General features: G+C 41.7%; 59 protein-coding genes, 5 tRNA genes, 3 pseudogenes and 1 CRISPR repeat array. Of the genes and pseudogenes, 33 read left to right on the forward strand and 34 right to left on the reverse strand.

Features of this window, described 5'->3' with window-relative positions:
• The first annotated feature begins 115 nt into the window (after positions 1 to 115).
• On the forward strand, positions 116 to 631 hold the full coding sequence (locus V7K97_RS29730; protein ID WP_118171668.1) for a DUF29 family protein: 516 nt from the start codon (positions 116 to 118) through the stop codon (positions 629 to 631).
• Between the two features lie 35 nt (positions 632 to 666).
• On the opposite strand, the gene V7K97_RS29735 is transcribed toward V7K97_RS29730, so the two are convergent.
• The gene (locus V7K97_RS29735; protein WP_334804568.1) at positions 667 to 1209 is read right to left on the reverse strand and encodes a Uma2 family endonuclease; all 543 of its coding nucleotides are present in this window, start codon (positions 1207 to 1209) and stop codon (positions 667 to 669) included.
• Positions 1210 to 1313: 104 nt separating this feature from the next.
• Positions 1314 to 1526, reverse strand: coding sequence for a helix-turn-helix domain-containing protein (locus V7K97_RS29740; RefSeq protein ID WP_334804569.1), 213 nt, complete (start codon positions 1524 to 1526; stop codon positions 1314 to 1316).
• 160 nt (positions 1527 to 1686) lie between these two features.
• Between V7K97_RS29740 and V7K97_RS29745 the strand changes: the two genes are divergently transcribed.
• The 3 genes from V7K97_RS29745 to V7K97_RS29755 all read left to right on the forward strand — a co-directional run bounded on the left by V7K97_RS29745 (position 1687) and on the right by V7K97_RS29755 (position 2450).
• Positions 1687 to 1917: a hypothetical protein gene (locus tag V7K97_RS29745; RefSeq protein WP_334804570.1), complete on the forward strand. Its 231-nt coding sequence runs from the start codon at positions 1687 to 1689 to the stop codon at positions 1915 to 1917.
• Positions 1918 to 1987: 70 nt separating this feature from the next.
• Positions 1988 to 2212, forward strand: coding sequence for a type II toxin-antitoxin system HicB family antitoxin (locus V7K97_RS29750; RefSeq protein ID WP_334804571.1), 225 nt, complete (start codon positions 1988 to 1990; stop codon positions 2210 to 2212).
• Positions 2205 to 2450, forward strand: a complete 246-nt coding sequence (locus V7K97_RS29755) for a type II toxin-antitoxin system HicA family toxin (protein WP_334804572.1) — start codon at positions 2205 to 2207, stop codon at positions 2448 to 2450. Before V7K97_RS29750 ends, V7K97_RS29755 begins: the two co-directional genes overlap by 8 nt.
• A gap of 24 nt (positions 2451 to 2474) precedes the next feature.
• Here the strand turns inward: V7K97_RS29755 and V7K97_RS32200 are convergent, their stop codons facing one another.
• The 3 genes from V7K97_RS32200 to V7K97_RS29770 form a co-directional block, all read right to left on the reverse strand.
• The gene (locus tag V7K97_RS32200; protein ID WP_442936880.1) at positions 2475 to 2840 is read right to left on the reverse strand and encodes a helix-turn-helix domain-containing protein; all 366 of its coding nucleotides are present in this window, start codon (positions 2838 to 2840) and stop codon (positions 2475 to 2477) included.
• 22 nt (positions 2841 to 2862) lie between these two features.
• Positions 2863 to 3660, reverse strand: coding sequence for a peptidylprolyl isomerase (locus V7K97_RS29765; protein WP_334804573.1), 798 nt, complete (start codon positions 3658 to 3660; stop codon positions 2863 to 2865).
• Positions 3661 to 3864: 204 nt separating this feature from the next.
• Entirely contained in the window at positions 3865 to 4239 is a 375-nt protein-coding gene (locus V7K97_RS29770; RefSeq protein WP_334804574.1) for a cytochrome c, read from the reverse strand.
• Positions 4240 to 4448: 209 nt separating this feature from the next.
• Here V7K97_RS29770 and petG point away from each other — a divergent pair, with 209 nt between their 5' ends.
• Positions 4449 to 4562, forward strand: coding sequence for a cytochrome b6-f complex subunit V (gene petG, locus V7K97_RS29775; protein WP_063721252.1), 114 nt, complete (start codon positions 4449 to 4451; stop codon positions 4560 to 4562).
• A gap of 26 nt (positions 4563 to 4588) precedes the next feature.
• Here the strand turns inward: petG and rsmD are convergent, their stop codons facing one another.
• Positions 4589 to 5179, reverse strand: coding sequence for a 16S rRNA (guanine(966)-N(2))-methyltransferase RsmD (gene rsmD / locus V7K97_RS29780; protein WP_334804575.1), 591 nt, complete (start codon positions 5177 to 5179; stop codon positions 4589 to 4591).
• A gap of 84 nt (positions 5180 to 5263) precedes the next feature.
• The gene (gene hisH / locus V7K97_RS29785) at positions 5264 to 5899 is read right to left on the reverse strand and encodes an imidazole glycerol phosphate synthase subunit HisH (RefSeq protein WP_334804577.1); all 636 of its coding nucleotides are present in this window, start codon (positions 5897 to 5899) and stop codon (positions 5264 to 5266) included.
• A 58-nt stretch (positions 5900 to 5957) separates the two neighbouring features.
• Between hisH and V7K97_RS29790 the strand changes: the two genes are divergently transcribed.
• Together V7K97_RS29790 and V7K97_RS29795 are read left to right on the forward strand one after the other, a co-directional pair.
• Positions 5958 to 6479, forward strand: coding sequence for a pyroglutamyl-peptidase I family protein (locus V7K97_RS29790; protein ID WP_334804578.1), 522 nt, complete (start codon positions 5958 to 5960; stop codon positions 6477 to 6479).
• Between the two features lie 31 nt (positions 6480 to 6510).
• Positions 6511 to 7899, forward strand: a complete 1389-nt coding sequence (locus tag V7K97_RS29795) for a DUF3370 domain-containing protein (protein WP_334804580.1) — start codon at positions 6511 to 6513, stop codon at positions 7897 to 7899.
• A 13-nt stretch (positions 7900 to 7912) separates the two neighbouring features.
• Here V7K97_RS29795 and V7K97_RS29800 read toward each other — a convergent pair whose 3' ends face one another.
• The 3 genes from V7K97_RS29800 to V7K97_RS29810 all read right to left on the reverse strand — a co-directional run bounded on the left by V7K97_RS29800 (position 7913) and on the right by V7K97_RS29810 (position 9615).
• Positions 7913 to 8200: a hypothetical protein gene (locus tag V7K97_RS29800; protein ID WP_334804581.1), complete on the reverse strand. Its 288-nt coding sequence runs from the start codon at positions 8198 to 8200 to the stop codon at positions 7913 to 7915.
• A gap of 8 nt (positions 8201 to 8208) precedes the next feature.
• Positions 8209 to 9357 carry an FUSC family protein gene (locus V7K97_RS29805; RefSeq protein ID WP_334804582.1) on the reverse strand — a complete coding sequence of 383 codons (1149 nt, stop codon included), beginning with the start codon at positions 9355 to 9357 and terminating at the stop codon, positions 8209 to 8211.
• A gap of 72 nt (positions 9358 to 9429) precedes the next feature.
• Complete coding sequence (locus V7K97_RS29810) at positions 9430 to 9615, reverse strand: hypothetical protein (protein WP_334804583.1); 186 nt, start codon at positions 9613 to 9615, stop codon at positions 9430 to 9432.
• Positions 9616 to 9656: 41 nt separating this feature from the next.
• Between V7K97_RS29810 and V7K97_RS29815 the strand changes: the two genes are divergently transcribed.
• From V7K97_RS29815 to pip, 3 genes and pseudogenes are all read left to right on the forward strand, one after another.
• Positions 9657 to 9830 carry a helix-turn-helix domain-containing protein gene (locus V7K97_RS29815; RefSeq protein WP_334804584.1) on the forward strand — a complete coding sequence of 58 codons (174 nt, stop codon included), beginning with the start codon at positions 9657 to 9659 and terminating at the stop codon, positions 9828 to 9830.
• Positions 9831 to 9862: 32 nt separating this feature from the next.
• Positions 9863 to 10381 (forward strand): annotated as a pseudogene (locus tag V7K97_RS29820) (RNA-guided endonuclease InsQ/TnpB family protein); the annotation flags it as partial.
• A 13-nt stretch (positions 10382 to 10394) separates the two neighbouring features.
• Positions 10395 to 11342: a prolyl aminopeptidase gene (gene pip / locus V7K97_RS29825; RefSeq protein WP_334804585.1), complete on the forward strand. Its 948-nt coding sequence runs from the start codon at positions 10395 to 10397 to the stop codon at positions 11340 to 11342.
• Positions 11343 to 11438: 96 nt separating this feature from the next.
• On the opposite strand, the gene V7K97_RS29830 is transcribed toward pip, so the two are convergent.
• Positions 11439 to 11636 carry a hypothetical protein gene (locus tag V7K97_RS29830; RefSeq protein WP_334804586.1) on the reverse strand — a complete coding sequence of 66 codons (198 nt, stop codon included), beginning with the start codon at positions 11634 to 11636 and terminating at the stop codon, positions 11439 to 11441.
• Positions 11637 to 11739: 103 nt separating this feature from the next.
• Here V7K97_RS29830 and V7K97_RS29835 point away from each other — a divergent pair, with 103 nt between their 5' ends.
• Positions 11740 to 12381 (forward strand): DUF4232 domain-containing protein, encoded by a 642-nt coding sequence (locus V7K97_RS29835; RefSeq protein ID WP_334804587.1) that lies wholly within the window; start codon positions 11740 to 11742, stop codon positions 12379 to 12381.
• Positions 12382 to 12482: 101 nt separating this feature from the next.
• Entirely contained in the window at positions 12483 to 13274 is a 792-nt protein-coding gene (locus V7K97_RS29840; protein WP_334804588.1) for a GH25 family lysozyme, read from the forward strand.
• A 220-nt stretch (positions 13275 to 13494) separates the two neighbouring features.
• Here the strand turns inward: V7K97_RS29840 and V7K97_RS29845 are convergent, their stop codons facing one another.
• Both V7K97_RS29845 and V7K97_RS29850 read right to left on the reverse strand, forming a co-directional pair.
• On the reverse strand, positions 13495 to 13950 hold the full coding sequence (locus V7K97_RS29845) for an NUDIX hydrolase (protein WP_334804589.1): 456 nt from the start codon (positions 13948 to 13950) through the stop codon (positions 13495 to 13497).
• A 574-nt stretch (positions 13951 to 14524) separates the two neighbouring features.
• Positions 14525 to 15496, reverse strand: coding sequence for an RsmB/NOP family class I SAM-dependent RNA methyltransferase (locus V7K97_RS29850; protein ID WP_334804590.1), 972 nt, complete (start codon positions 15494 to 15496; stop codon positions 14525 to 14527).
• 207 nt (positions 15497 to 15703) lie between these two features.
• Here V7K97_RS29850 and V7K97_RS29855 point away from each other — a divergent pair, with 207 nt between their 5' ends.
• Together V7K97_RS29855 and V7K97_RS29860 are read left to right on the forward strand one after the other, a co-directional pair.
• A complete protein-coding gene (locus V7K97_RS29855) occupies positions 15704 to 17125 on the forward strand; it encodes a DUF2157 domain-containing protein (RefSeq protein ID WP_334804591.1) in 1422 nt (473 codons plus the stop codon).
• A 219-nt stretch (positions 17126 to 17344) separates the two neighbouring features.
• Complete coding sequence (locus V7K97_RS29860; protein WP_334804593.1) at positions 17345 to 18055, forward strand: GDYXXLXY domain-containing protein; 711 nt, start codon at positions 17345 to 17347, stop codon at positions 18053 to 18055.
• Between the two features lie 126 nt (positions 18056 to 18181).
• Here V7K97_RS29860 and V7K97_RS29865 read toward each other — a convergent pair.
• From V7K97_RS29865 to V7K97_RS29880, 4 genes and pseudogenes are all read right to left on the reverse strand, one after another.
• Positions 18182 to 18299 (reverse strand): annotated as a pseudogene (locus tag V7K97_RS29865) (DUF3370 family protein); the annotation flags it as partial.
• Positions 18300 to 18425: 126 nt separating this feature from the next.
• Positions 18426 to 19550 (reverse strand): hypothetical protein, encoded by a 1125-nt coding sequence (locus V7K97_RS29870; RefSeq protein ID WP_334804594.1) that lies wholly within the window; start codon positions 19548 to 19550, stop codon positions 18426 to 18428.
• 22 nt (positions 19551 to 19572) lie between these two features.
• Entirely contained in the window at positions 19573 to 19932 is a 360-nt protein-coding gene (locus V7K97_RS29875) for a hypothetical protein (RefSeq protein ID WP_334804596.1), read from the reverse strand.
• 8 nt (positions 19933 to 19940) lie between these two features.
• On the reverse strand, positions 19941 to 20534 hold the full coding sequence (locus tag V7K97_RS29880; RefSeq protein WP_334804597.1) for a hypothetical protein: 594 nt from the start codon (positions 20532 to 20534) through the stop codon (positions 19941 to 19943).
• A 175-nt stretch (positions 20535 to 20709) separates the two neighbouring features.
• Between V7K97_RS29880 and V7K97_RS29885 the strand changes: the two genes are divergently transcribed.
• Positions 20710 to 21015 carry a hypothetical protein gene (locus V7K97_RS29885; RefSeq protein WP_334804598.1) on the forward strand — a complete coding sequence of 102 codons (306 nt, stop codon included), beginning with the start codon at positions 20710 to 20712 and terminating at the stop codon, positions 21013 to 21015.
• Between the two features lie 181 nt (positions 21016 to 21196).
• Here the strand turns inward: V7K97_RS29885 and tsaB are convergent, their stop codons facing one another.
• The 3 genes from tsaB to V7K97_RS29900 all read right to left on the reverse strand — a co-directional run bounded on the left by tsaB (position 21197) and on the right by V7K97_RS29900 (position 25497).
• A complete protein-coding gene (gene tsaB, locus V7K97_RS29890; RefSeq protein ID WP_334804599.1) occupies positions 21197 to 21856 on the reverse strand; it encodes a tRNA (adenosine(37)-N6)-threonylcarbamoyltransferase complex dimerization subunit type 1 TsaB in 660 nt (219 codons plus the stop codon).
• A 452-nt stretch (positions 21857 to 22308) separates the two neighbouring features.
• Positions 22309 to 23739: an esterase-like activity of phytase family protein gene (locus V7K97_RS29895; protein WP_334804600.1), complete on the reverse strand. Its 1431-nt coding sequence runs from the start codon at positions 23737 to 23739 to the stop codon at positions 22309 to 22311.
• Positions 23740 to 23960: 221 nt separating this feature from the next.
• Positions 23961 to 24603: direct repeats of the CRISPR family, unit length 37 nt; unit sequence GTTTCCATCCCCGTGAGGGGAAAGTGATTAGAAAACT.
• Positions 24604 to 25248: 645 nt separating this feature from the next.
• Entirely contained in the window at positions 25249 to 25497 is a 249-nt protein-coding gene (locus V7K97_RS29900) for a Ycf34 family protein (RefSeq protein WP_334804601.1), read from the reverse strand.
• Positions 25498 to 25583: 86 nt separating this feature from the next.
• On the opposite strand from V7K97_RS29900, the gene V7K97_RS29905 reads away from it, so the two are divergent.
• A complete protein-coding gene (locus V7K97_RS29905; RefSeq protein WP_334804602.1) occupies positions 25584 to 26900 on the forward strand; it encodes a CCA tRNA nucleotidyltransferase in 1317 nt (438 codons plus the stop codon).
• Between the two features lie 110 nt (positions 26901 to 27010).
• On the opposite strand, the gene V7K97_RS29910 is transcribed toward V7K97_RS29905, so the two are convergent.
• Positions 27011 to 28069, reverse strand: coding sequence for a glycosyltransferase family 4 protein (locus V7K97_RS29910; RefSeq protein WP_334804603.1), 1059 nt, complete (start codon positions 28067 to 28069; stop codon positions 27011 to 27013).
• Positions 28070 to 28896: 827 nt separating this feature from the next.
• On the opposite strand from V7K97_RS29910, the gene V7K97_RS29915 reads away from it, so the two are divergent.
• Positions 28897 to 29037 carry a hypothetical protein gene (locus V7K97_RS29915; RefSeq protein WP_334804604.1) on the forward strand — a complete coding sequence of 47 codons (141 nt, stop codon included), beginning with the start codon at positions 28897 to 28899 and terminating at the stop codon, positions 29035 to 29037.
• A 66-nt stretch (positions 29038 to 29103) separates the two neighbouring features.
• Positions 29104 to 30624, forward strand: a complete 1521-nt coding sequence (gene purH, locus V7K97_RS29920; protein ID WP_334804605.1) for a bifunctional phosphoribosylaminoimidazolecarboxamide formyltransferase/IMP cyclohydrolase — start codon at positions 29104 to 29106, stop codon at positions 30622 to 30624.
• A gap of 945 nt (positions 30625 to 31569) precedes the next feature.
• On the opposite strand, the gene V7K97_RS29925 is transcribed toward purH, so the two are convergent.
• Positions 31570 to 31642, reverse strand: a tRNA-Ala gene (locus tag V7K97_RS29925).
• A 77-nt stretch (positions 31643 to 31719) separates the two neighbouring features.
• Here V7K97_RS29925 and trhO point away from each other — a divergent pair.
• Complete coding sequence (trhO, locus tag V7K97_RS29930; RefSeq protein ID WP_334804606.1) at positions 31720 to 32634, forward strand: oxygen-dependent tRNA uridine(34) hydroxylase TrhO; 915 nt, start codon at positions 31720 to 31722, stop codon at positions 32632 to 32634.
• An 8-nt stretch (positions 32635 to 32642) separates the two neighbouring features.
• Here trhO and V7K97_RS29935 read toward each other — a convergent pair whose 3' ends face one another.
• From V7K97_RS29935 to V7K97_RS29950, 4 genes are all read right to left on the reverse strand, one after another.
• Positions 32643 to 34166 carry a hybrid sensor histidine kinase/response regulator gene (locus tag V7K97_RS29935; RefSeq protein WP_334804607.1) on the reverse strand — a complete coding sequence of 508 codons (1524 nt, stop codon included), beginning with the start codon at positions 34164 to 34166 and terminating at the stop codon, positions 32643 to 32645.
• 7 nt (positions 34167 to 34173) lie between these two features.
• Complete coding sequence (locus V7K97_RS29940) at positions 34174 to 36975, reverse strand: PAS domain S-box protein (RefSeq protein WP_334804608.1); 2802 nt, start codon at positions 36973 to 36975, stop codon at positions 34174 to 34176.
• A gap of 73 nt (positions 36976 to 37048) precedes the next feature.
• The gene (locus tag V7K97_RS29945) at positions 37049 to 37243 is read right to left on the reverse strand and encodes a hypothetical protein (protein WP_334804610.1); all 195 of its coding nucleotides are present in this window, start codon (positions 37241 to 37243) and stop codon (positions 37049 to 37051) included.
• 157 nt (positions 37244 to 37400) lie between these two features.
• On the reverse strand, positions 37401 to 38933 hold the full coding sequence (locus V7K97_RS29950; protein ID WP_334804611.1) for a SagB/ThcOx family dehydrogenase: 1533 nt from the start codon (positions 38931 to 38933) through the stop codon (positions 37401 to 37403).
• Between the two features lie 253 nt (positions 38934 to 39186).
• Between V7K97_RS29950 and V7K97_RS29955 the strand changes: the two genes are divergently transcribed.
• On the forward strand, positions 39187 to 39717 hold the full coding sequence (locus V7K97_RS29955) for a hypothetical protein (RefSeq protein WP_334804612.1): 531 nt from the start codon (positions 39187 to 39189) through the stop codon (positions 39715 to 39717).
• 24 nt (positions 39718 to 39741) lie between these two features.
• On the opposite strand, the gene V7K97_RS29960 is transcribed toward V7K97_RS29955, so the two are convergent.
• The 3 genes from V7K97_RS29960 to V7K97_RS29970 all read right to left on the reverse strand — a co-directional run bounded on the left by V7K97_RS29960 (position 39742) and on the right by V7K97_RS29970 (position 41144).
• A complete protein-coding gene (locus V7K97_RS29960; protein ID WP_334804613.1) occupies positions 39742 to 39918 on the reverse strand; it encodes a hypothetical protein in 177 nt (58 codons plus the stop codon).
• 89 nt (positions 39919 to 40007) lie between these two features.
• Positions 40008 to 40092, reverse strand: a tRNA-Ser gene (locus tag V7K97_RS29965).
• Positions 40093 to 40223: 131 nt separating this feature from the next.
• Entirely contained in the window at positions 40224 to 41144 is a 921-nt protein-coding gene (locus V7K97_RS29970) for a TIGR04168 family protein (protein WP_334804614.1), read from the reverse strand.
• Between the two features lie 149 nt (positions 41145 to 41293).
• Between V7K97_RS29970 and nadA the strand changes: the two genes are divergently transcribed.
• The 5 genes from nadA (at position 41294) to V7K97_RS29995 (ending at position 43643) form a co-directional block, all read left to right on the forward strand.
• Complete coding sequence (gene nadA / locus V7K97_RS29975) at positions 41294 to 42268, forward strand: quinolinate synthase NadA (RefSeq protein ID WP_334804615.1); 975 nt, start codon at positions 41294 to 41296, stop codon at positions 42266 to 42268.
• Positions 42269 to 42392: 124 nt separating this feature from the next.
• Positions 42393 to 42478: transfer RNA gene (locus tag V7K97_RS29980), tRNA-Tyr, on the forward strand.
• Between the two features lie 87 nt (positions 42479 to 42565).
• Positions 42566 to 42637, forward strand: a tRNA-Thr gene (locus V7K97_RS29985).
• A gap of 163 nt (positions 42638 to 42800) precedes the next feature.
• Complete coding sequence (locus V7K97_RS29990; RefSeq protein ID WP_334804616.1) at positions 42801 to 43343, forward strand: tyrosine-type recombinase/integrase; 543 nt, start codon at positions 42801 to 42803, stop codon at positions 43341 to 43343.
• Between the two features lie 123 nt (positions 43344 to 43466).
• Positions 43467 to 43643 (forward strand): pentapeptide repeat-containing protein, encoded by a 177-nt coding sequence (locus V7K97_RS29995; RefSeq protein WP_334804617.1) that lies wholly within the window; start codon positions 43467 to 43469, stop codon positions 43641 to 43643.
• A gap of 172 nt (positions 43644 to 43815) precedes the next feature.
• Here the strand turns inward: V7K97_RS29995 and V7K97_RS30000 are convergent.
• Positions 43816 to 43888: transfer RNA gene (locus tag V7K97_RS30000), tRNA-Arg, on the reverse strand.
• A gap of 357 nt (positions 43889 to 44245) precedes the next feature.
• Between V7K97_RS30000 and V7K97_RS30005 the strand changes: the two genes are divergently transcribed.
• From V7K97_RS30005 to V7K97_RS30015, 3 genes are all read left to right on the forward strand, one after another.
• Entirely contained in the window at positions 44246 to 44905 is a 660-nt protein-coding gene (locus tag V7K97_RS30005; RefSeq protein ID WP_334804618.1) for an Npun_F0813 family protein, read from the forward strand.
• Positions 44906 to 45046: 141 nt separating this feature from the next.
• Positions 45047 to 45898 (forward strand): hypothetical protein, encoded by an 852-nt coding sequence (locus tag V7K97_RS30010; protein ID WP_334804619.1) that lies wholly within the window; start codon positions 45047 to 45049, stop codon positions 45896 to 45898.
• Positions 45899 to 45919: 21 nt separating this feature from the next.
• Positions 45920 to 46927, forward strand: coding sequence for a transposase (locus V7K97_RS30015; protein ID WP_334804763.1), 1008 nt, complete (start codon positions 45920 to 45922; stop codon positions 46925 to 46927).
• A 108-nt stretch (positions 46928 to 47035) separates the two neighbouring features.
• Here the strand turns inward: V7K97_RS30015 and V7K97_RS30020 are convergent.
• The 3 genes and pseudogenes from V7K97_RS30020 to V7K97_RS30030 all read right to left on the reverse strand — a co-directional run.
• Positions 47036 to 47137: pseudogene (locus tag V7K97_RS30020) on the reverse strand (ADP-ribosylglycohydrolase family protein); the annotation flags it as partial.
• A gap of 87 nt (positions 47138 to 47224) precedes the next feature.
• Positions 47225 to 48166 (reverse strand): ADP-ribosylglycohydrolase family protein, encoded by a 942-nt coding sequence (locus V7K97_RS30025; protein ID WP_334804620.1) that lies wholly within the window; start codon positions 48164 to 48166, stop codon positions 47225 to 47227.
• A gap of 87 nt (positions 48167 to 48253) precedes the next feature.
• Complete coding sequence (locus tag V7K97_RS30030) at positions 48254 to 49195, reverse strand: ADP-ribosylglycohydrolase family protein (RefSeq protein WP_334804621.1); 942 nt, start codon at positions 49193 to 49195, stop codon at positions 48254 to 48256.
• 393 nt (positions 49196 to 49588) lie between these two features.
• On the opposite strand from V7K97_RS30030, the gene V7K97_RS30035 reads away from it, so the two are divergent.
• The 5 genes from V7K97_RS30035 (at position 49589) to V7K97_RS30055 (ending at position 55188) form a co-directional block, all read left to right on the forward strand.
• On the forward strand, positions 49589 to 49849 hold the full coding sequence (locus tag V7K97_RS30035) for a hypothetical protein (protein WP_334804622.1): 261 nt from the start codon (positions 49589 to 49591) through the stop codon (positions 49847 to 49849).
• 264 nt (positions 49850 to 50113) lie between these two features.
• Positions 50114 to 52030: a sulfite reductase, ferredoxin dependent gene (gene sir, locus V7K97_RS30040; RefSeq protein ID WP_334804623.1), complete on the forward strand. Its 1917-nt coding sequence runs from the start codon at positions 50114 to 50116 to the stop codon at positions 52028 to 52030.
• A 687-nt stretch (positions 52031 to 52717) separates the two neighbouring features.
• Positions 52718 to 53362, forward strand: coding sequence for a Uma2 family endonuclease (locus V7K97_RS30045; RefSeq protein WP_334804624.1), 645 nt, complete (start codon positions 52718 to 52720; stop codon positions 53360 to 53362).
• Between the two features lie 13 nt (positions 53363 to 53375).
• Positions 53376 to 54083, forward strand: coding sequence for a 16S rRNA (uracil(1498)-N(3))-methyltransferase (locus tag V7K97_RS30050; RefSeq protein ID WP_334804625.1), 708 nt, complete (start codon positions 53376 to 53378; stop codon positions 54081 to 54083).
• Positions 54084 to 54123: 40 nt separating this feature from the next.
• Positions 54124 to 55188 carry a tetratricopeptide repeat protein gene (locus tag V7K97_RS30055; protein ID WP_334804626.1) on the forward strand — a complete coding sequence of 355 codons (1065 nt, stop codon included), beginning with the start codon at positions 54124 to 54126 and terminating at the stop codon, positions 55186 to 55188.
• 31 nt (positions 55189 to 55219) lie between these two features.
• On the opposite strand, the gene V7K97_RS30060 is transcribed toward V7K97_RS30055, so the two are convergent.
• Complete coding sequence (locus V7K97_RS30060; RefSeq protein WP_334804627.1) at positions 55220 to 55669, reverse strand: transposase; 450 nt, start codon at positions 55667 to 55669, stop codon at positions 55220 to 55222.
• Positions 55670 to 55699: the final 30 nt, after the last annotated feature.

Consider the following 55699-nt stretch of genomic DNA (forward strand, 5'->3'; position numbering starts at 1 on the left):
AAAAATAGCTCGATGCCAGGTTTATTAATTACAAACTAAAACCCTCTAGCTCCCATCACAGCTAGGGGGTTTTTGTTTATGCTGAATTTAGTATTAGATTAATCGCTATGAATTTATGACTCAAGAACTTTGGGATTTAAGGAAGTCTATTCTTGATGGACGTTATGAGGATGCTTTGCTAATTGTTGATGAGTTGGAGTTGATGAGTCGAAAGAGCTATATCCGAAATATTAGGAGTTTCCTCATCAGACTGATTATTCATTTGATTAAAAATCAGGTGGAACAAAGATTAACTAATTCTTGGGTTGCTTCTATTTCAGGTTCAATTTTAGAAATTCAAGATTTAAATTTACAGGATAACAAGACTTCTCATTATGTGAAGCCAGGTGAGTGGGATGATTTGCTATATCCTGCTTTTGATGCGGCAATTAAGCCAGCATCTGCTGAAATTTTAAATGGGTTGTATACATCTAAACGACTCTTAGCTATTGTGGATAAATCCCAAATATTGGAAGTAGCAAAGGCTTTTTTAGATTTGACTTATACCAATTCTCAAAAATCTTTGCCTGGTGCTATTGATGAAATATTGAGAGAGTTACCTGGTGGTAAGGAGTGGGAAGAAGGTCAGTAAAAATAATTATGGAAATAATTTTTATTAAATTTAGCTTAATTTAAAAGTTGCTCGATAGATATCTGGATATCTGGAAATGCTAAGGGCGAAATTACTCCTTCACTGATAACCTGTTGAATAAAATATTGACCATTTTGGGGTTGGCGAAATACGGTCACTTGCTTGCTAGATAAATCTATCACCCAATACTCTTGTATAAGAGCAGTCGCGTAGATTTTTGTTTTGAGTTCTAAGTCTTTTTTTTGGCTCGTTTTAGCAACTTCTATTAGCCAAAAGATATCTTCTGGTTCAGGATGACAGTTATTATATACAGAATCTTGTGGTCTAACAATAGCGATATCTGGTTCAGGTTCTGAATTTTGTAGGGTTATCGGACCATTAAAGCGAACATCTGCTTTCCCTGCTAATAAATTTTCTAGGTATTTCGCGCTTCGCTTTGCGGTGTTGTAGTGTATTGGGGTTTCTGGTGTCATTTCGACAATTTCCCCGGCGAGTAACTCGACATGGCGATTACTTAAGATTCCGGCTGCTATCATGCGATGATAGTCGTCCACTGTCCATTTTGCTAAGGTCTTCATCCCAGAGTCATTGATTGTTTGTGTAGACTTGGTTTTATTTTATCTTTTTTTGGTGTGGGGCAAATCTCACACGGTAAGGTGAATTTACTAGCTGAGGCGATCGCCTACTCTTCCACCACATCCATCAATTCTTCAATCGTCACCTCAAAAGCACAGGCGATTTTCTGAACAGCAGTCAAATCTACCATACTCATCCCAGGATGTCGGGCATAACTTTTAACTGTGTTGTAGTTTACGCCCGCACGATCTGCGACTTCTTTGATAGTCCACCCTTTTGCTTTTGCAAGTTCTCGAATCTTTAGTCTGACTAGCCCCATTTTTTATCTTGACAAAGGCGGGATTCCACCCTTTAATAATCAAAAGGTGGAATCCCACCTAAAAGTGACACAAATCAAAAGCGATCGCTCGTCCAGCCTGGAAAACTAACAGAGCGATCGCTATTCCTAACACATCCCACTTGATGGGAAGGATTGTTCTATGATATCAATGTCTCAGCCAAAATCAAATACCCACCCTTGGTGTGTGATTCGGCAGCTACCGAATATGCAAAGGATAGTAGTTGCTAGATTTCGTCGGCGACAAGATGCAGATGGTTACTTACTGATTTTGCGACAATTAATGCTGAATGTCAGTCATGTGATTGTGTTTGACTCTCCGGTTCAGGCTCAATTGCATACTTCGGCTGCGCTCAGTAACCACAGGGATTAAAAATAGAGCGATCGCTATAATTGGCTTGATGACTTTTAGGCGATCGCTCAATAATATGAACGGAAGTAGTATGAATAAATCATTGGTTATGACTCGCACATTTACGGCTATTGTGTATTGGGAAGAAGATGTCTACGTAGCTGAGTGTCCAGAAGCGGGAACGGCTAGCCAAGGAGAAACAATTGAAAAGGCTATTGCTAATCTCAAAGAAGCAACCGAACTTTACCTAGAAGAATTTCCGCTTCCAAAAACAACTCCCCGTTTGTTAACTACCTTTGAGGTGATAAGTGCCTAAGCTACCACGAGTACCTGCTGCTGAAGTTATTCGTGCTTTGGAACGCTTAGGGTTTGTCCAAATTAGACAACGGGGAAGTCATATAGTTTTAAAAAAGCAAATATTTGATGAAAATCAGAATCTCATTGAAATAGGTTGTGTTGTCCCGCTCCACAAGAAGACTATAGCAGTTGGAACACTCAAAAGTATTTTGAATCAGGCAGGTGTTTCAGTCGAAGAGTTATTGGAGAATTTGTAGTGATTGATTGTCAAGTGCGATCGCCTACTCTTCCAAAAGTTCCACCAATTGTTCTAAAGTCACTTCAAATGCACGGGCTATTTTAAATACAGCAGATAGGTCAACGGTGTTGAGAGTACCACGCTGGACATAACTTCTAACAGTGTTGTAGTTGACTCCTGAGCGATCAGCAACATCTTTTAGTGTCCAACCTCTCTCTTCAGCTAGCTCTCGAATCTTTAACCTAACGTAACCCATCCTAAATAGTTGACATTGATGCGTATGCATCAGATAATCTTTTTGGACATATTGATGCGTATGCAACAAAAGCTGTTTACGCATACCAAAAGCGATCGCTCGTCTAGCCTGGAACACTAATAGAGCGATCGCTAGCTTCGGTTTTGAAGGCAAGTATGGGAGTCACATCCCATACTTAGGTTAAAGGTTTATCGCCCCCTCCCTCTCGTCCGGTGCCCTCTTCCTCTTGTGGTGCAGACATAATTTGCTTTTGCTGTTCTTGTAGCCAGGTTTCAAAGAGTTCATTCAGCAGGCGCACTTTCATAAATTCATCCAGTTGTGCTGGAATAAATTTTTCCAGCCGCAAAATCACAAACCATTCAGCGATGCGGGTAGGGGGCAATATCTGACCTGGTTGACTGCTAGAGAGCATTTGCACCATTACCGGATGTAGTGCATTCAGTTCAATCGGACCTACCAAGCCGCCAGTTTGGGCTTCTGGCCCGAGTGAGTATTCCCCTGCCAAGTCAGCAAAAGAGTTTTCTTTTGCCTGAATTCGGAAGTAGAGTTCTTGGGAAATTCCCACATCCTGGGTTCGCAGTAGGGAATAAATTACTTTGTCCAGTTTTGTTTTAGACTGAAAAAAGTAAGACTCCAGTTTATTACCCCAAGTTGCTTGCTTGAATTTTTCAATTCTCAGCTTACGAGTAGTAATAACTTCTAGTTGATCGGCAGTCAGCCCTTGATGTGCCATCCAAGTCTGGATGTCTTCTTCATTTTTGAACTGTTTTTCAGCGTAAAACTGCTGTTTAGCTTGGGCTACTTCCTCAGGTGTATACTCGATTGCTATCTTGGCGGAGCCTGAGTTTTGCTCTATCGCCTGATCAATGATCAATTCGCGCTGCAACTGTGGCAGCATTTGGTAACTTGCCAGTAAGGAAATCAGTTCACTAGCTGTGATTGTACGATTACCGATTTGGATCGCTTCAGTCATTAGGTTTCGGGCATCTCAAGAATATCTAGTCTGTTAAAGAAGCTATACCGTAGCCCATTTACTAGGAGCTTTTACCTTAATCCTACCGAGTTAGGTATGCTAACATCACTTTTGCAATAGTTAAATAGTTACTTGCTAAGATACTTTAAAATATACAGTCTATATGAGTTTTAATCAAAGATCCTACGCAAATAATTCTCAGGTCTATAACGACTCTAAATAGTTCAAAAGATCCGCCATTTCTTGGGGACTAGGTTGGAATTTTGGCATTGGCGGTGTTTCACCACTGATCACTTGATGAATCAGTCCATACTGAGATTTGTGCTTTGAAACAGCTTGCAAACTAGGCCCCACTCGCCCGTCTGCTTCTAAGCCATGACAACCAGCACAATTAATTTGAAAGATCGCGTGTCCTTGAACTGGGTTTCCTGTTAAGGATAGAACACTCTTGACATAAGGATCGGAGGCTTGAACCAACTGAACACCAAAAAAGCCCAAAGGGATTGCTAGCAGTATGGCCAGCATCAATAAAACGATTCGCTGAATCAAAATTTCCGGTTTGGTAATCTGGTTATCCAAAAGGTTTGCGGTGAAAGTCTAGGTGTGCTAAAAATTTTTCATTTCCTACACATAGCTTAAAAGTTCTTGATTGTGTCTGCAAGCACAGAAGACTATTTTTTTGTGGGCGATCGCCTTTTAAAAGGCTGTAGGCCGCAGGATTCATCCGAAATTTGGTAAAATCAAAAACAAGCAACGAATATTTAATCATTACAAAAAGGAGATTTCCAGTGGTTGAACCCCTGCTATCAGGTATTGTCCTTGGTCTAGTTTTCGTCACCCTCGCCGGACTGTTTTATGCTGCCTATAAGCAATACAAGCGCCCCAACCAGTTGGGAGGATGAGGGAGTGCTGAGTTAGGAGTTAGGAGTTAGGAGTTACATTGTTTCTCATCTCCTTTATCTGCCCCTAATTCCTGACTCAGAATTCTGTAGAAAGTAAGTGATGTGTTGCCGTAAACTTTCTGGCGGCAAATTTCCCAACCTGGAATCTCTGGCGGTGTCCAACCTTGTGAGGCGTGTTCAACTGCAATTTCGCCGCTCGGATCTAAAAGTTGATGGTGAGCGATCGCTTCTAATACTGACTGGTACAATCCACTGGCATAAGGTGGATCGAAGTAAATTCTATCGAATTGCTTGCCTACTAAAATCTTTAACTGCTGGGTAATATCTCCCCGTAATACCCGAAATTCTTGCTGGGCATTAGCTATCTGCTGCCAATTTTGTTGGATGGTGACACAGGCTCGGCTCGATTGTTCAATTCCTGCTACTAGGCTGGCTCCTCTACACAAAGCCTCTGCACCCATTGAACCTGTACCGGCGCATAAATCTAGCCAGCGACAATCTGCAATTTCTCCTTGCCAAATATTAAATACTGCCTCTCTTACCCGCGCACTTGTGGGTCTAGTTTCTTTCCCTGGTAAAGTTTTTAGCTGGCGATTGCCGTAAATTCTCAGGCTCATTGGTTATTAGTCATTGGTCATTAGTCATTGGTCATTGGTTATTAGTTTTAGGCAAAAGACAAAGAAGAAATGACAAAAATACTATTAGGCAGGAATTTTTTCGCGGACTTGAGCAACGAAATTAGACAAGATTTGCAATCCGATATTAGAGGATTTTTCCGGGTGAAATTGCACTGCCATCAGGTTTTCATAGGCGATCGCAGCTGTGACGGTTTGAGTACCGTGGGTGACGGTTGCTGCACGGATTAGCGGGTCTATTGGGTCAACATAATAGGAATGGACAAAATACACCCAAGGATCGGACGGTAAATGCTCCCACAAAATACTTTTTGGTTGAGTCACTTCCAGCTGATTCCAACCCGTATGAGGAATAGTGATGTCAGTTTCTGGACGAAACCGCCGCACTTTTCCTTTGATAATTCCTAGTCCTGGTTGAGTACCTTCTGCACTTGATTCAAAAAGAATTTGCAATCCTAAACAAATTCCTAAGAAAGGTTTACCAGATGCGATCGCTTCTTTAATCGGTTGTTCCAAACCACGCGCTCGCAGGTGTTGCACTGCTGGATCAAATGCTCCCACTCCCGGTAGGACTATTGCATCTGCCTGCTCTAATTCCTTTGGAGAATAGGTAACATTAGAAGTTGCCCCAGCTTTTTCTAAGCCTTTACAGACTGAGTGCAAATTTCCCATCTCGTAATCTACGACCGCAATCACTGGCATTTACCTGCTCCTTGTAAAATTATTATGGAGGGTTTTTCTATTCTAAATAATATTTGTTATGAAGAAAAGAATTCTATTAACTTCTTTTGATATTTGGCTAAAAGATCAACAGTCGAATTCTTCTGATGATTTATTACTTCAAGTTACCAAAGTTAATCTGATACCCCATGACTTAAGTTTTTTACGCCTGTTACCCGTAGATGTGCAACTTGCCACTACTCAGGTAATTGAACAAATCAATGCAATCCAACCTGATTACATCATCTGTTGTGGCCAGGCTGCAAGCCGGACAAAATTAAGTGTGGAAGCTGTTGCTAGCCGTGGAGAAAGTATTTTGCAGACAGAAGTTGATTTAGAAAAATTAGTGGCGGGAGCCGCAGCAATTGAGATTAGCCACGACTGCGGTAAATTTGTCTGTGAGAGTCTTTACTATTCAGTGTTGGACTACTTAAGCCAAAATCAACTCAGGGCGCGTTGTATTTTTGTCCATGTTCCGGTTCTCAATCAAGAAAATTTGATGGGGATTCTTGCCGATTTTGTATTAATTATTAACAAACTGGCACTTTCATCAAGTTGTTAATGTCTGTATGGTGAAAGAAATATCTAAGTATATGTTGCCATTGTTACTAATTTTTCCTATCGCTCAATTAACTTCTGCTACGCCACCACCTGAAGAAGTTGTACAACCACAAGAAGTACGACCTTTACCAGGTCAATTGGATACAGTGCCAACATTTAACAGCAATAGTCCAGAATTGGTGTTGAAAGAAGGAATTTTACTCTCCACTTTTCCACCAGATGGGAAAAAAGTCCCCACGGCGCATCTAAATTTTCCCTTTCGGGGACGATTTGATATTTTTGCTCACCATATTACTAAAGCTGAACCAGCAGAGAATTCGCGTAGGCGTAGCCCGTCGGAGACATCGCTCTATTTAGGAATAATTTTGCATAACCCTGGTTCAGAAGTAGTGAAGGTAAATATTTTGCAGGCGGCGAGTTATTTGAGTCAACCGGATGCACCATTTATTCAGTTACCATCCTTGAGCCAAAATCTTTTAGGTAAAGTTTTTGCCGGTCCTGGCGATCGCGTCATGTCTGATGTGCTTCGGGGAGTGCGACAAGAGATTTTCCCTGCCACAATTGCGATTCCACCAGGGAAAAGTCGGATGTTACTAAATTTACCAATTCCGGTGCAGGGATTGACACCACCCCTGAATGGTCGGTCTACATTGATCCGACTGCAAAGTAATGGTACTGTCTACGCAGCTAGCCTAGCCATGTTTGCACGGGTGAATCCTGATGGCAGTGAGCGATCGCCTACTTTAGAAGAGTGGCAGAATTTACTAGATAATGGTGATTTGGCTGGGCCGCGGGATAAAGCGCCCACTCCCTTAGAAGAAACTGGTAAGCCGATAATTTATGGGCGTGTTGCTGGAGTGGCTGGTGGTTCACGATGGAGAGCTTTATTAGTAGATAATCCTCAAGCTAGGTATCTAACTATTCCCCAGCCTGGTCAAATGTTTTCCTACGCTCTGAGTACCTTACATGGCGGTACCTTAGGAACTGGTCAAATTCAAAGTGCTGCTATGCTGGTGCGCTATCCTGACACCGCATATCGCGCTCATGGCAACTATGGAATTCAATATAGTCTCAAGTTGCCGCTATACAACAATACTCAAAGTCCTCAAACTGTTAGTGTGTCTATACAAACGCCACTAAAGGAAGAGCAATTGGGAAAACCAGGGTTACGCTTTTTGAGTACACCAGCCCCTCAAGTATTCTTTCGGGGAACGGTGCGGGTACGTTACAAAGATGCTCAAGATCAGCCGCAAACGGAGTTTGTGCATCTAGTGCAAAAGAGAGGTCAATTAGGGGAGCCGTTAGTTTTATTAAATATAAAAGCAGGCGATCGCTCTTTAGTAGAAGTAGACTTTCTCTATCCACCGGATGCCAGTCCACCGCAAGTATTAACAGTTGCAACTCAAGCTGAACCTCGGTAATGATTGATGAGTATTACGGACGAGTTTGAGAAGGCAGAAGGGAAACCCCATAAATAAATTTAGGGGATTCAATAGGGACGTAGTATTTCTTCTCCCAAAGGGAGATGCGAAACGCGATGCGCTGCGCGTCTCGAAATACATATTTTTTCTTTTTTTCATAAATAAATTTACTTGCTCTAAACCCTTTTAGCAGAGGGCAAAAATTATATTTTCTTCCTTCTGCCCTCTGCCTTTCTTCGGTAAATAAAATTTTGGATATCTTCTCATGTTTCCTTCCTAAGCAGACTGTCACCTTTTTCACTTGATTACTTATCTTGAATTTACTATCAGTGTGGGTAGTTCACTCAGCGTACCTGCCATTTTTTGCAGTTTTCTGCCCACTTCTTCCATCGTGTAGAAGAATGTGAAAAATCGGAGTAGCTCATCCATTGGGTAATCTTGCTGCTTAATTTCTTCCAGCCGATTTAATCGCTCTGTAGCATTAGTAAGTGCAACTTCCATTCTTGACAAAGATAAACTAGGCTGGTGCGATTTGACTGCGGTTGCGAGGGTGAGCATTGCACCCTGAGTTTCTTGTGCTAATTGGGTAATTTCAGGTGAAAGAATTTGCCAGAAAGTATCTTGCTGTCTGGCAAGTACGGTATGTTCCATTGTCAAGATGTGTTCCCAAATCCGGCGGATGAGAAACTCCCAGGCTTCATTTACCCGTTTTTCTGGCGGTTCATTTGTCTGTCCCCGCCTGACTTCTTGCCATAGCGATCGCGCCTTGATAAATGAACTAATGATACTGGCTTTTAACTCATCCACACGCTGGCGATCGTAGTTTCCTGTAAAGGCAGAGTCCACAACCAACTGATAAAACTGCTCTAAATCAGTTAACGTTTGCGACAAACAACGCCTCAGTTCTACTCCAGCAGAGGCAGGAAAAATCAAGTTGTTTACCAATAGTGCCACACCAATACCCAAGAGGGTTTCGAGAAAACGACCCCAAGCATACAGCCAAGGAGATTGGCTGTGATTCGATATGACAATCAATGACACATACCCCGCCAATTTTGCCGCCTCATTGAATTTCCAATAAGAAGTCAGAAAGATGGTCAAAAATACACTGATTCCCAGTGACCAGAAATTGCTACCCAGTGCAACCGCAAACATGGCTCCACCTATAGCACCAATGACGGTGCCAATTATTCGCTGAATACTGAGTAACAAAGTGCTGCCATGAGTAGATGACATAACGATGATGGCGGCGATCGCTGCGTAAAAAGGATATTCCCATCGCAACGCCTGAGCAACTTCAAAAGAAACTGCCGATGCGATCGCCATTTTGAATGCCATCTTAGCTAGCAGAATCGTTGAGATACCATCGGGAGTAGCAGCCCAAGTTTTTAATGCTGTGATGATTCTTAGCTGAGGCGATCGCCGTTTAGGTGGAAGACCGTTGGAGGGTTGTATCATAGGTATCGGGTTGATTTGATTTATGCAAGCGATCGCCATGACCGAAATTAATGGGATACAAGCCCCGTCCTTCTAGGACGGCTTTTTATTGATTAATTCATCAACATAATCCCTAAGCTTGTTCTGCCAATCAGGAATATCCTTAAGTGCCTGTTTTTGTCCAATCCGTCCCTTAAAGCAAATAGGCTCATCATCCAAGGGATTACTACTGGTAAATCCGAGCTTATGTTTTTTCTGGAAAGTCATTGCATTAAGCACTTTCTATTGGTATACTCATATATAACACGTAAACGACATTCATGAAAGCCAGATATCAATTCCGTTTCTATCCGACAGACCAACAACGACAGCTTTTAGCTCAGTTGTTTGGTTGTGTTCCTGTAATTTGGAATGATGCCTTGGCAATCTGTAAACAGTCGGAAAAGTTACCAAGCAATAACGACTTGCAAATCGCAAACTTCAGAAAAAGCTAGCACGTCAACCCAAAGATTCAAAACGTAGGAATAAAACTCGAATTCAAATCGCAAAGCTGCATAGTAAAAAAGCAGATACTCGTAAAGACTTCTTGCATAAGCTATCTACCAAAATTGTTAGAGAAAATGAAACTATTGTACTAGAAGATTTGAAGGTGTCTGGACTGGTCAGAAATCGTAAACTTTCACGAGCAATTAGTCAGCAAGGTTGGAGAGAATTTAGAACGCTATATGAGGCTAAATCTGAAAAGTTTAGCAGAATATTTCGAGTCATTAGTAGGTGGGAACCCACAAGCCAGATTTGCTCTAGCTACGGGTTTAAATGGGGCAAGCTTGATCTGTCTATTCGTTCAATACTTTGCTTAAGTTGTAATGCAGAACACGATAGGGATGGGAACGCAGCCAAAAATATAGAACAAGTCGGGATGGGGAATCGCCACGACTCTAAACGGACGCAGAGGAATTGTCAGACTACCTTGGTAGCAGAATCCGTTGAAGCGTCAAGAATCACCGAGGCTTCAGCGGGCGTGAGTATTTCAAAACATTACTGATAAAATATGCAAAATGCGAGAACTTTATCCAGCGATCAAGCCTTACTTAGAAGGTAGTTTACAGGTTTCCAACCTTCATACGATTCATTTTGAAGAGTCAGGGAACCCGCAAGGTCAACCCATCGTTTTGCTGCATGGGGGACCTGGTGGTGGATGTCCAGCTTTTTATCGGCAATATTTCCACCCGGAAAAATGGCGGTTAGTGATGTTTGACCAGCGTGGTTGTGGTCAAAGTACGCCCCATGCTGAATTACGAGAAAATACCACTTGGGATTTAGTCAGTGATATCGAAAAACTGCGCCAACATTTAGGTATAGAAAAGTGGGCGGTCTTCGGTGGTAGTTGGGGTAGCACTTTATCATTAGCCTACAGTCAAACCCATCCCTCTAGATGCACGGGGCTAATTCTGCGTGGGATCTTCATGCTGAGGCAAAAAGAGTTGCGCTGGTTTTACCAAGAGGGTGCTAGCTATATTTTTCCTGATGCTTGGGAAGAATATCTTAAACCAATTCCCATAGATGAACGTGATGATCTGATCGCAGCATATTACAAGCAATTGACCAGTCCAGACTTAGAAATTCAATTAACAGCAGCGCGTGCTTGGTCGATTTGGGAAGGTAGTACAAGTAGACTTTTCTTAGACCCAGAACTCATGCAAAAGTTTGGCGAGAGTGAATTTGCTTCAGCTTTCGCACGTATTGAATGCCATTACTTTATGAATAAGGGATTTTTGGAAACAGAAGATCAATTACTCGTAAATGTACACCGTATCCGCCATATTCCGGCTGTAATTGTTCAGGGGCGCTATGATGTAGTCTGCCCAATGATATCAGCTTGGGAATTACATCGCGCTTGGCCAGAAGCCGAATTTATAGTGGTTCCTGATGCCGGGCATTCGATGAGTGAACCAGGAATTTGCAGTGCTTTGATTGAAGCAACAGATAATATTAAATTCGGTTGAATATTTAGATTTCTATAGCCTTTCCCAATCATATAAGGTACATCATAGCCCCCTCTCGAAGAGCGGGGAGGGGGTTGGGGGTGGGGTTCTTGTACCTCACTCAATCCAATTAGGTCCTTTGAAGAAACTTCCATCTTCTCTAAAAGTTTGATACACCAAAACACCTTCTCCAAGAGGAGGGAAATTTTTGGCTCCCCTGAAGTCAGTTTTTATGAATTTGGCAGTACCACCAATCGCCGCCCTGTAGAGATTAGCTCCATCAAATATAACAGCAGTCAAGATAGCATCATTCAAACTGGCAATGGTATATACACAGCAATGCTAACCCTTCTGAGTTTGGAAACTTATACTGTATATGAAGCATCAGTGTAAGTAGTTCACTACAAAAAAAGAAGATATGCGAATTCTAATTGTGGAAAGCAGTATGTTGTTGCTCCTGACTATGGTAACAACTGGATGTGTCGGTTCTTCCTCTGTTACAAAACAGCCGCAAGCCTTGCCAGTAAGCACAGAACAGCCGACAAAAGAAGCTGTGTTGTCCTCAACACCTACACCGACTGGCAAAACTACAGAGAATTCTACCCCTGAAGCTACTACTGCCACAAATCCGACGCGCTGTGAAACTAGTCAATTATCAGTGCGCCGAGTCTCCCAAGATGCTGGCGTTGGCAATGTTGCACTTACCTACGCCTTCACCAATAACGGCTCATCCCCTTGCACCCTCAAAGGTTATCCGGGATTGGCACTACTGGATGCAAAAGATCAACCTTTGCAGGGGATTAAAGTTATTCGGTCCAAGGACACTTATTTTTCGAGTAAGCAACCTCGACAAGAAGTAACTCTCGCTCCTGGAAAACAAGCCTCATTTCAGATAGCATATAACCATGTTACTTCCCCACAGGAACACTGCCAGATATCGAGTAAGATTGAAATCACGCCTCCCAATACTTACCAGCACTTTACCCTTACAGAAGAAATCAAGCCTTGTACAGGCAAAGTTAGAGTGACTCCAGTACGAGCTGTTGACACTCAACCCTAAGAAATTTCTGTAATTTACTCAAATACCCAGAAAAAGCATAAATTTAATCAGAGCCTCTGATAAGTTCAGGATTCTACTATTCAAAAAGGTTAGAAGATTATATGCAAGGAATTGATGTTGCAGATCAAGACGGCAGAGTAGATTGGACGACAGTAAAAAACTCTGGTAAAACTTTTGCGTTTGTCAAAGCTACAGAAGGAGTTAGTATTAAAGATTCTGCTTTTCCTCATCACTGGCAGACCATGAAAAGTGTTGGTATTATTCGGGGTGCTTATCATTTCTTTCACCCCCATACATCTGACCCGGTTCAGCAAGCGAAAGAATTCTTAAAAACGCTGGGTAAATTAGAACCAGGAGACCTGCCACCAGTTCTGGATGTAGAGGTAACTGACAAAGGAAATAGCCAAGGTGTAATTAATGCAGCCAAACTGTGGTTAGCAGAGGTAGAAAAAGCCCTTTTACAACAAACCAAAAAACCAATTAAACCAATCATTTATACTTTCCCCAGTTTCTGGGCAGAAATTGGCAATCCATCTGATTTTGCGAGTTATCCCTTATGGATTGCCCACTACGGAACCCAGAACCCAAGTATTCCTGGGGCTTGGCAGGGGCAATACCTAATCCATCAATTTGCAGGTGATATATCTGGTGTAGCTGGTGTTAGTGGCAGAGCCGATTTGAGTAGATTTAATGGTTTGCAGCTAGGAGATTCTGGGTTAAGAGTCAAACAATTACAACAGCAATTAAAAGATATTGGATTATATACTAATGCCATTGATGGACAATTTTCTGAGTCAGTTAAGGATGCAATTGTTAGTTTCCAAACATCTAAGAAATTGCAAGCCGATGGAATTGTCGGTATAAAAACTTGGGTAGCTTTACTCTGGATTTAAGTAACATCATATTCGGTTAATCAAGCTGAATAAAAAACGTTTATAGTCAGGACTTTAATCCTGGCTTTGGGGACTTAAGTCCCCACTACAAACTCCTTACTATGGGTAATTTGGCGGACATTGTATAAGTAGACGTGAATAATTCAAGCTTTGTAGTAAGTGCTGAAACCCCTACGAAGAGCTAATTTAATTAATATTATATTGCGTAACATAGTTTGATTTATTCTTGCCTACTTACTTCACATCGAAATCCACAAAAGTTAGATTCTACCTGGAAAAAACCTTTAAGCATTTGTTTGAGTGAATTAAACTTAACCCACCTGATAGCTTCAGTCACTTCTACCCATTGCCGTTTTCTTTGATTTGCTTCTGGATAATCTTCACTCAGCATCTCAACTGGTAACAAATACATCTTGACGCTGTAACTTTTGCCTTGTTTGCGGTACTTGTAAGTGCCCAGTTCATTCACGTCTACCTGCCCAATTACTCCTGCTTCTTCCCACGCCTCTTTAGCTGCTGAATCAGGCGAACTCATGCCATTAGGAATATCTCCTTTCGGAATCACCCAGTGTTGAAAGTTACGGGTCGTGATTAGCAAGATTTCAATTTTACCATTGTTCACTCTATAAGGAATTACCCCAGACTGTTTAAACACTTTGCTGATTTTTCGACTCATGTAATTTGTCTCCTGTACTGACTAGCTTTTTTGTATAATGTCTACTTCAGAAAGTCTAGCGCTGATACCGGATAAGTTTTGGTTAATTTAAGGTTATAAATAGGTTAAAAAACGTTTTTTTACGTATATAGAGTTAATTATTCAAAGTTAAAAGACAAGTTGAAATCTGCTGTATAACTAACTTGACTGAATGCACTAAGAAAAGCCTAAAGGCTTGTGTAGCCTCGTTCCCAGCCTACAGGCTGGGAACGGATTCTGAGGGGCTGCTGCCTCTGGTCAAGAAAGAGGAGGCGGCAGCCCCCCTCCAGGCTGCAGGGCTGATTCATTCCCCAAAAGACCTTAATTTACAAGCGTATCAGTCAAAAAAATCAGGTTTTTAAACACTCTAATTGGGTCAAAAACCAGGCGATCGCACTTAAATTTACCGATTGAAACAGTAATTTTTCGATTACCAACTCACTAAATTTTCTGGTTGATACTCTTGACAAAATTCTGATCTGAACGAATGAAACAGCCCTGCCTCCAGGCTGGGAAGCAGTCAGGGTAAGGACTGTATGTTAACTTAGTGCCACTCCTAACTTGACTCTTTCATATTTTGGTAGATATACAGCGAAGATATTGTATTTATATCTACTTCTTTAGGCTCATATTCATCCTCACTAGTATTTTTAAACAAGACTGTAAATGCACCAGCACCTAACCGATCTTGAGGGAACATCCGATAACAAGGCATTGTAGTTAAATCGGATTGATATTTAGCTAGATTACTAATTTCTATCGCTTTAAAATGTGGGAATCGTTCCAAAAACCATTCACAAACTTGCTCATTTTCTTCGGGTGAATATGTGCAAGTCATATAAGCAAGATAGCCTTGTGGTGAAACAATTTTAGCAGAGTTAGCTATAATACGCTTTTGTCGATTGGCACTCTTATTAATAGCCGTTGGGTGAAAACATCCGGGTGCTTTTTCACCTTTAGCAAGTAAAGATTGTCCAGTACAAGGAGCATCTACTATTACTAGATTGCTAGAGTCAGAAAAGATTTGGGCAAATATACTCGAATCTCGATTAACTACTGCATTAGGGCTGATCTGGCAACGCTTCAAATTAGAAATTAGCATTCCCAGACGTTTACCAATTACTTCATTGCTAATGAGTAAGTCTGGTTGTAAAGCTTTCCAAGCGAAGATACTTTTACCTCCTGGTGCAGCACACATATCAAAAACTAAACGCACTGACTGAGGAAGAGCTAACAAAGTAGTAGCTGCAAACACCGAAGAAAAGTCTAAACAATAGAAATATCCTTTTTCATGCAAGGGATGCTTACCGGGTTTTTCTCCCAGAGATAAGCGGTCTATAAATTGTGGTTGCCAAGAGGTTGGTGTTTCTACCGCCAAGGGCGAAATCTCTGGCTTTTCTTGACACCAAAGAATACTGGGTGAAAAAGGGTGAGGATTCATTAAAGCCTCAATAAATTTTTCTTGCTCATCTAGATTAGTGAACAAACGCCGCGAGACTTTAAGTAATAAATTAGAAGGTTTTTCCATGTAAATATATACAAGACCAATTAAAAATTATGTGGAAATCAAGATGAATTAGTAATTACGAATTAGGAATTAGTATGTTGTATCAGAATCAAAATAAAACTGTTACACAAGAACAATGTAATTAAGGCTTTTGGCTTCATACTCAAAATACAATGACCGCCATTGGGATCGCAATGGCCAAGCTACCCCACTGCACCGGAGAAGGTCATGATCTTAGATAATTTTCCGCACAAATTACGCAAAGAAGCACAATTATGGAGGGATGAAGGATTAATTAGTTCTTCGCTGTATGAACAGATAGCAGAACGTTATCAATTTAAAAACCTGGAAGCTGCTGCACGCGATCGCAATAAAGCGATCGCGATCGGTGTAGGCAGCATAGTTTTATGCTTAGGCATAATTACATTTGTATCAGGAAACTGGCAGGGAGGATCGCGAGAAGTCAAATTTATTTTGATGATGAGTTTGTTTTTTGCGATCGCCATCATTGGATTTTACACCTGGAGAGAACCTGAAGGCAAGAAGCCACAACAAAGCAAACGCTTACTGGGAGAAGGGTTGCTAATTTTAAGCGCCTTCATTTTCGGTGCAAATTTACTGCTGATGGCCCAGATGTTCAATATTGCTGGTTCAGCTTCCCAATTGTTTCTCGCTTGGGGGTTGGGTGTTGTGGTGATGGCCTTCTGTTTATCCTTAAATTCTTTAGGAATTCTATCAATTGTTCTGGTGGAAATCGGCTACTGGACTGGGCTAGAAGACTTATGGTACTCTTCAGGTGAGTTAACTTGGTCGCGTCTAGTGGTGCAGCATTTGCCTTTGTTGGCATGGCTGGTGTTTGTACCCTTAGCCTACTTCTGTCGATCGCGTTGGATTTTTGGTCTAGCAGCCTTTGTTTTTGCTAGTTCCTTACAAGCCAACCTTAATCCTCTGCCACTGCTGAATTATGCTGATATAGCCCCTTGGGTGGCATCTTTTGCTTTTGCACTGCCATCTGCATTATTCTGGAGTTATGATGACTTGCTGTTCCCAACCATAAATTACAGGTTGTTTCAATACCTAGCCCGTAATTTAGCGTTGGTCAGCTTCGGCGTTGTCTTTTATGTTCTGTCTTTTCGTTGGGTTTGGGAATCTCCTGATTATGCTTATAATCAGCCAACGACATTGAGGAACTTATTCGAGTCTCTGCCAATCATCGATTTGGGGATTCTTAGCGGCTTGGCGGTATTGCAATGGTTGTTTCTACTGCGCCAAAGAAATAACCCTCCGCGCCGCGAAGTAATTTTCACGACTGCTGTCATTAGTACTTTTCTTGCCTTTATTGCAATAGTACCTTTTTGGCATCAAACTATCAGCCGGATTGATGAACTTGGCATTTTCATTTTCAATGTACTTCTTGCAACATTAGCCTGGGGACTAATTCAAGAAGGATTGAAATTAAGCAACAGAAGTTCCTTTTGGGGCGGTATGCTGTTAGTAACACTGCAAATTATCAGTCGCGTGCAAGAGTACGATACCGACTTACTTTTTAAGTCGCTGGTCTTTATCTTGTGCGGTTCGGCATTAATTAGCGCTGGACTCTGGTTTGAACGCCGCCTACCTGGTGGTTCTAGCTCTACAAATAAGAAGTAGTGCAAATTCAGAATTCAGAAGTCAGGAGTCAGAATTCAGGAAAAGTTCACTTAAATTTTAGATTTTTTCTTCAATCCAAAATCCCAAATCTAAAATTGAATGACTCCTAACTCCTAACTGAAAATCTCTGTGCGTTAAAGTTTTTAAAGTTTCTCTGCGTCAGTCCTAATCTCGTTACTTTGGACCTCTTCAAGACCTCTGCTTTTTAGGACTACGTTCATGACTAATACCTCTTCTGAATCTAAAAATAAACCCTTGTCTCCTGAAGCCGAATTTTCTAGTAAGGTGACTTTTCGGGATTACTTGATTGCTACTGAACAAAAATCGAATAAGCCTTTACCTTTTTGGCGGTTAATAGTTCCCCTGGCGCTGCAAACAGGGTTAATTATGGCAGTACCAGCTCAAGCCGTTTATACGGATGTGACAGGTAAGACGGTGATTTTGCAAACCGTACCTGTAGAACCTAACAATGTGCTAGAAGGTAACACCTTAGCCTTAGATTACAACATATCCCGTACCTCAAATTTAAGTAGACTACCTGGTTGGCAAACATTAGTCAGCAAAGGTCGTGGAAGTGGCAGAAGATTGCCTGAAGGAACCAACATCTACGTAACTTTGCAAGAGCAATTATCCTATGGTGGCGGTGTTCCTAGAGCTTGGAGATCATTACGGGTTAGTAGCGATCGCCCCACAACTCTAAGAGCCAACCAAGTAGCCTTAAAAGGTGTTTATCAAGATGGCTCTGTTAACTACGGCTTAGAAACATATTACATCCCAGAAAACCAACGGCAGCAGATTCGGAACGACTTGCAAGCCCAACGCGCCCGCAGAGGACAAGTACCCCCCATTGTGGTGAAGGCGAAAGTAGATCCACAGGGTAAGGCAGTACCAGTTAGTATGTGGGTGCGCGATCGCAACTATCGCTTTTAATTGTTGAATCCCAAGAACCCCGCGCCCTTTGCTACCCTGTACACACATCAGAATGTAGAGACTTAGCAATGCTACGTCTCTACAAGGGTTCTAGGTAAAGCATATTTAATTTCATCAGATGTCTGATATATCTACTGTTACAGGTTTTTTACCAGGGTTATGCACAATTACACTCAGATATAGCGTTTGTAAATCAGTGGTGGGCGAATAAGTCAAAGCGTCCCTGAAAGGGAAAATTGGGGTGCTGGCTTTGGTAAAGTATGAGCGATCGCTGAATTATCTTTATGAAGACTTTATTAGAACTACAGAGTTAGGAATTTAATTAAATTCTTATAAAAGGTATCTAAATTAGATACCTTTTATTGCAGGATTAAAATAATGCTATTAATGGGAGTATACTAATAGCCCCTAAGTTAATTTCTTTAGGAGCATTTGCTAGTTTTATTAATTTATTTAGTAACAAACTAGCTCCTATTAAAGGAATACACCATCCATTACTTAAATAAAGTAGGGTGATAATTGTAAATCCTACTATCACTTTATTAAATGAGTTTGGGGTTATGTTATATGCTGCTACATATAACTCCATTAATTTGTTAAACATTAAGTAACCTATTAGAGAAAGTGAAAAGGAAGTTAATATAATTCCTACACTTTCTAAGTCATTGAAGTCAATATGAGCGTTACTTATGTTTTGTGCTACTGCTGATCTACTACCTTTAATAGCTAATAGAATGGTTAATCCTAAGGCAGATGATATTGAATCTGCAAAAGCTTTTCTACTTACAATTGTATAAGGTTTATCTTCATCTTCTTCTATAGCTTTACAGACTACTGATGTAGGTAAACCCCATAGTACTGCTGATAATGTACCAGCAAAGAATCCTGATGCTATCTCTACTCCAGTATGGAAAGAGGTAATGTTTGGATTTTTAATTCTTGATTGCTTTTCTATACTTAATTTTAGAATAGATGAAGAAAATAAACAAGAAGTTAATACAAACATAGGTTGATTAATCGGTAGATTTGTAGCTAGGATTGCTAATAATCCTGAGGCAATTAGGCTAATTATTCCTAGCTTACTATCTTTAGCTTTCGTTAGTAGCATTGTCCATACTAATAAAATTAGGAATAATGATAATCCTCTACCCATTCCATCTAGCTTTAAAGCACTCCCTTGCAGGAATATTAGTAAGCTTATACCTACTACTGAGCCGATAAATTTACCAGTTATACCCGATACTAAGGCAGTTAGAATTAAGCTATGATCACTTTTATATAATCTATTCTCATCTATTTCTTCTAAGGAAGAATTAAGCATACTAAGATATTTCATTATAGATGAAGTAGCATCTATTCCTAGTATTAGTCCTACTCCTAAATAGGGATCTCCTAATGTTGAAGCGAATATTAATACAAATCCTGAGTTGAAGGAAGGTACTAATCCTAGTAATATTCCTAAAGGAGCACCAAGTAAGATTCCAAGTAATAACATTGTAGGTTCCAGTTAGTTTTAGTTAAGTATTTTCTGTGAGAATTATTCCTTCAGGAGAACAAGTGTAAGCGTAACATTCTCCTGGTGAAGGATCATTTGGTAGCCCATCTTTTCCACGGATTTGAGTATAAATGTTCCACATTTCTTCTTCTGTATCTGTGGTAAATAAGACTTCTGTATAAACAAGGGCATCTATCATTACATCAGTTGTAGTTTCCCAATATTTTTTATGTTGTGGTAAGTTAAACTCAATTGCTTTTTTATCTTCTTCTGGGTCTCTAGATCCGCTATAAGGGAGAATTACTACTATTCCCCACTTTTTATGTAGTTGACAGTATGAACTATATAGTTTAGGTAATGTTAATTTGTTTAGTTTTATCATTTATTTGTTTAATGGTATTCAAATCCAGTTACTACATGAGTGGATTCATAGTAGTAAACAAATAGTGGCTCGTTATATCTAATTTCTGCTGCTTTCTTTTTATCTATTTTTAAGTTAAGTATTTCTCCTTTTACATTGATAGGAAATATTGCATATTTATCTACTTCAGCAAATTCAGGATGTACCCTAATCATGACTTCTAACTTAACAGGTTTTTCAGTATTACCCTCTGTGTTTACTACAGTAGGATCAACTGATACATCTCCTATTAGTTGGTACATACCTTGTTGAACTACATTTACTTTAGCTTTGATTCTACTGCCAGGAAGTAGTTTACCTGATTTATCTGGACTAGCTATTAGTAATCCTTCACATCCTTCAGTACCTTCTGTAATACTTACATTAAGCTTTCCGTTTACTTTTTCTACTGAAGTTACTATTCCTGATATGTATCCTCTATCTCCATTAGATGAGTTACATATAGTTAAACCTTCTGCACTTTCTTTTTTAGGTAATGTTGTTCCTACCCATAATATGCTTAGAGATATTCCTAAACATATTAAAGCTAATTTGATTTCTCCATTTGATTTGGTAGTAGTCATCTTTATTGTTTATTCCCTAATAAAAAAAACAGGGTTACAAAAATGTAACCCTTTTTGTATTTAATTAGACTTTAGCAATTAATTATTATTTTGCATTCAGTAACTTTACTAAAGTATCGCTAGATAATGTAATTTCTTCTGGTATATAGTAAATTTATAAAATTATCATAATAAAATGAATCAACAAATAGAAAAATCTCAAGTTCCTAAGCAAATTAATTATATTAATCTATCCCCTGATACTGAATCTAAAATAGTTTACCAAATATTGACACAATCAGCAGGGGTTGGCTTGGGAATGATTCTCACTATATTAGGTTTAGTACTAATGGCTAGATGGATGGGTGTAAATTCACTTATTTCTACATGGATTAAAAAACTAGAAGGAGATGCCGAATCTTTTAGGTCACTTGCTAATAGTGTGCAAAATATGTCTAGCCTTACTCTCCCATCCTTTAGTGACTGTAATCCCAGTTGCTAACTTTACCTGCTTCTCATCTGCAAAGTATGTTCTAGGGAAGCAGGCTTTAATACTACCTGAGTCAAGTCTGACTGTTACTTGACCCTTCTTAGCCTTATTGTTGGGTGTTTTAGCGCTGTTAGTCATAATGCTCAAACCATGCTCAAAATGAGTAAATTAGTCATTGTATAACTTACAAGCATTATGCACCCTGTACTGGATGCTGCCCATAATATGGCAAAGCCTCTGACCAATTAGGACATTTGCCCTCTTGCCAATCGAGATTAGCTAGTTCCAAAATACTTGTCACCGTCGCTGCTAACCCAGATTGCGCTTGAATCAGCTGATAATTAGTGTTCCAATTAGCTAAAGTTTCCTGCCATACTTCTGGTGTCAACACTCTATCTGACAAACACACTTTTAGTTTAGAAGCATCTGACTCAAACTGATAAATAGCAGCAAAAATTTGACCTCGTTGTGCTGGCATTTCCACAGCAATAGTTTTTGAATTTTGACTTTTACCTACTTCTGACCAAGCAACCGCAGCCAAAGTTGAAATCGCAAATACAGGAATATCTAACTGTTGCCCTAAAGTGCGAGCAGTGACAACGCCAATGCGAGTTCCCGTAAAGCCGCCAGGTCCTTTTGCAACTGCGATCCACGACAAATCTGCCCAAGTTTGCGGTTTGATAAATTCAATTAAATATTGATGCACTAAGCTAGATAAATCACGCCCCAAATTCCAAACTTGAGAGCGAGCTTCACCAGCAAAATCACTAATTGCCAAACCCAATTCGGGTGTGGTGGTGTGTAGTGCTAAGGCGTATTTATTTATTGCCAGGTCTTCTAGTTCCGTTGTCAAAGTTACTTAAAATATCTATTTTTATAGAGTTAACGTGATTTATTCAAGCATATAACATAGCGGTTCTTAGGGACTTACAAAGAAAATAATATCCAACTAACTCTTGTGGGGTGGGCAACATGAGCGCCCTATGACTTGGGCGGGCGAGACACCATAGGTGTCAAGTTAAGATAAAACCCCTTTAAAACCTCGTTTCCAGCCAGAGGCTAGAAATGCATCTCATTGGGCTGCTGCCGCCAGTCTTGAGGCGGCAGCCCCAACGACGGGCATTCCCAGTCTCTGACTGGGAACGAGATCATCTCTAAGAAGCTTGTTCTAGGCTGGCTTTCACGTTAAGTTGACACCAATGGCGAGACATTGCACTTGCAGCACTATCTGCCCTAAAGATCGCCGTTCTTAATTGTTTGGTGAGAGTTGCATTTAGAAAACTTCATCTTTCCATTTTGCAACTTCTACCATTTTCTTCCCCCGAACCCCGGATATTCATCCTCTCCTTCAATCTTCTGGGGTACGAAGCCTGGGATGTCAGTAGTGTCAATTGCGAAGACGAAGAACTTGTTTGGGTTGTCGATACCTGCTGGATGTAAAGCATCCGACGTTATAGTACCAACGAAGTCGTTATCGTTGCTGATGAAGAGCGTATGCTTGATCGCGTGGTTAATAACTACATCTGGCCCAAAAGCCAAACCTTCAAGCTTGGCAGGTATGTCCTCTGCTTTGATTCCATTCTGAGTGAGCGTAGCTACTACATCAAGGAAGAGGGTCTTACTAACTTCTTTACCAGCAAGGTTAGTTTCTCCGGTGATCTTGCTTACTTCGGGAGCATTGGTCAGATCGATACGGTATATCTTCTTGAAGGCAGCCTGAGAGCCGTCGCCCAACCCTTTGCCATCTCGTTCGTCTACTAGGAATTCGCGATCGCTGATGGACAAAATCTCACTTACTGTCGGGTATTTCGGTTTTTCTGGTGTGCCGATATTATCTAGCTTATAGGCATACTCTTTGGTGGTGCCTGTTGCAATGTCGATCTTAACAATTCTGGTGTAAGCGCCATTAGTACCGCCGTCTTGGATCAGGGGACTTTGCAGTATGCCGACTAGGGTTTTGCCATTAGGGGTAATTGCGAGACCTTCCATACCCTTGTTTGCAACACGTCCAGATGTGTTACCGCTAATTTCTATTGCACCAACGGGATTTAGATTCTTGACTGCGAACTTGCTGTCGAGTGTAAATACCTTGATGCGCTTACCTGTCTTGCGGTCAAATTGGTACACATAAGGGCCGTATTCATCGGAGATAAAGATGGACTCACCATCATTGGATACACGCACGCCTTCAGGATCGAAGCGGGCATCATTGGAATAGGTCGATATCTGACTGGGGTCAAAGTTGTCTGAGCGTCCAGTGAAATAGTAGGTATTCTTGGCATTCAGTGCAGGGGCACCGTTAGGCACTCCTAGTCCTACCCCAGTACCGTAGTCTAGAGGTTTATTGCTGTATAGCAGAGTCGTGTCAACTAGAGAAGGAGTAAGAGTAAAGGGTAACACTGAACCAGATTTGCTTGGTTCGAGTTTCACAGTGATGGTTTGGAAGCGGTTAATATAGGATGTTGTGTCATCCACAGCGCTATTGTATGCCTTGGCATTGGGGCCTCGATCAGGGATAGCGATGAAGGTGTTACGGCCAGCGTAGGCGATTCCTGACCCAATACCGCCAAGGAGGTTTCCCGCAACCCCATTTTCGAGCGGAGCGGAGGTTTTTTTGGAAAGGTCGCTAATGTTACCACTCAGGCTCCCAACTGCAATCAGCTTAACCTCTGCGTTGGCGGCGGGGGCAATAAAAAATGATGCTAACAAGAACAGAAAGAGATTTCTTTTGAGCATATCAGTATTCCTACTAGATACAATATTTACTTATGGACATTGTATTTTTTTCACTTTTTCATTATCTATGCCTAATCATTAAGCTATTTTTAAGCGAAGATTAAGCCAAGGTTAATGTAGGAATGGCTGATGCCTATCAGTCTTAAGTTTCCATCCCGGTGAGGGGAAGTGATTGAAAAGCCCCAGACAGGAGAGGTTAAACGGTTCTTTGACCAAAAGCTGTTTCCATCCCCGTGAGGGATAAGTGATTGGAAAACTGCGGGTAAACCTGACACCTCAAGAACTTTCACACCTGAAGAGTTTCCATCCCCGTGAGGGGAAAGTGATTAGAAAACTTAACACGGGTTGAGTAACCACAGCCAAAGAACCGAGAAGTTTCCATCCCCGTGAGGGGAAAGTGATTAGAAAACTTCTAGTACAACTAGTGAAGATGAGAAGAAAGAGTTGTGTTTCCATCCCCGTGAGGGGAAAGTGATTAGAAAACTATAGCATATTTGAGATTATAAATAAAAAACCGGAGTCAGGGTTTCCATCCCCGTGAGGGGAAAGTGATTAGAAAACTCAAATCCACTTACATATCTAGATTACGTTTTAAATGTTAGTTTCCATCCCCGTGAGGGGAAAGTGATTAGAAAACTTTACTTGCAGAAACAAAGGATCAATTTTATGTCTATCAGTTTCCATCCCCGTGAGGGGAAAGTGATTAGAAAACTTTTCAAGAAAAAATGGGAATAGCCGTCAGGACTTATGAAGTTTCCATCCCCGTGAGGGGAAAGTGATTAGAAAACAAAAGCGGAACTAAAAAGACTAAGAGAGCTAGTAGAGACGTTTCCATCCCCGTGAGGGGAAAGTGATTAGAAAACCCCACCCTTCTACAACCCTTACTGTGACTGGTTTTGAAAGGTCGTTTTCGAGGGGGTCTAATTTATTTGTCAATAAGCCTAAATTATTGACAAAAATCTAACAGTACATCCGCTCAAACGCTTACACAGCAGCTTGTCGAGGGGGTCAACGAAAGAATCAGGGTTTGAGCGATCGCTATACCCCCGCGAAAAACTTACGTGTGCAAAATCAAAATAAATACTTTTGCTTTCACTAGAAAACTTGGGATTGAATTGTCAAGGTTCTGTTAGCGAACTACCCCGCTGTAAGACGGACGTAGCTCTCCCAATTCATCGGGAATAGCCTCCAGAACTCCGTAGTTCTATTGGTCTTACATTCCCTCCTATTGTCAGGAGTCCTGGTTCCCAAGACCCAAATCTTTGTCTTGCAACATATACCTATTAGCTTGGTTTTCGCTTATGGCATTGATGGTCAAGAAAGTAAATATTCTACTATAAAATCCTGGCTATTCGTCATCCATCCAGAATTTGTCTTTACCAAGTAAAAAATCAATTCCAGATGTAATCCTCATCCCCCGCTCCCTATCCCCACCCTACTAAGAGTCTTCTGGTGGGAACTTCCGCTTTACGTTAATCGGCATAAGTATAACATATTACTCTTGATTTTTCAAGTCGGCACTAATTCACCAGGACGCAACTTCGACCACTTACCCGTTTCTTGCTTAAAGCTCAGACAACCAACAACATCCCATTCCATTTCAATTACATCATCTTTAGTCCGAATGTTGACATTGATAGAAGGTTCATTCGGATCAAAATTTGGTGTTTCAGTCAAGTGAGGCTGTTGGTGCTGCCCTTCTACGGCATGATAGGTAAAACAGCTGTCTACATAGTGGCAGTTCACGCAAATACACATAATAGAACCAACTCCAGACGCCTTTATTGCTAATCTAACTTAAGCCCAGCTGTTATTCATGAGTTGATGGGTTGATTTTTATTACAATGGATGAATCAGTTCCTTCTACTTTAGCTGCCGAAAATTGGCCTTTTAGCTTGGAATTTCTGCCAGAACCCGCTTACATGGTAGGTGGTGCTGTCCGAGATGCCATTCTTGGCAGAACTCGTGAATATCTGGATCTAGATTTTGTTATCCCATCTCAGGCGGTAAAGGTAGCGAGAGCGATCGCTCATCATTACAAAGCTGGTTTTGTGTTACTTGATGCCAAACGACAAATTGCCCGTGTGGTTTTTCCCCACGCCACAGCAGACTTTGCCCAACAGGAAGGAAATAGCTTAGAAGTTGATTTGCACAGACGGGATTTTACAGTAAATGCGATCGCCTATAATCCCTATACTCAAGAAATTATCGATCCTCTGCAAGGTTGTCTAGACTTACAACAGGGCATTTTGCGAATGGTATCACCTGCTAATCTAGAAGATGATCCTTTGCGGTTAATGCGAGGTTATCGCCAAGCTGCCCAATTAGGTTTTACTCTTGAGCCAGCGACCCAAGCCGCAATTCGTTCTTTGGCATCACATATCAGCAAAGTTGCTGCCGAACGAGTTAGGGTAGAAATTGGCTATCTATTAGCAAATTCTCAAGGTACTCCCTGGATTACAAGTGCTTGGGAAGATGGTTTACTTGCCCCTTTCTTCAAAAATGCCACCCGTGAAAGCTTGCTCAAATTAGCAGCAGTTGACAATGCAGCTGCCTTACTCACAGAAAATTGGCAACAACTAGGGGCACAACTGCAAGAATATGTCCGCGATCGCATCAAAACCACTTGGCTAGGTATTGCCAAACTAGCAAGTCTAGTCAACCAAAATCCCGAATTAGCAGAAATAGAGCTACAGGAACTAACTTATAGTCGTGCCGAAATCAGAGGTGTAACCACTGCTCTGAAACTATTACCGCAGTTTCAAGTAGTCGATATGTCTTTGCGAGAACAATACTTTTTATTCCATGACGCAGATATTGTCTTTCCCACTACGGCAGTGCTAGCTGTAGCAGTTGATAATTTCGTAGAGGCGATGTCTGGTGACAAACCACTACATACACCACTCGCTATAACAGAGGAAACTAAAGAAAGGCGCTTCCCTGTTTGGGCATCTTTGATCAACCGCTACTTGAACCCTGATGATCTCGTCGCTCATCCCATTCCCCTAGTGAGCGGGAAGGATTTGATTGTAGCATTAAATATTCCAGCTTCACCAATCATCGGCGAATTGTTAAGAGAAATTGGCGTAGCACAAGCTGAGGGAAAAGTTTCAACACCAACAGAGGCGATCGCTCTTGCACGTCAGTTACTTGAGGGGTGAACTGGAGACTGGGGAGCAGGGGGAGCAGGGGGAGCAGGGGGAGGTGAGGGAGTGAGGGAGTGAGGGACAAGAATTAATAACCAATGCCCAATACCCAATACCCAATACCCTCATTCTGAAATTAACTCACGATATACTACCAAGGTTTCCTGATGGACGCGAGCAACACTCAGCCGTTCTAGATTTTTATTTGCCCGTTGTTTCCATTCGTGCAGCATCTCGGTATTACTCAGTAATTGCACTAAGACCCCAGCCAAAGCATTACTATCTTTTACTGGCACTAAAAGACCAGCTTGCCCATTGTCCAAAGCTTCAGGAATCCCATCTACCTGAGTACCAACGATCGCATTTCCCGCTTCCCTAGCTTCTGAAAGCACGAGAGGGCAAGGATCGCGGTGGGAAGCCAGCACAAATATGTCACAAGATATGAGATAGCGCTGAGGTTGCGGCTGGAAGCCTTCAAAATGAATGCGTTCTTTTACAGAAGTTGCTTGTGCTTGTGCCTCAAATAGCTGTTTATCAGGACCATTTCCTACCAAATAAAGATGCGCTTGGGGAAAATCTGAGGAAATTTTTTCAAAGGCAGCGATTAACTCAGTGATTCCCTTGCGTTGATACATCCCGGCTACGGTGGCGATCGCTGGACGCTGTAATGGTAAAGGTTGATAATCTTGTATTTGTCGAGTGCGGGGACTGCCCAAAGTTCCATTGCATACTACCCGCAACTTGTTTTCTGGGATACCACGCCTTGCCATAGAATCTCGCACCGCCTTACTGACGGCAATTACCCTGTCAGCTAAACCCATCAGCAGGCTAGCACGTTGAAATTCGTTGTGTACCGTAGAAACTAAAGCATACTTGTGTCCTTTAAAAATACGTGCTAGTATTACTCCCGTCATCATGTGGGCATGAACAATATCCGGCTGAAATTCAGCTGCGATCGCTCGGTAATGCATAGCTGCTTTGATCATACTAATCGGTTTCCGGCTTTGGTCTAGTTGGTAGTGTTTGACACCACAAATGTCTAGTAACCTCTCGTATTCACCACCAGCAGAAACAACCGCCACCTCATAACCAGATTTGGCCTGTAGACAAGCTAGATCCACAGCCACATTCACAATCCCGTTACCTATTTCTTGAACGTGGTTTAAAATATGTATGATTCGCATAATTTTTGAGATGTGTATAAAAAATAAAGATAAGTAACTGAGTGTAAATCAACATAATTATTGAAGTCTTCAATGACAACTCAAAAGTAGTCAGTAGTGGGTCAAATTGACCACTTCCTACTGACCAAGAGCGCTTATAACCAATTACTTAGCTTAAAGACTTATTCATTCACAGCTCGATAAATCGGGGTAAAACTCCAAAATTATCAAGACTAAATTTGCTATTTCAGTTGCTACAGCCGAGACAAAGGGCTTAAGCCCCTTGTTTAAGGTATTTAGGACTTACGCAAAAATCGCCAAAAAGCTTAATTTCTCGAACCGCCTTCGCGCTTCGCGTCTCGTAGAGAAGACGCCAAGAAAGCCAAGAATCGTAGAGTGTGCGTAAGTCCTGGTGTGGTCTAAATGTTATTGGGTATGAGTAGCATTCGCGCAGAAAACCGGGTTCAGAGATATTACATGAGTAATACAAGCATGAACCTATCCCAATAATAATATTTTGTGAATCCAGATGTGGATGGTAGGGAGGTCAATAAATGCGTCAAAATAAAAAACTCCATCCCCTTGTGGGTGGAGTCATTAGTCATTAGTCACTTGTACTGAGCGGAGCCGAAGTATTAGTCATTAGTCATTAGTCACTTGTACTGAGCAGAGCCGAAGTATTAGTCATTAGTACCAATGACCCAATACGGTTCGGATAAGGTTTTTTGATGACACGCCGCTAATCGCAAAGACGCGATAAATCGCCTTCTTGACAATAATCAGTCCTTTGTAGAGACGGCGATTTATCGCGTCTCTTGCCTTAACCGAACCGTATTGACCAATGACCAATGACTAAAGCGGCGGGGCGGCTATCCCTCTCCACCCGTGTTCGCGCAGCGTCCCGTAGGGAGGGGATGGAGTTTCCCGCCGCTTTCTATAAACCTTTTGACACCGCTACCGGATGTGTGAATGATCGCCAAAAGTCTTGAAGTGAGCCAAAGCTTATGTAAAACTTGAGATCCTTTGCTTCTGGCCTACTTTTAAGGAATTGATCAATGGCGCGTCTAGCCCTGCTCAGTGTATCTAACAAAACTGGTTTAATTGACCTAGCCCGTAGCTTGGTTGAAGAATTTAACTTTGATTTAATCAGCAGTGGGGGAACAGCCCAAGCAATCAAAGATGCTGGACTCCCAGTTACCAAAGTTGCAGATTATACAGCTTCACCAGAGATTTTAGGTGGTCGAGTTAAAACACTGCATCCCCGGATTCATGGCGGAATTTTGGCACGGCGAGATGTTCCCCAAGATATTACAGATTTAGAAAATAACCAAATTCGCCCGATTGATTTAGTAGTGGTGAATCTATATCCTTTTGAGGAAACTATTGCTAAACCAGGGGTGACATTATCCCAAGCGGTTGAGCAAATTGATATCGGTGGACCGGCGATGCTACGGGCATCATCGAAAAACTTTGCCCATCTCGCTGTATTATGCGATCCGGCACAATATGACGAATATTTGCAAGAATTGCGCCAAAATAACGGCCAAGCATCCTTAGAGTTTCGGCAAAAGGCGGCATTAAAAGGATTTTCGCACACTGCTAGCTACGATCAAGCGATCGCATCTTACCTCGCAGACTCACAGCATTACACCCTTAGGGGCACACAATTACAATCTCTGCGTTACGGCGAAAACCCCCATCAACCCGCCACCTGGTATCAAACTGGTACTACCCCAACGGGATGGACAGCCGCCACCAAACTGCAAGGTAAAGAACTTAGTTACAATAATTTAGTTGATTTAGAAGCCGCACGCCGAATTATTGTTGAATTCACAGATACCCCAGCCGCAACGATTATCAAACATACAAATCCCTCTGGTACTGCACTGGGAAGCACTATTTCCCAAGCGTACCAAAAAGCTTTCAACGCTGATTCTATTTCTGCCTTTGGTGGTATTGTTGCACTCAACCGTCCCATTGATGCGGCTACGGCCAGCGAGTTAACCAAAACATTTTTAGAATGTGTGGTTGCACCAAGTTGTGATGCCGAAGCTCAAGAAATCTTAGCCAAAAAATCTAACGTGCGAGTTTTGATTTTACCAGATTTCAGCAGTAGCTCTAAGGAAACAGTGAAGGCGATCGCAGGTGGTTTCCTTGTCCAAGCTAGCGATGACGTGATTGCAGACACTAGTAAATGGCAAATAGTCACCGAACGTCAACCTACCGAGGGCGAATTAGCCGAATTGCTATTTGCGTGGAAAGTTTGCAAACACGTTAAATCTAATGCCATTGTTGTGACAAGCGATCGCACTACACTAGGAGTAGGTAGTGGTCAAATGAACCGCGTCGGCTCAGTTAAAATTGCCCTAGAACAAGCTGGAGAAAAAGCCAAAGGCGCAATTCTCGCCAGCGATGGATTCTTCCCCTTTGATGATTCAGTCAGAACAGCCGCAGCCGCAGGAATTACAGCCATTGTCCAACCGGGGGGAAGTTTGCACGATAAAGATTCTATCATTGCTGCTAACCAACTGGGTTTAGTGATGGTCTTAACTGGTGTACGTCACTTTTTACACTAAAATATTTAACCGTAAGGTGTGCAGTTTTGAAAGTGTCACTCAATATACTTGCCCTTTGATAGAAGCGGTGATATGGTTTAGTCGTGTGTGAGGAGCAAGTTAAAAATAAAAAGCGCCTGGGGTGGAAACACGGCAACACTCCCAAGCGCTTTTTAATTTGTCAAAAATTAGATTGGTTGTCCAGTTTTAAAAAGTTTCATTCAATATACTTGCCTTTTGATAGAAGCAGTGATATTGTTGAATAGTGTGTGAGGAGCAAGTTAAGAATAAAAAACGCCTGGGGTGGAAACACGGCAACACTCCCAAGCGTTTTTTAATTTGCGTATATAAATTAACGCTTCCAAAAATTTTGGCGATCAACTAATCGATGATCTTGATATTTTTTGACACATACACGATTGTAAACAACGGAATTTATCTAATAGAGTATGTCCCCATTGTTTGGGTATAGAGTCAAGGACTGGATTGATCAAATTATTGGACATCTATACGAAAAAAGCGGCTTTGTTATCCGCGATCGCAAACTTTAGCTGCTTGTTAACCCTCTGGGGACTCCCTATAAAGGGATGGGGTTTTGATGTACATTATATTTGCATAGGCGTAGCCAAACCCAGGTATCGCACGTTTCAATGATATCATGTCCGAATAATTAGTTATGATTCCCACAGTCATTGCACCCCACACGCCAGATGCTCCACTTGGGGAGACCCCAGACGCTCTCTACGAGACGCTAAAAGCGAACGCGGACTCGCTAACGCTACGCTATCGCTTTTAGCGTCTCCCCTTCTCCCAAAGGGAGAGGCTAGCGCCAAGGGAGAAGACCGCACTGGCTCCCCTTAATCCCCTCCCCGCTTGCGGGGAGGGGAGACAAAGCATAGCTTTGGCGGGGTGGGGTTCTTAGAGTTTAATAAGTAATCAAACGGACATGATATAAAAGATTTTTAATGGAGGTTAGCGGACTCGAACCGCTGACATCCTGCTTGCAAAGCAGGCGCTCTACCAACTGAGCTAAACCCCCATAAAATTAAAATAGCAGGTAAATTTACTTGTCATTGCCATTCCTATTGTAACTTATATTGTTCTATTCTCAAAGGGATGAAACCAGAAAATATCCAGGTCATCGCAGCACTGTATAAATTTGTTAAGCTGCCAGATTTTGCCGATAAACTAGAACCTCTGCTGTCTTACTGTCAAAGGCAAGGTGTCAAGGGGACAATTTTGCTAGCACAAGAAGGGATTAACGGTACAATTGCTGGATCGCGTCAGGCTATTGACTCCGTTCTCTGGTTTTTGCGTTCTGACCCCCGTCTAGTAGACCTAGAACACAAAGAGTCCTATACCGAAACCCCGCCCTTTGAGCGGATGAAAGTCCGGTTGAAGCAAGAAATTGTCACTTTAGGGTTGCCGGAGATTGACCCAACCGAGCGAGTTGGCACTTATGTCAATCCCCAGGAATGGAATGATTTAATTTCTGATCCAGAAGTAACCGTGATTGACACCCGGAATGATTATGAGGTGAATATCGGTACTTTCCACGGTGCAGAAAATCCCCAAACTGAATCATTCCGCGAATTTCCCGATTATGTGCTACACCACCTCGACCCAACTAAACACAAAAAGGTTGCTCTGTTTTGTACGGGCGGCATTCGCTGTGAAAAAGCCTCATCTTTTATGCTTGCTCAAGGCTTTGCAGAAGTTTACCATCTTAAAGGCGGCATTCTCAAGTATTTGGAGGAAGTTCCAGCCCAAGAAAGTTTATGGGAAGGGGAATGTTTTGTCTTTGACGATCGGGTAACTGTCAGTCATGGGTTGGAGGAAGGTCGTTGTGAGCGGTGCTTCTGTTGTGGGCGTCCGATTTCTGAGGAAGATAAGGTATCTGACAAGTATGAGCAAGGTATCTCTTGTCTCTATTGTTTCGATAGCCTCACCGAAGAAAAAAGAGCGCGTCAGCAGCAAAAATGGCGGCACTACCAAACCCAACTTGGTAACAAAAATCAGGATGTGAGTTGAAGAATAATTCATAATTCGGAATCTTCAGTCAAGGATAATTCCGAATTTAAGGGCAAAGTTACTGTAAATGTAGTACCGACTCCAACTTGACTTGTGACAGTGATTTGCCCCCCATGAGCATCAACGCACCTTTTAACAATTACTAACCCCAATCCAGTACCCTTAATTGATTCGACATTTGAGGCTCGGTAGAATGATTCAAAAAGTTTATCTTGGTCTGATTCGGGAATACCCATACCTTGATCTTGAATATAAAAAATTGCTACTTTCTCAATCGGGTCGCAGATTAAATCAAACTGAATTTTGCCACCTCTTGGAGAATATTTAACCGCGTTTGAGACGAGATTTTCAAATAGGTAATGTAATAGTCCTTCGTCCATTACAGCAGTTGTGCGATCGCTATGACAGGTAAAAACAATTTCACACGCGCTATTTTTAACAATAGAAAAATCTTCGATTAACTCTCGACAGAATTGCTCTAAGTGAAGGCTAACAGGGTTGTATATGAGTTTTTCTGCCTCCGCTCGACCCATAAACAGCACCTCTTCCATGAGTTTTTCTAGAGAGCGCACAGCACCTTGAATTCGCTTTAAATAGATGCCTCTTTTTGCATCTGTCAAATTTGCTCCTTGCATTTCTATGAGTTCTACTGATGTTTGAATAACAGTCAGAGGATTACGGAACTCATGAGATACGGTAGAGATAAATAAGGATTTGAGACGGTTAAGTTCTTGCTCCTTCTCCAATGCTTGTTCTAGCAACTTTGTTTGCCGTCGTTCGCTAAGATCCCAGAAAACAACTACTACACCATTTATCTGGTCAGGTAGTCGCTTTATTGGTGAAGCACTATCACCAATTGGAACTCTTTTGCCGTTTTTTGTAATTAGAGATGTGAATTCCCCTAAATAAACAACCTGTTGCTCTCGCAGCACTTTTGTCACCGGGTTTTCTAATGTAGTCTCTGTAACTTCATCGACAATGTGAAAAATCTTTGTTGCTTCATTTCCTAAAGCATCTTTTTGCTGCCAGCCAGTCAGCGCCTCAGCTGCGGGATTCATAAATGTTACTGTTGCCTGCTCATTAGTAGCGATTACAGCATCACTCATGGAGTTTAAAAGGGTTGCTAACTGATCTCGATTTTCCCGCAGTTCACGTTCTAACTGGTGTTTTAACAGACCGATCTCGATCGCTATTCTTAAATCTTTTGTAGTAAATGGTTTAACGATGTATCCGAAAGGTTGGGTAATTTTGGCTCTTTCTAAAGTATGATCGTCACCATAAGCGGTTAAATAAATTACAGGTACATCTAACTGCTGACGAATCTTACTGGCGGTAGCAATACCGTCCATCTCACCTTTAAGAATAATATCCATTAATACTAGTTCTGGTTGAGTTTCCGATGCCTTGGCAATGGCAACTTTTCCAGATGAAGCTGTACCCGTAACAATATATCCTAGTTTACTAAGTTGGCTAGCAATAGTTCTAGCCACAATCACTTCATCTTCAACGACTAAAATCTTAGCTTGAGCCATTTGATATTTACTGATGCAAAGTTAACTGCGTGAATTGGATTTTGAATACTGTTCCATGATTGCGTTCTAGAGTTATGTCACCTTCCAGTTGTTCTGTAACCAAATCATGTACTAACGACAGACCCAAAGAATCAGTATTTCTCCAATCTAAATTATCTGGTAAACCAATGCCATTGTCTCCAATAGTCATCTCGATATTATTGTCAAGATTACGTAGAGTAATACTAATTGTACCTAGTTGTTGATTGAGAAAGGCGTGTTTGAGGGCATTAGAGATTAATTCATTAATAACCAATCCACAGGCCATAGCTTGGTCAACATTCAAACTCAATGGTTCTATATCAGTTTTGAGAGCGATTCTACCAGGCCATATTTGATAGGAAATTAGCAAGCTTGCTGCTAAATTATGGATATAGTCACCAACATCAATTTGTCCAATATTAGCGGAGGTATACAAATTTTTATGAATGAGAGATATTGACTCAATTCGGTTTTGACTTTCTCGAAGAACTTTGATGACTTCTGGATCTTTGAGTGTTTGAGACTGAAGTTGTAATAAACTGGAGACAATTTGCAAATTATTTTTAACTCGATGATGAACTTCCTTTAAGAGAACTTCTTTTTCAGCTAAGGCATTTTTTAATTTCACTTGAGCTTTTTGTCTTTGAACAAGTTCAGTTTGAGCTTGCTCAAAGATGCTGGATTGTTGAATTGCGATCGCTAATTGGACTGTCAGTTGATCGAGCAAATCTAATTGATTTTCTTCCCACTGGCGGAAACCAGAGCATTGGTGAGCAATCAATAAACCCCAAAGGTGAAAGCCAGGGTTTTGAGAGCTGACTTCTAGTAAAATTGGTACAACTAAATTTGCTTTCACCTCAAACCGTTCTAACAGGCGAATATGGCAATCAGTTAGTCCAGCTTCATAAATATTAGCGATCGCACGTTTGCGTCCCTGATAATACTCCACTCCTGCGCCTGTTTGAAAACAAGTATCATGAATCTCTACACCCAAAGAAGCTGTCCATCGAGGTTCCACCGATTCCGCCATAATTGTGCCGATCATCTCTGAGTCAAACTGATAAACTACTACTCGATCAACTTCAAGTAAATCTCGCACTTCTTCAACTGTTGCATTCAGAATATCGTGGAGATTCAAAGATTGACGAATCCGTTGAGCAACAGTTCGCATTAATTGCTCCCGCTCGGCTTGGGCTTTTAGAGCTAGTTCAGTTCGCTTCCGTTCAGTGATATCTTGTCCAATACCGATAATTTGACCATTTGAAAGGTAAACATTAGTCCAAGACGTATCCAGTAAACGACCAGCGCACACTTGAGTTTTAAAGTCACCCCAATTGCGTTGTGCAGACTGCATAAAATTAATTACATACTGTCGATATTCAGCATTAGGATATAACACTTCCAAGACATCACGAGTTTGGAAGTCTTGAAATTTCCAACCGAGAACATTTTCCCATTCTTGGTTGACCCACTGGAGTTTGCCATTGGCATCAATGAGGGCAATCATCAACGGTATACTCTCAAAAATTATCCGCAAAAACTCATTTTGTCCTTGAAGTTTTGTTTCAGCATTTTTGCGGTCATTAATATCATTAAATACTGTCAATATTGCTGATTCGTTGTTATAATTTAAATATTGAAGGGAAGCGATCGCCCAAAAAAAAGTTCCATCGGCTCTTTTTAATTGAAGTTCATAATTATGAATAAAGCCATCTTGATTAAGAGCTTTTAACAGGGCTTCTAAATCTGTGAAATTATGATATAAATCTAATATATTTTTGCGATTAACTAAATACTCTGGAGAAAACTGAAATGTTTGAAGTGACTCTGGATTAGCGTATAAAATCAACCCATCAGAGACACGCGAAATAATGAACGGAACAGGAATAGCTTCAGAAATGACTCGAAATCTAGCTTCACTTTCCTGAAGAGTTTTTTCTATTTGTTTGTGTTCTGTGATGTCTCGTATATTAACCAAACGAGCATTATAACTGCTATAATCTATTGGATGCGTGAAAATTTCAACATCAATAATCTGCCCATCTTTTCGCTGATGTTGCCATTGTCCAGCAAAGTGTAAGTTAGGGTAATTTTGTCCTAAATATTCCCGTAATATAGGCACATCTTTTAGAGGACGAATGTCAGTTATTCGCATTTGTAAGAACTTTTCTCGTGAGTAGCCGTAATGGATAACAGCAGCTTCATTTACATCTAAAAATTGCAGATTATTCTGGTTATATACCCACATTGGGTTAGGATTTTTAGAGAAAAAGAGATTAAAACTTCTTTGGCTATCGTCAATAAGTTTTTGCCTATGTGACTCTAAATGTCTGATTACTTGTCGAGCCAATTGTTGCAAAGCTACTTGCTCTTTAACATTCAAGTTTCGCGGTGCAAAATCAATTACACAAAGACTACCTAATGCAATGCAGCTTGAAGTAATTAGAGGAACACCCGCATAGAAGCGGAAATAATTATTTGATGTGACAAAGGGATTTTTCGCAAACCGTTCATCTTGCAAAGTGTCGGGGATAATTAATATTTGACTTTGCAAGATAGTATAACTACCAAAGGAAATGCTTCGAGAAACTTCCGATATCGTTACTCCGATTTTTGACTTGAACCATTCTCGTTCGGCATCAACTAAGCTAATGAGAGCGATTGGTGTTTCACAAAAGTTAGCAGCTAGTTGAGCTAGTTCATCAAAAACTTCTTCTGGTGGTGTATCTAAAATTCGATATTGATTAAGTACTTCTAGACGTTGGCTTTCATTCTCAGGAAATAGCATTAGTGGTTGGGTGAAAAAAGTTTTGTTAAATGCGAGATTTAATTTGCTGAAATCTGAAAAAATAATTAAATATCTATAATTCGACTTTTGAGGATAATTTCATTGTTAGAGCTATGGGATTTTTCAGCTTCTTTTTTTGGCGCTGCTGATTCCGGGATGAAAAATAATTTTGCGTTATTTCAAAATCCTTGTAGAGACGTTGCATTGCAACGTCTCTACATCCAAATTCATCCCTCGATTCAGCAACACCTTTTTTTTTAGTCTTCATATATCTTCATATAGAGGTATATGTCGGTTCAATCTTCATGGGAATCTTGCAGTGTAAAATATGTCTGATAGTTTACACTAAGCAAAGATCACTTGTACAGAGACGTAAAGGACACAGAAATAAACTCTCTGCATTCTCCACACCTCTGGGATTATTTTCATCTTGGTCGTCCCAATGTAGTGATATATAAAACAGCTTCATCAGCAGGAATGCCTAAAACTTCATTTACTTGATCATCAAAGAATCCACCGATACCACTAACGCCTACATTTAGATGCATTGCGGCTAGATTCAAGCGCTGTCCCAAATGACCGGCATCCAGATGTAAGTAACGGTAAACGCGATCGCCATATTGAGCGATCGCAGCTTTCAGATCAGCTGTATGAAATAACACCGCAGCTGCATCCCGCCCTAATTCTTGTCCCAAACAGAGAAAATGTAACTCTCGGCGAAAGTTTTTAAACCGAATTTGGCGTAATTCTTGGGCTTTAGGTGCGTAATAGTAACAACCCGCCTCTAATCCTTGGACTCCGCAAACAGCAATGAATGTTTCGATTAAATTCAGATCAAAGTAATCTGGAGAAATATCTAAACTTTGGTCGATGTAATTTTGCGGTTGGTAAGTAAAATCGAGCAAACTTTTCAATTCATCGAAAGTTAATTCATCACCATTGTAAGCGCGGGTAGAGCGTCGCTTGTACATAGTGATTTCTAGTTCTGACAGCTTTTTTCCCCAGTCTATAGGTGCAGTGTTGGTGGGAATTTTTAAACAGAAAGGAAAATTATATTTATCCTCCAAAGATTTTTCTTGTTTAATAGTTGGTAGATTCAGATTGCCAGTTGTACCTGATTGGATTTGGGTGTGTTGATGGAAATATGTCAGTAGTTCGCCATCAGGGATTTGAGGATAACTAGTTTCAGTAGCAGAAGGTAAAGCAGTACATCCCAATGGCAAATTTTGATTAACATCTAACAAGTCTGCCAAAGGTAAGACAGCGATCGCACCTTCTTGTGTAGGATCGACATAAAGCAGATTGTTAACCGATTCATCCACAAAGCCGCCAATTAAGTGAGGGCGATAGTCAGTAATCGCACCAGCCAATTCGATATTGCCCAACAGGTGTCCCGTATCCAGAAAAATTCGACGGTAAGCCCGATCTTCATAGCGCCACGCAGAACGATAGAATACCGCAGTCACAATAATTGCCAATTGGGTATTCTCTAAAGAAGGATGCCAGAAACAAGCTGTTTGCAGAGTTTGCCAAACATCACTTTCCCAATAATGCATCAGAGAATGAGTCCGACACTGGTAATTATACAGACCTGGGGGCAATAACGACGTGCCACGGGAAACCACATACACCTCAGCCGGGTATAATCCCCCAGCACTGGGAGCAGCGCGTAAATACACCGCACTACCCATAGAAGGCATTTTTGCCGTCAATCCATAGCTGCGAAACAACAGCCGCGAGAGTCTTTGCCACCATTGAGCATCTGGATTATTAGCATAAGCCTCTGGTTTTTCTTGGATATAGGGTTTGAGATCAAAACTAGAGCCAATTTTGTACTCTTTAAAGGGCACTGGCTGTTTAGTCCAATCTAACCGTTGACTTTTGGAGGCGAGAGTCTCAGGATTGTATTTAGTCCGTTCGTGATAATGCTGGGCAATTGATTGGTGTAATTCTGGCATAGTACTTTCAATATCCTTGGGGCATCTTTTTTTGATCTTGGCATTCATTAGCCTCATTGTTTCGTGTCAATTGGTACAATCCTCAGAGTCATAAAGTGGTAATTGGTAACAATTGGATTGGGAATTGGGAATTGGGCATGGGGCATGGTTATTCTTCTTGTCCCCTCAAGCTATTAGAAATGTTGTCATTACCACTGGAGCAAGGATACGAAATATTAAATGATTTTAGAACATTTTTAAAGGTGGTTGCACTGTGAAATGTAATATTGCTATTGATACCTGTGCGATTATTCACTTAATGTATATACAACGTTTTTATCTTCTTAAAGAGCTTAGTTATCCTGTTATTACTACAATATATGTACAGTTAGAATTTGAAAAAGGACACCCGGATAGCCGTGACTATTTTTTAAATTTGGTAGGTAGCGGTGAAATATACCCTTATCCTTTGGAGATTGATGACCTTGTAGAAATGGCAAATATTCCTAAATCAAAACAAGCAAGCGATGCAGAGTTATCTTGTTTTGTCGTAGCAAAACGTCTCGGTGGTAAGGCTATGACTGATGATAAAAATGCCATTGATTATATTCAACGTTACGTTTCAATGCCACCAGGAAGTGTAATAACTTTGTTCGATATTTTGTTTGAAGGCTATTTAACTTATTGGTTGTTCGATCATGACCTACGGTCTATACAAGCAACACTAAGTGTCAAAAATTTTCGCTTCCAATACGAAGATTTAGCACATGAATATGCAAGAAGACGATGGATGAGAGGAGAGTAATATTGTAAACTTTCACTCTGGTAGTCAAAAAATTTTCCGCACTTCTTGTACAGAAATAACATTACTAGCTTTGCTATCCCCTAGTCCAGCTTCAACAGTTTGTCGAACATAAATTTGGTACATCAAATCATCCCATGTGGAATTTTCTGGCAACTTGTCAATCAATTTGTGAGCTTCTTCTTTAATGTTTAGATTTTTCATCAGTAGTTAACCAAATACTGTTTGTGCATCAATTTGGATATATTGTAGATGCAAAACAGCTGTAGTACTTGATAACAACATTCATTCAACGGAGAGGGGGAGATTCGAACTCCCGGAGGTTTTAGCCTCATCCGATTTCAAGTCGGACGCAATCGACCACTCTGCCACCTCTCCAGTAAATCTGTCAAACTTGTGCCGATCCTAGTTTCAGACGCTATTCAGGCGCTTTTGTTGGTTAGCACTAAACTTGACAGATCATACTATACCCTATTATCTACGCAGATTGCACTACTGGATGCGAATGTCTACGACACAATCCGCGATCGCTCATACAAAATTTCCTCCTCCGCCACCTGAAACTCATTCCCCACCCAAACTAGGGAAACTTGCGAAACCACACCCGCCTCTATCGTGACAATGGAAAAATTACGTAACTTCTCGCTGCCATTTTCCACAATCCTGGGGACACTAGCCGCATTTAAGTAAATTGTCCCCTCTGGACTTCTAAAGATGGGTTTGCGCTGCACCTTCTTGGTATGGCGTAAATCTCGGTGCATGTGACCAAATGTGACCAGAGGAATGGTTTTACCAGCAGTCAAGGCATGAGAAATCGCCTCGCCAAAATCTGGATCGCCAAAGTCGCCGCCAATTGGGTGCCAGTCTTTGCCGCAGGGGTCTTCGGGGCGATCGCCTAAACCACTCGGCCCATTGTGACCCAAAAATATAATCGTCTCGTAAGCAGCGCTTTTGATCGCTTTCACAATGCGATCGGCGGATTCTTCCAAACTCGTCACACCGTAACGTTCTTGACAGATTTCCGCGAATTTCCACTCTGGTCCACCCCAGGTAAAGGGACGACCCCCCACGACAGTTAAATTCCAAGCGGGAAAATCCAACTTACCGTAACCGACATGGGACGGGCCTAATAAATCGAGTTGTTCCTGTACCCAGTCTTCCTTAGAGCGGTCATAAGGAGCCTTTTTGCGTCCCCATTCGGTGGCGGTGTACCAAGCATCGTGGTTGCCCATTACGGCTGCTTTGGGAATATCGAGGGATGCGATCGCTCTGACCACTTCCACCGACTCGTTGCCAAAATCCCCGACAAACAGCACTAAGTCAACACCCAAATGCTTGAGTGCAACGCCATCTTCCACTTCCCATTGGTCGTGAATATCTCCAACTACAGCAATTTTGAGGTTTATCGATTGAGTTTTCTGACTGGTCATGCCACTTTCCTTGCCGTCTATCTCCAGGATATGAAACTCAGCCCGATTTGGACACAACCCCAAAATATCAACCGTCCACTATTTTTGGTAAAAACTACTATAATTGAATCCACAGGACATATATTTGCAACATAAAGCACCCCTAAACTGTGTTTACCACTGCATTAGCTCAACGAGAAAAAACCCAACTGGGTGAACTACCACTCTTATTGTTTGCCGCCATTGAGTGTCTCAAAAAAGAACTCAACGCAGTTATCCTGGCACATTATTATCAAGAGCCAGATATTCAGGATATTGCCGACTTTATTGGGGATTCATTACAACTGGCAAGAGCCGCCGAAAAAACCAATGCGGATGTGATTGTCTTTGCTGGTGTTCACTTCATGGCAGAAACAGCAAAGATACTTAATCCCGATAAATTAGTACTTTTACCAGATTTAAATGCTGGTTGTTCTTTAGCAGACAGTTGTCCAGCAGACGAGTTTGCTGCTTTTAAAGCCGCGCACCCAGATCATCTGGTGGTATCTTACATCAACTGCTCTGCTGATATCAAGGCGATGAGCGATATTATTTGCACCAGTTCCAACGCTGTGAAAATTGTGCAGCAGATACCGAAAGAACAGCCGATTATTTTTGCCCCAGATCGAAATTTGGGGCGGTATGTGATGGAACAGACTGGACGAGATTTGGTGCTATGGCAAGGTAGCTGTGTTGTCCATGAAACCTTTTCGGAAAAGAAAATTGTCCAGTTAAAAATTGCCCATCCCGAAGCAGAGGCGATCGCCCACCCAGAATGTGAAAGTAGTGTATTGCGTCACGCCAGCTTTATTGGCTCCACAGCCGCTTTACTCAAGTATTGTCAAAGCAGCGCCACGAAAGAATTTATCGTTGCTACGGAGCCGGGAATCATTCACCAAATGCAAAAACTAGCTCCTGACAAGCACTTCATCCCTGCACCACCGATGAATAACTGCGCTTGTAACGAATGTCCCTTTATGCGGTTAAACACCCTAGAAAAGCTCTACTGGGCAATGAAAAATCGCACTCCCGAAATTACCATGTCAGAGGATATTCGGCTGGCTGCACTGCGACCAATGCAACGAATGCTGGAGATGAGCGTGTAACCAGTATTTTTTATCTAGATGGTAGAGACGCAGTTTTGTTGCGATCTCTACCTGCAAGTTATTTTTTCTAATCACTTGCTATTTATAAAAGGTGGTGCTAAGATTTTAAATCGTGAGACAAAGCGGGTCGGTGTCCGAGTGGTTAATGGAGACGGACTGTAAATCCGTTGGCTTGCGCCTACGCTGGTTCAAATCCAGCCCGGCCCACCACTTACGAAGTTATAGGTTATAATGACTGGGTTAGCATCAAAACTCCCAGCATTGTAACTTCTAGCTGAAAAATCAAAGTTGTATTTTGCCCGTGTGGCTCAGTGGTAGAGCACACCCTTGGTAAGGGTGAGGTCACGAGTTCAATCCTCGTCACGGGCTTTTTAAATTGATAAAATAATCAACGTAAAATTAGGGGTTTCAGCTTTACATAGGGATTTGAAGCTGAGAAAACTGAGTCCCTTGGTTGATATTTTGACTATGATTTGGCTATGAATCCAAAATTTTGGGTATCAAATGGGTATCATGCTAGTAGAATATACAAATGATACCCAAATGGAAGATAGCAGAAATTTCAATTAGTTATTACTCAGCATTTGTGGAGTTTTTGTTTTTAACAGGATGCCGACCATCAGAAGCTATCGGTTTGCAATGGAAGCATATTACACCTGATTGTTCTCAAATTACCTTTGAAGGCGCATTAGTTCAGGTGGGAAATGGTGAAAGGGTGAGGGTTAATGGCTCTAAGAACAATAAAAAGCGGGTTTTTAACTGTAACCAACGACTACAAGAATTAATTTTAAAAATCAAACCAGAACATCTTGAGCCGGAATCTTTAATATTCCCATCACCGGAAGGATTATCAATACATTATAGAAACTTCTCACGTCGAGCTTGGGATAAAATTGTAGACCCATTAGTAGAACGTCAAACCACACCATATTCGTGTCGTGATACTTTCATCTCTGAGCAAATTACAAAAGGTGTTCCTACTGCTGTAGTTGCAAAATGGTGTGATAATTCGGTGGATGTTATAGAACAAAAATATCTTGATGGTAAACTTTTAGAGCAACTTAAACCGCTTTAGTATATTCATTGTTCATCAACTCATATCCTTACTCAAGATGTGATTACAAGTTCAATTGAGTGATGGGTTTGCCAGAGATTAAGTGAGTTATTTTTATATGTTAGTTAATGCAAAAGTTGAGTGATGGATGCTAAAGAGTTGTTGGAGCGATATGCTACTGGAGACAGAGACTTTAGTGGGGTTGATTTGAGGGAAGCCGATTTGAGTAGTGCTGAATTGGGTAGAGCCAATTTGAGTGGTGCTAACTTGAGTGGAATTAACCTGAGTCGAGCTAATCTTTTGTTCGCTCGTGAAGACTAAATACGCTTTAAGCGTTAGATCAGCGTAGACGCCCAAGCGGCTTGTCGTCAGACATCGCTTTGGTCGCAGCAATATCGCCTTTGTTCTTGGTATGATGCAGCAATAACGAACCCTCAAATGTAGAAATAATCATATCACTTCACGGCGCTTGAGGGTTCATATTCAGTTAAAACGGGCGCGGCAGGGCTCGAACCTGCGACCAACGGATTAGAAATCCGTGGCTCTATCCACTGAGCTACGCGCCCAACATAAATTAATGGCTCCTTAAGGAGTCACCTACATTATTATATCGTCTTCACCTACCAACAAGCAATCAAAAATTGCAGATTTACTACTAGCAAGGCTAAGATGCTAGTCGCTAGTTAGTCAATCTACACCGAAAACGAAACAGATGGGGTATTGGTTTAGATATATTGTGTTGTCAAGGGGTTATTTGCCCGTTAGCGCTAACGTCCTCTGGGCGGCTACCTTCGGGAAGAATCTAGCGATCGCTAGGCTCATTTTCACAGTATGCTAGGTAATTTCAGCCTTGGCGATGCTGCCAAATGCCATTATATATTCGATATTAAGAGTGCCCCTGTGAGGAGTTATTTGCTAGTGCCATGTTTATTCTCAAACGGCAGGATGTTGAAATATCAAGCATTCAGCACCCAAAAAAGGATCAGCAAGTGCCGATTCTCAGTTATCAAGGGCAAACTTTTCGCTTGATTAGTGTTTTCAAAGCTAGTCAAGAAGAAGAAGCTAGAGCCTTATGGAGAGAATTAACGGATAACCGGGGTAAAGCTTGTGTTTTGCTGGAGGAACCGGAACGCTTTAGCGTCTGGGGTAAAATCCGTTTAGAGCAGCTGGATAGTGACACAGGTGGTCATGGCAAAACGGCGATTTTAATCCAAGCCAGTATTTTGCTGTTACAAGGTGTTTCTATCGATATTGAAGAGTTTTTAGGTGCTAGGCAAGTTGCATTATTTGAAAAAGATATTGCGGAGGTGTTAAAGCAGAAACAATTTCCTCAAGCATCTTCCCTAGAAGCAGTGAAATATTTGGTATCTACTAATCCTTTGCCGGCAGCCAAAATACCTGATTGGCAAGAAAATCATGTAGTTATCCTGTTACAAGAACTGCATCGATTAGGAAAAGCCTATTTTGGTAACGGCAATTTTACCAAACAAGTGATTTATAAGCTAGAAGATATGCCAGAAGCCGAGCGATCGCTGTTTATCACTTGGCTAAATCAATCGCCACTAGGTAAACTATGGCAGTAGCATGGAAATTTTTTCACAAAATTCCTGCCACTGGCACTTGCTTTTGGTGTCCGATTGTGTATTACCTGACAGACACACTGCTAGATATACAGTCCTTTAACTCAAAATACTGCCAGAGTGCATCTACATAAGTCTTGCCCTATGAATAACTCTTACGAGAATTCGTTCCTTTCTAAATCAATTTTCAGTACTCAGAACATTGTCTTAGCTAATATTGCCTGGGCTGTACTGGCACTGCTATACTTTCTGTTATTTAGTGCCAAAGTTCCCGGAGCAGATGGCGTAGAAAGTCGAGCCGAGTGGTATGTGATTGGTACAAATATTTTTGAAGCTTTAGCTTATTTGGCTGCCAGTATCTTATGCTTGAGGAACTGGCTGAGTCCACAAATCGTCAGTGGCCGGAATGTTTGGCTCTTAATTGGGTTAGGTATGCTTTCCTATTTCGTTGGAGGGATAATTTTCGGCTATACCGAAATAGTTTTAAAAGATGAACCGGATGTGTCTGTAGGCGATATATTTTTTGTAGTGACTTATCTGTTACTTGGCGCAGGTATGTTTTTAGCTGTGGCTTCCAGGCGAATCAATCTGGAAAAATGGCAGTGGCTAATTGTATTAGCAATTGCAGTGTTCGGCAGTTTGTTGGCATGGTGGATTTCTATGCAACAAGAAAAACCCACAGAACTGCTAGTCGCTATCTTGAACTGGTTTTACGTAGTTAGCGATGTGCTTCTGTTAATTATTGCTACCACTCTGCTGTTAGCCTTTTGGGGGGGAAGAGTTTCCCAATCTTGGCGAATGATTGCAGCAGCGGCCTTTTCGCTCTACATTGCAGATATGTGGTTTAAATACGCCCAAGGCCCCAATTATCAAAGTGGGGAGATATTAGAAGTGTTTTGGGTGTTTAGTGGAGTGTTATTTGGTATGGGCGCTGCCTTAGAATATGACGCATCACTAAGACGAACGCGGCGTACCAGTGGACGGAAACGAGCTTAGTAAAGATTTTTGGTATCTACCGTGAGAAAATTAACCGACTCTGACAAGCAAGAAATTCTGAAGTTATATCGAGAGACTGCCGAAACAACCTCAACTTTGGCAGACCGCTATGGTGTGAGTAACTCAACGATTAGTCGTTTGCTCAAAAGCACTTTACCAGAGGATGAGTATGAATACTTAGTCTCTTTAAAGCGGGCTGCGAGAACTCCTGAGGGAAGGGCACAGGTAAGTTATGAGCAGTTACCCCTGCTGATTCAACCTGAGCCGGAGATACAAGTTCTCCCCATTCCTCCCAGCGAAAGCCAACCCTTGGAGGTGCCAAAGGTTGAGCCAATACCACGTCGGATAATTCATGTAGAGCAGGAACTTTACTCAGAGGAAACGGCGGAATCACTCGCTGCTAGTAGACGGGTGCGGCGTCGTCCCTCGGCGGCGGAAAAACCCAAGCTCCGAGTCACAGAGAAATTAGAAACTCCAGAGCCAAAGCTACCGGAAATAGTCAGCATCTCCATCCCACCCCTAAAAGTTGAACATCCAGGAGCAGCCGTCATCGCGCAGATGCTCGGCGAAGATTTGCTCGACGAATCAGAGGATTTGGATGATTTAGATGATGATGATTTAGAGGATGACGACTTTGAGGAAGAAGACTTTGATGACGATGACCTGGATGAAGAAAGACCTTTAGTTACAAAACGCAGACCAGGTGAAGCGTCAGTTCAAGTTTTACCTCTGTCGGTAGCTAATTTGCCCAAAACTTGCTATTTGGTAATTGACCGTTCCTCGGAATTAATTACTCGACCTCTCAAGGATTTTGGTGACTTGGGGCAAATTCCCAGCCTGGAAACTCAGCAAAGAACTCTGCCAGTGTTTGATAACCATCGCGTCGCCAAACGTTTTTCTACCAAGCGCGATCGCGTGATTAAGGTTCCTGATAGTAAAATGCTCCATAAGGCTCGGACTCATCTGCAAGCTAAGGGCATCACACGACTGTTAATTGATGGTCAGGTCTATTCTTTGTCTACGGTTTAGGATTGAGAATGGGGCATGGGGCATGGGGCATTGGGCATTAGTTCTTCTTCCCCTGCTTCCCCTGCTTCTTTCCTAGTCTCCACTCCCTACTCCCTACTCCCTACTCCCTTCAAGTCTTTCAGCGCGGCTGGTGAATTCCACTGGCACACCCAAGGCATCACCAACACATAAACCCATCAAACCAGACAACGTTTTTGCACCGGTTAGCATTGTTCAACCAGCATGAAACTTTTCTACAACTGATTTTACTTGCAAAAAGCCGCTTATCAAACGCTTGGTATAATTTATAATTCCAAACTAGCTGTAAACAGCCCTTCCAAAACGTTCTGCCAAGTAGATAATGTCTTGTTTACGAGCAATTTGGTTCATCCATTGTTTCGGAATATTTTCCACACCGTAGTAAATTCCCGCTAACCCACCGGTGACGGCGGCGGTAGTATCGGTATCTCCGCCTAAATTCACAGCTTTCAATACCGCCTCAGAATAAGACGAGCTATTTAACAAACACCACAGGGACGATTCTAAGGTATCAATCACATAGCCACCAGAATTAATCTCTTCTACTGGTACTTTGCCAATCTCACCACTGAAAACTCTACCAAAATGCGGCTTCTCTAACAAAAATTCCCTAACAGAATAAATTGTTTGGATATCTTGCAATCCTTGAAGATAAGCTGTTTGAGGGTCAGCCCCTTCTAAGAGCGCCACTGCAATACTAATATAAATGCCACAGGCCATCTGCGATCGCACATGAGCATGGGTAATGGCCGAAACATCATGCACCCGCGCAATCAATTCATCCAGAGTTAAACTTTTGTGACAATAAGCCATTGGCAAGATTCTCATTAAAGAACCATTGCCATTACTATTCTCACTAGTACCACCTGCTTTCACGGGTGGAGTTCCTTGTTTCCAGTTGACAATTGCTAAAAATGTGGTGTTACCGATATCAAATACTTCGCCTTGAGCAGTCCAGTAACTTTCGTGATACCAGCGCCAGAAGGAATTAGCAATCGCATCCAGTGAAAATCCCTCACAAAGACATTCTGCCAAGCAAAAGGTCAGTGAACTGTCATCTGACCATGTACCAGGAGGAACATCCCAAGTTCCATAACCCAGCATAGATATAACTGGGGATTTTACTCTTTCAGCACGGCTGGTGAATTCCACTGGCACACCCAAGGCATCACCAACACATAAACCCATCAAACCAGACAACGTTTTTGCACCGGTTAGCATTGTTCAACCAGCATGAAACTTTTCTACAACTGATTTTACTTGCAAAAAGCCGCTTATCAAACGCTTGGTATAATTTATAATTCCAAACTAGCTGTAAACAGCCCTTCCAAAACGTTCTGCCAAGTAGATAATGTCTTGTTTACGAGCAATTTGGTTCATCCATTGTTTCGGAATATTTTCCACACCGTAGTAAATTCCCGCTAACCCACCGGTGACGGCGGCGGTAGTATCGGTATCTCCGCCTAAATTCACAGCTTTCAATACCGCCTCAGAATAAGACGAGCTATTTAACAAACACCACAGGGACGATTCTAAGGTATCAATCACATAGCCACCAGAATTAATCTCTTCTACTGGTACTTTGCCAATCTCACCACTGAAAACTCTACCAAAATGCGGCTTCTCTAACAAAAATTCCCTAACAGAATAAATTGTTTGGATATCTTGCAATCCTTGAAGATAAGCTGTTTGAGGGTCAGCCCCTTCTAAGAGCGCCACTGCAATACTAATATAAATGCCACAGGCCATCTGCGATCGCGCATGAGCATGGGTAATCGCCGAAACATCATGTACCCGCGCAATCAATTCGCCTAAAGTTAAGTTTCTATGACAATAAGCCATCGGCAAGATTCTCATTAAAGAACCATTGCCATTACTATTTTCAACCTTACCCCCCGCCTGATGGGGAACAACTCCCTGTTTCAGGCGCATAATCGCTGTATGAGTAGTTTGACCAATATCAAAGACATCGCCACGGGGAGTCCAGTAAGCCTCCTTGTACCAGCGCCAGAAGGAATTAGCTATGGCATCTAACGAATACCCTCTACAAAGGCATTCTGCCAAGCAAAAGCTTAAGGAACTGTCATCTGACCAAGTTCCTGGTGGTTGATTCCATGTGCCATAACCCAGCATTGTTGTCACTGGAGATTTTGCTCGTTCAGCACGGCTAGTAAACTCCACTGGCACACCCAACGCATCACCGACACATAAACCCATCAAACCAGACAACGTTTTTGTAGCGGTTAGCATTATTCAATCTCCACAAAAATTGCTCAAAATTAACTTTATAGATTCCCTCTATAGCTTGTTGCAACAGATGTTACAGCCTACTTTTTCATCCTCTGTGAAAAGCTCGGTAAAAATTGTTATTCGGGTATTTTATTTACCATATCTCGACTTATTTTTAGTTGCAAATATTGTGCCAGTTTCCAAAGCGTCTATTTTTGGAACAAAGAACCCAGATAAAAAGACATTGAATGTAATTATAACAGCTTACTTATTATTGTCAGGGATAGTTAGCCTGTAAGTATTAAGCATCAATCAGAACATTTATTTAATCAAATCTGGGAAACATTTGGAACATTATTACATTATTCTCGGCTGGGAATATACAAGTAAAAAATACAAAGTTTGGATAAAATTATGAACCGCTTACTCAAGTCTTTCATGACAATTTCTGCCCGATATTCCTTAATAGTTGCTCCTCTGGTTCTATCAGCTGGTCAAGCTTCGGCTGAAACCAAAAAGGGTACTGATGTTAGTTATATTGGTGCTGGTGTAGACGAGGAAGTTGCTAACAATTTCCTCGTCTACACTAATGCCAAAGTCGGACTTGGTGCTTACCAAAATAGCGATGCTTCTGCTGTTACCATCAATGGTGGTATTGGTTATCGCTTCAAATAAAAGATTATTGAGTCCTCAGTCATTCTATACTTTACTTAAGTACTCAGGACTCAGCACTGGCTCAACCATAGCTATCCGCTAACAAAACTCACTACTCCAAAAAGCTGGTTTCGTTAAGTGTTACATTACTGACAGAGCCGGCTTTTGCCGTGGTAAAATTAATATATTCCCCATCATTCCGACTGAATTACCGGGGATAAAGTAGCCGAAGGGTGCTGATTCGCTGTCTACCTAATGATTTATTGAGAATACTATACAAGTCTAATGGTTAAATCTGCTCCTTCCCCCATCGCTAGCCGTAAGCCTTCCAAAGTAGAAGGAATCAAGGAAAATAGTAATTTTTTGCGTGAACCTGTAGCAACTGAGATCCTTGAAGACACTACCCATTTTACCGAAAATGCGGTGCAGCTTTTGAAGTTTCACGGTTCTTACCAACAGGATAACCGCGACAACCGCACCAAGGGACAGGAAAAAGATTACCAGTTTATGCTGCGGACAAAAAATCCGGGTGGTTTGGTGCCGCCGCAGCTGTATCTGGCTTTAGATAAAATAGCTGATGAGTATGGCAATCACACGTTACGAGCAACTACCCGTCAAGGTTTCCAACTACACGGTATTTTAAAGAAGAATCTTAAATCAGCAATTGCCACAATTGTCAACAACTTGGGTTCGACTTTGGGAGCGTGCGGCGACATTAACCGCAACGTGATGGCACCACCAGCCCCCTTTAAGAATCGCCCAGAGTATCAGTATGCTTGGGAGTATGCCCAGAATATTGCTGACTTGCTCTCAGCGCAAACAGGCGCTTATTACGAAATTTGGTTAGATGGGGAAAAAGCAATTAGTGGTGAAGAGAACCCAGAGGTGAAGGCGGCGCGACAGCGCAATGGTAATGGCACCATTATTCATGACAACGAAGAACCGATTTATGGCACGTACTATATGCCCCGCAAGTTTAAAATTTGCGTGACGGTGCCAGGGGATAATTCCGTTGATTTGTATTCCCAAGACCTGACATTGGTAGTAATTACGAATCAAAAGAAACAGCTAGAAGGATTTAATATTTTTGCTGGTGGTGGTTTAGGTAGAACACACGGTAAAGAAGAAACTTTCGCTAGGTTAGCAGACCCCATCGGTTATGTAACGAAAGATGACGTTTACGACGTGGTGAAAGCGATTGTTGCAACCCAGAGAGATTATGGCGATCGCACCGATCGTCGTCATGCCAGATTAAAATATTTAATCAACGATTGGGGTGTAGATAAATTCCGCGCCCAAGTTGAAGAATATTTCGGCAAACTAGTTGCACCCTTCAAACCACTACCAGAGTTTAAATATCACGACTTCCTCGGCTGGAATGAACAAGGTGATGGCAAGCTATTCTTAGGAATTTCCATCGAAAATGGTCGAGTCAAGGATGAAGGTTCGTTTCAACTGAAAACGGCTTTGCGGCAAATTGTCGAGCAGTTCAACTTACCCATCCGCCTGACATCCAACCAAAACGTGATTTTTTACGATATCGAACCAGACAGCAAGGAAGCGATTCAAGACATTCTCAGCCGTCATGGTGTCGGAGATGACCCTAGTAAAATCGAACCTTTGGTGCGGTATGCAATGGCTTGTCCGGCTTTACCCACTTGCGGCTTGGCAATCACCGAATCAGAACGGGCAATACCGGGGATTTTGGAACGAGTTCGCGCTTTGTTAGATAAAATAGGTTTACAAAAAGAGCATTTTGTGGTAAGGATGACAGGATGCCCTAACGGTTGCGCTCGTCCCTACTTGGCAGAATTGGCCTTTGTTGGTAGCGCTCCAGAATCTTACCAATTATGGTTAGGGGGTTCGCCAAATCAGACTCGACTGGCACAACCTTACACAGAAAAGCTGCACCATAATGACTTAGAAAGCTTCTTAGAGCCGATTTTTGTTTACTTTAAGAAATCTCGGAAATCGAAGGAAAGCTTTGGTGATTTTTGCGATCGCATTGGTTTTGATGCCATCCGCGAATTTGCTGCTACATACGAACCGCAAACAGCCAATGGTGCAAACAAATCGCGCCATCGGGTCAATTTGAAAGAAGAGGTTTATAGTAAGTTGAAGGAAGTAGCAGAAAGTCAAGGTAAGCCAATGACTCAGTTGGTAACTGAAGCACTAGAGGCTTACTTCCAGAATCTTTCCTAAGCCGAAAAATTAAAGATAATGAAATCATCAGGACTTACGCACACTCTACGATTCTTGGCGTTCTTGGCGTCTTCTCTACGAGACGCAAAGTGCGAAGGCGGTTCGATAAATTAAGCTTTTTGGCGATTTTTGCGTAAGTCCTAATCATGATGACTCTCTCCTAAAAGGTTACGGTGTACACACAAGTCTGTACAAAACCAAAATCGTCGTAGATCCCCCTAAATCCCCCGGTAAATTGGAGGACTTTGAATCTTGTTCCCCCCTTAAAAAGCAGGGCTGTTTCATTCGATCTCTTAGAGATTTTGTCAATAGTATAAGTCAGAAATTTGCTTGATTTGGTCATTGAAAAGATACCACTTCAACGAGTAAATTTCAGTGCAAACGCGATTTTCTTGCCCAATCAGGTTTTTTATTCACCTGAATTTTCTGCTTGAAGCGCTTGTAAATCAGAGCCTTTTAGGGAATGAAACAGCCCTGCCTTAAAAAGGGGGGTTAGGGGGGATCTAAATGCTGTAGGAGAACTCTAAAAGACTTGTGTGTTACACCATAGGCTAAAAGAAGAGAGGCTTTGAATATTACTCCCCAACGCTAGCTCTTAAGGGGCTGGGGGTTAGGTTTGTATTGAACTCAACCCAGAAGCGCTATAAATAGTTAATCTTAATAGCAAGAAGGGAGGAAAACTGAACTATGGTAACAACAGCAAAATTTGCAGAAACTAGGGATGTGCTGCAAAACATTAGCTGGCAGACATTCAAAGCTATGCTGGCAGATATGGGATCTGAGCGAAATAAAAGGCTAGCTTATGACAACGGCATAGTAGAAATTATGACCCCTCTGATGCCACACGAGAACTCAAATCGTCTGATTGAAGGTTTTGTTCTTGTGCTGTGTGAAGAATTTGGTTTAGAAGTTAAAAGCGCTGGCTCGTTGACGATGACGCGGGACGATTTGGAGCAAGGAGGCGAGCCGGACAGTAGTTACTATATCCAAAATGAATTATTAGTCCGCAATAAAGAAAATATTGACCTGAATACAGATCCACCACCAGATATAGTACTGGAAGTGGAATATTCCAGACCCAAAATAGACAAGTTGGCTCTTTATGCTTCAATGGAAGTCCCAGAATTCTGGCGATATAACGGAAATGTTTTGAGAATCTACGCCCTTAATAGTGGACAATATTCGCAAAGTAATAGTAGTCCAACTTTTACGCCTGTACTGGTAACAGAGATTCCCCGATTTATCCAAGAAAGCAAGAAAGTTGGACAAATAGCAGCAACTCGTGCTTTCCGTACCTGGGTTAGACAGCAGATGTCTACAGCAGGGCAATAATTTATTAAGAAAAATGTCTCAACTGCAAAGAATTGCGATCGCACCCTCTCAACTCCAGCAAGGGCAAATTTTACTCACCAAAGAACAACAACATTATTTGGGGAGGGTGTTGCGCTTGCGTGAAGGCGATCGCTTTATTGCAATGGATGGTAGAGGAAAATGGTGGTTAGCACAGCTTGCAGGGGAACAAGCACAGGTTTTAGAAGCGCTTTTGGTAGAAACTGAATTACCTGTATCAATTACGCTGATGGTGGCGTTACCCAAAGGCAATGGATTTGATGAAGTTGTGCGGTGTTGTACAGAGTTGGGAGTGACTTGTATTGTACCAGTATTGAGCGATCGCACTTTGCTTGATCCTAGTCCTCAAAAACTCGAACGCTGGCGACGCATCGCTGCGGAAGCCGCCGAGCAATCGGAGCGCTCTTTTGTGCCAACAATTTTAGAACCTGATACTTTTAATACTGCTGTCACCGCTAATCAGACAAGTCACCGTTACATTTGTGAGGCTCGTGGTGAGTATCCCCATTTAAATAAAGTGCTGAGTAGCATATCTAGTGAGATTGTCATTGCTACTGGGCCAGAGGGAGGATGGACAACACCAGAAATTGAGAATGCGAAGTCAGTTGGATTTCAACCAGTTTCCCTTGGTCGCCGCATCCTGAGAGCAGTTACAGCCCCAGTCGTAGCATTATCACTGATTTCTGCAAGTTGTGAAGTATAAATGATTTATAGCTCACGCAAAAGTGTATTTAAACTAAGTGATGATTGAGCAAGTTGCGATCGCCTTTGAGCATAAAGACTATCAAACAGCTGCTAAATTACTCAAACAGCTGCTAAAAGAATCGCCCGAAAATCCTTCGGTACAATATTATCTCGGTCGGCTACATGAAGTATCCCAAAAGCGCCAAGATGCAGAAAAAATTTATCGGCAACTACTACGAGATACAACGAATACCAAGATAGTGACGCTCGCACGTCAAGGTTTGCGACGGCTACAAGAAATCGAGCAAGAAGAAAGACAAAGAGCCATTTCCCAAGCAACAGCCCAACCAAATAACATCGAAGCTGGCGTACTAGTTTTAGAGCCACTCAACACCGAGATGAAAACAGAAGCGTCTCGAAAATTCGCCCAGATTATGCAGCTAGATCCCTATACAGCAAGACTAATCCTGCCAAGTCGTGGCTGGAGGTTGTATCGCACTGGACCAGTAGGAGAACTAAAATTTTATGGCAAACAGCTACAGCAGGCTGGTATTCCTTGCTTTTGGGCAACAATCGCTCAAATTCAGCAAATTCAAGTTTATCAAGTCAAACATTTCCAAGAATCCACCCCACAAGCTACTGTTGTTTGCCGCAACCAGGCAAATCAACTCGGTTCTCTCACCTTTGACTGGTCAGAAGTCACAGCAAGAGTAGTGGGACTGTTGCCTATTTTTGAACAAGTTGTAGATGTTGATGCCCACCATCAACTGGAATGGAAAACTAAAACACAAGACTATGCTCAGTTTTGTGATTTACATCTACCTGGTAGACGTTGCATTCTCCGACTTTATGATAACGGCTATGAATTCCAGCAAGGTTTAGAAATCATTCCCCAAGCTAACCAAAATACAATCAGAATTAATTGGAATGGTTTATCGAGTTGGATTGATCGGCAACTACCTCAAGTCAAAATCTGGTCAGATTTCACCTCCTTTGCAGATACAACATTAGATCAAACAGAAATGCTGGGTCATATCAAGTCTCACATTCATGTATTTCGTAGGAAACAGACTAATTGGGACTCAGCTTTTCAGCTATATAGTGGACTAGTGTTTGTTAAATAATTCGTAAGTGAACTACCCAGACCTGATACTTTTAACCAAGACATTCTGCGACATTTGAGATATCGTGAACATCCAGTACAACATCACCGACTGACTCAGTGAAGGTGGTATCCCACATTGCCTTGAGGAAAATCCCCACGGCTCCATTAAAATCTCGTGGTATTTCATAACCACAACTAGGGCAAACAAAGTTCTTAGAACTACCAAGTTTTCTATGAACGTGACCGCATTTAGTACAGGTCTTTGATGTATATTCTTCAGTTATCCTCACCAATTTGGAACCGTAGCGGTTACACAAATGTTCAAGGGTTTGAGAGAACTGATAGAACGCCCAAGTCATCATTGCTCTCGCCGTCTGATTTTTTAACTTCCGTTTCTTTTTAACAACCCCAAAGGGGTTCGGCGGTCGCTGATGGGGGAAACCCCCAAGACCGCGCCGCCTCACCATCTGGGAAGTTTCAAAGGTGGGAAGTACAATCACATCGTAGTTTTTAGCTAGATATGACCCGAC

The organism is Nostoc sp. (assembly GCF_036917815.1).
Lineage (GTDB): Bacteria > Cyanobacteriota > Cyanobacteriia > Cyanobacteriales > Nostocaceae > Nostoc.

What these genes read in the sequence shown, in the direction of transcription:
- V7K97_RS29835 (WP_334804587.1), top strand. Translation starts at nt 11,740, where the DNA reads ATGCGAATTCTAATTGTGGAAAGCAGTATGTTGTTGCTCCTGACTATG.
- sir (WP_334804623.1), top strand. Translation starts at nt 50,114, where the DNA reads ATGGTTAAATCTGCTCCTTCCCCCATCGCTAGCCGTAAGCCTTCCAAA.
- V7K97_RS29910 (WP_334804603.1), bottom strand. Translation starts at nt 28,069, where the DNA reads ATGCGAATCATACATATTTTAAACCACGTTCAAGAAATAGGTAACGGG.
- V7K97_RS29860 (WP_334804593.1), top strand. Translation starts at nt 17,345, where the DNA reads ATGACTAATACCTCTTCTGAATCTAAAAATAAACCCTTGTCTCCTGAA.
- purH (WP_334804605.1), top strand. Translation starts at nt 29,104, where the DNA reads ATGGCGCGTCTAGCCCTGCTCAGTGTATCTAACAAAACTGGTTTAATT.
- V7K97_RS29740 (WP_334804569.1), bottom strand. Translation starts at nt 1,526, where the DNA reads ATGGGGCTAGTCAGACTAAAGATTCGAGAACTTGCAAAAGCAAAAGGG.
- V7K97_RS29885 (WP_334804598.1), top strand. Translation starts at nt 20,710, where the DNA reads ATGAATCAACAAATAGAAAAATCTCAAGTTCCTAAGCAAATTAATTAT.
- V7K97_RS29850 (WP_334804590.1), bottom strand. Translation starts at nt 15,496, where the DNA reads ATGGAAAAACCTTCTAATTTATTACTTAAAGTCTCGCGGCGTTTGTTC.
- V7K97_RS29750 (WP_334804571.1), top strand. Translation starts at nt 1,988, where the DNA reads ATGAATAAATCATTGGTTATGACTCGCACATTTACGGCTATTGTGTAT.
- V7K97_RS29730 (WP_118171668.1), top strand. Translation starts at nt 116, where the DNA reads ATGACTCAAGAACTTTGGGATTTAAGGAAGTCTATTCTTGATGGACGT.
- V7K97_RS29970 (WP_334804614.1), bottom strand. Translation starts at nt 41,144, where the DNA reads ATGACCAGTCAGAAAACTCAATCGATAAACCTCAAAATTGCTGTAGTT.
- V7K97_RS30045 (WP_334804624.1), top strand. Translation starts at nt 52,718, where the DNA reads ATGGTAACAACAGCAAAATTTGCAGAAACTAGGGATGTGCTGCAAAAC.
- trhO (WP_334804606.1), top strand. Translation starts at nt 31,720, where the DNA reads ATGAAACCAGAAAATATCCAGGTCATCGCAGCACTGTATAAATTTGTT.
- V7K97_RS29795 (WP_334804580.1), top strand. Translation starts at nt 6,511, where the DNA reads ATGTTGCCATTGTTACTAATTTTTCCTATCGCTCAATTAACTTCTGCT.
- V7K97_RS30025 (WP_334804620.1), bottom strand. Translation starts at nt 48,166, where the DNA reads ATGCTAACCGGTGCAAAAACGTTGTCTGGTTTGATGGGTTTATGTGTT.
- V7K97_RS30055 (WP_334804626.1), top strand. Translation starts at nt 54,124, where the DNA reads ATGATTGAGCAAGTTGCGATCGCCTTTGAGCATAAAGACTATCAAACA.
- V7K97_RS29745 (WP_334804570.1), top strand. Translation starts at nt 1,687, where the DNA reads ATGATATCAATGTCTCAGCCAAAATCAAATACCCACCCTTGGTGTGTG.
- V7K97_RS29915 (WP_334804604.1), top strand. Translation starts at nt 28,897, where the DNA reads ATGACTAAAGCGGCGGGGCGGCTATCCCTCTCCACCCGTGTTCGCGCA.
- V7K97_RS29990 (WP_334804616.1), top strand. Translation starts at nt 42,801, where the DNA reads ATGATACCCAAATGGAAGATAGCAGAAATTTCAATTAGTTATTACTCA.
- V7K97_RS29805 (WP_334804582.1), bottom strand. Translation starts at nt 9,357, where the DNA reads ATGATACAACCCTCCAACGGTCTTCCACCTAAACGGCGATCGCCTCAG.
- V7K97_RS30010 (WP_334804619.1), top strand. Translation starts at nt 45,047, where the DNA reads ATGAATAACTCTTACGAGAATTCGTTCCTTTCTAAATCAATTTTCAGT.
- V7K97_RS30050 (WP_334804625.1), top strand. Translation starts at nt 53,376, where the DNA reads ATGTCTCAACTGCAAAGAATTGCGATCGCACCCTCTCAACTCCAGCAA.
- V7K97_RS29905 (WP_334804602.1), top strand. Translation starts at nt 25,584, where the DNA reads ATGGATGAATCAGTTCCTTCTACTTTAGCTGCCGAAAATTGGCCTTTT.
- hisH (WP_334804577.1), bottom strand. Translation starts at nt 5,899, where the DNA reads ATGCCAGTGATTGCGGTCGTAGATTACGAGATGGGAAATTTGCACTCA.
- V7K97_RS29845 (WP_334804589.1), bottom strand. Translation starts at nt 13,950, where the DNA reads ATGAGTCGAAAAATCAGCAAAGTGTTTAAACAGTCTGGGGTAATTCCT.
- V7K97_RS29765 (WP_334804573.1), bottom strand. Translation starts at nt 3,660, where the DNA reads ATGACTGAAGCGATCCAAATCGGTAATCGTACAATCACAGCTAGTGAA.
- V7K97_RS29995 (WP_334804617.1), top strand. Translation starts at nt 43,467, where the DNA reads ATGGATGCTAAAGAGTTGTTGGAGCGATATGCTACTGGAGACAGAGAC.
- V7K97_RS30005 (WP_334804618.1), top strand. Translation starts at nt 44,246, where the DNA reads ATGTTTATTCTCAAACGGCAGGATGTTGAAATATCAAGCATTCAGCAC.
- V7K97_RS29815 (WP_334804584.1), top strand. Translation starts at nt 9,657, where the DNA reads ATGAAAGCCAGATATCAATTCCGTTTCTATCCGACAGACCAACAACGA.
- V7K97_RS29895 (WP_334804600.1), bottom strand. Translation starts at nt 23,739, where the DNA reads ATGCTCAAAAGAAATCTCTTTCTGTTCTTGTTAGCATCATTTTTTATT.
- V7K97_RS29900 (WP_334804601.1), bottom strand. Translation starts at nt 25,497, where the DNA reads ATGTGTATTTGCGTGAACTGCCACTATGTAGACAGCTGTTTTACCTAT.
- V7K97_RS29935 (WP_334804607.1), bottom strand. Translation starts at nt 34,166, where the DNA reads ATGGCTCAAGCTAAGATTTTAGTCGTTGAAGATGAAGTGATTGTGGCT.
- V7K97_RS29880 (WP_334804597.1), bottom strand. Translation starts at nt 20,534, where the DNA reads ATGACTACTACCAAATCAAATGGAGAAATCAAATTAGCTTTAATATGT.
- V7K97_RS29790 (WP_334804578.1), top strand. Translation starts at nt 5,958, where the DNA reads ATGAAGAAAAGAATTCTATTAACTTCTTTTGATATTTGGCTAAAAGAT.
- V7K97_RS29950 (WP_334804611.1), bottom strand. Translation starts at nt 38,933, where the DNA reads ATGCCAGAATTACACCAATCAATTGCCCAGCATTATCACGAACGGACT.
- V7K97_RS30030 (WP_334804621.1), bottom strand. Translation starts at nt 49,195, where the DNA reads ATGCTAACCGCTACAAAAACGTTGTCTGGTTTGATGGGTTTATGTGTC.
- V7K97_RS30035 (WP_334804622.1), top strand. Translation starts at nt 49,589, where the DNA reads ATGAACCGCTTACTCAAGTCTTTCATGACAATTTCTGCCCGATATTCC.
- V7K97_RS29960 (WP_334804613.1), bottom strand. Translation starts at nt 39,918, where the DNA reads ATGAAAAATCTAAACATTAAAGAAGAAGCTCACAAATTGATTGACAAG.
- V7K97_RS29870 (WP_334804594.1), bottom strand. Translation starts at nt 19,550, where the DNA reads ATGTTATTACTTGGAATCTTACTTGGTGCTCCTTTAGGAATATTACTA.
- pip (WP_334804585.1), top strand. Translation starts at nt 10,395, where the DNA reads ATGCGAGAACTTTATCCAGCGATCAAGCCTTACTTAGAAGGTAGTTTA.
- V7K97_RS29840 (WP_334804588.1), top strand. Translation starts at nt 12,483, where the DNA reads ATGCAAGGAATTGATGTTGCAGATCAAGACGGCAGAGTAGATTGGACG.
- V7K97_RS29940 (WP_334804608.1), bottom strand. Translation starts at nt 36,975, where the DNA reads ATGCTATTTCCTGAGAATGAAAGCCAACGTCTAGAAGTACTTAATCAA.
- V7K97_RS29735 (WP_334804568.1), bottom strand. Translation starts at nt 1,209, where the DNA reads ATGAAGACCTTAGCAAAATGGACAGTGGACGACTATCATCGCATGATA.
- V7K97_RS29945 (WP_334804610.1), bottom strand. Translation starts at nt 37,243, where the DNA reads ATGAAGACTAAAAAAAAAGGTGTTGCTGAATCGAGGGATGAATTTGGA.
- rsmD (WP_334804575.1), bottom strand. Translation starts at nt 5,179, where the DNA reads ATGAGCCTGAGAATTTACGGCAATCGCCAGCTAAAAACTTTACCAGGG.
- V7K97_RS29875 (WP_334804596.1), bottom strand. Translation starts at nt 19,932, where the DNA reads ATGATAAAACTAAACAAATTAACATTACCTAAACTATATAGTTCATAC.
- V7K97_RS29855 (WP_334804591.1), top strand. Translation starts at nt 15,704, where the DNA reads ATGATCTTAGATAATTTTCCGCACAAATTACGCAAAGAAGCACAATTA.